Annotated in this window: 45 protein-coding genes, 1 tRNA gene and 1 pseudogene; 39 read left to right on the plus strand and 8 right to left on the minus strand. The window is 67.6% G+C overall.

The genetic code is table 11. From position 1 onward, the window contains the following. Window positions 1–341: 341 nt before the first annotated feature. The 6 genes from cysS to C8N44_RS14380 all read left to right on the plus strand — a co-directional run bounded on the left by cysS (window position 342) and on the right by C8N44_RS14380 (window position 6,855). On the plus strand, window positions 342–1,721 hold the full coding sequence (gene cysS / locus C8N44_RS14360) for a cysteine--tRNA ligase (RefSeq protein WP_107977463.1): 1,380 nt from the start codon (window positions 342–344) through the stop codon (window positions 1,719–1,721). Window positions 1,722–1,887: 166 nt separating this feature from the next. After that, the gene (gene cimA / locus C8N44_RS14365; protein WP_107977464.1) at window positions 1,888–3,525 is read left to right on the plus strand and encodes a citramalate synthase; all 1,638 of its coding nucleotides are present in this window, start codon (window positions 1,888–1,890) and stop codon (window positions 3,523–3,525) included. Beyond that, the gene (locus C8N44_RS14370; protein ID WP_107977465.1) at window positions 3,522–4,250 is read left to right on the plus strand and encodes a class I SAM-dependent methyltransferase; all 729 of its coding nucleotides are present in this window, start codon (window positions 3,522–3,524) and stop codon (window positions 4,248–4,250) included. The genes cimA and C8N44_RS14370 overlap by 4 nt, the downstream gene beginning before the upstream one ends. Before the next feature lie 6 nt (window positions 4,251–4,256). After that, window positions 4,257–5,033 carry a squalene/phytoene synthase family protein gene (locus C8N44_RS14375; RefSeq protein ID WP_107977466.1) on the plus strand — a complete coding sequence of 259 codons (777 nt, stop codon included), beginning with the start codon at window positions 4,257–4,259 and terminating at the stop codon, window positions 5,031–5,033. Window positions 5,034–5,395: 362 nt separating this feature from the next. Next, window positions 5,396–5,608: a hypothetical protein gene (locus C8N44_RS23835; protein ID WP_244641092.1), complete on the plus strand. Its 213-nt coding sequence runs from the start codon at window positions 5,396–5,398 to the stop codon at window positions 5,606–5,608. Continuing rightward, window positions 5,584–6,855 carry a DHA2 family efflux MFS transporter permease subunit gene (locus tag C8N44_RS14380; RefSeq protein ID WP_244641091.1) on the plus strand — a complete coding sequence of 424 codons (1,272 nt, stop codon included), beginning with the start codon at window positions 5,584–5,586 and terminating at the stop codon, window positions 6,853–6,855. Before C8N44_RS23835 ends, C8N44_RS14380 begins: the two co-directional genes overlap by 25 nt. Before the next feature lie 79 nt (window positions 6,856–6,934). Here C8N44_RS14380 and C8N44_RS14385 read toward each other — a convergent pair whose 3' ends face one another. After that, entirely contained in the window at window positions 6,935–8,155 is a 1,221-nt protein-coding gene (locus C8N44_RS14385; RefSeq protein ID WP_188758756.1) for an MFS transporter, read from the minus strand. Window positions 8,156–8,401: 246 nt separating this feature from the next. Between C8N44_RS14385 and C8N44_RS14390 the strand changes: the two genes are divergently transcribed. The 5 genes from C8N44_RS14390 (at window position 8,402) to C8N44_RS14410 (ending at window position 12,552) form a co-directional block, all read left to right on the plus strand. Beyond that, window positions 8,402–9,034 (plus strand): DNA-3-methyladenine glycosylase family protein, encoded by a 633-nt coding sequence (locus C8N44_RS14390; RefSeq protein WP_107977467.1) that lies wholly within the window; start codon window positions 8,402–8,404, stop codon window positions 9,032–9,034. Beyond that, on the plus strand, window positions 9,031–9,696 hold the full coding sequence (locus C8N44_RS14395) for an alpha/beta hydrolase (protein WP_107977468.1): 666 nt from the start codon (window positions 9,031–9,033) through the stop codon (window positions 9,694–9,696). Before C8N44_RS14390 ends, C8N44_RS14395 begins: the two co-directional genes overlap by 4 nt. Window positions 9,697–9,706: 10 nt before the next feature. After that, window positions 9,707–10,519: a ferritin-like domain-containing protein gene (locus C8N44_RS14400; RefSeq protein WP_107977469.1), complete on the plus strand. Its 813-nt coding sequence runs from the start codon at window positions 9,707–9,709 to the stop codon at window positions 10,517–10,519. A 172-nt stretch (window positions 10,520–10,691) separates the two neighbouring features. Further along, window positions 10,692–12,005, plus strand: coding sequence for a M23 family metallopeptidase (locus C8N44_RS14405; protein ID WP_107977470.1), 1,314 nt, complete (start codon window positions 10,692–10,694; stop codon window positions 12,003–12,005). After that, window positions 11,995–12,552 (plus strand): bactofilin family protein, encoded by a 558-nt coding sequence (locus C8N44_RS14410; RefSeq protein ID WP_107977471.1) that lies wholly within the window; start codon window positions 11,995–11,997, stop codon window positions 12,550–12,552. Before C8N44_RS14405 ends, C8N44_RS14410 begins: the two co-directional genes overlap by 11 nt. A 69-nt stretch (window positions 12,553–12,621) precedes the next feature. Here the strand turns inward: C8N44_RS14410 and C8N44_RS14415 are convergent, their stop codons facing one another. Together C8N44_RS14415 and C8N44_RS14420 are read right to left on the minus strand one after the other, a co-directional pair. After that, window positions 12,622–13,119, minus strand: a complete 498-nt coding sequence (locus C8N44_RS14415) for a YbjN domain-containing protein (protein WP_107977472.1) — start codon at window positions 13,117–13,119, stop codon at window positions 12,622–12,624. Between the two features lie 81 nt (window positions 13,120–13,200). Beyond that, entirely contained in the window at window positions 13,201–13,785 is a 585-nt protein-coding gene (locus C8N44_RS14420; RefSeq protein ID WP_107977473.1) for an HNH endonuclease, read from the minus strand. Between the two features lie 234 nt (window positions 13,786–14,019). On the opposite strand from C8N44_RS14420, the gene C8N44_RS14425 reads away from it, so the two are divergent. After that, window positions 14,020–14,454 (plus strand): VOC family protein, encoded by a 435-nt coding sequence (locus C8N44_RS14425; protein WP_107977474.1) that lies wholly within the window; start codon window positions 14,020–14,022, stop codon window positions 14,452–14,454. A gap of 157 nt (window positions 14,455–14,611) precedes the next feature. Here C8N44_RS14425 and C8N44_RS14430 read toward each other — a convergent pair whose 3' ends face one another. Then, the gene (locus C8N44_RS14430; RefSeq protein ID WP_107977475.1) at window positions 14,612–15,064 is read right to left on the minus strand and encodes a peroxiredoxin; all 453 of its coding nucleotides are present in this window, start codon (window positions 15,062–15,064) and stop codon (window positions 14,612–14,614) included. Between the two features lie 159 nt (window positions 15,065–15,223). On the opposite strand from C8N44_RS14430, the gene C8N44_RS14435 reads away from it, so the two are divergent. The 4 genes from C8N44_RS14435 (at window position 15,224) to C8N44_RS14450 (ending at window position 21,731) form a co-directional block, all read left to right on the plus strand. Then, a complete protein-coding gene (locus C8N44_RS14435; RefSeq protein WP_245412994.1) occupies window positions 15,224–18,430 on the plus strand; it encodes a DUF3971 domain-containing protein in 3,207 nt (1,068 codons plus the stop codon). 17 nt (window positions 18,431–18,447) lie between these two features. Continuing rightward, window positions 18,448–19,485, plus strand: a complete 1,038-nt coding sequence (queA, locus tag C8N44_RS14440; RefSeq protein WP_107977477.1) for a tRNA preQ1(34) S-adenosylmethionine ribosyltransferase-isomerase QueA — start codon at window positions 18,448–18,450, stop codon at window positions 19,483–19,485. Window positions 19,486–19,622: 137 nt separating this feature from the next. Beyond that, window positions 19,623–20,957, plus strand: a complete 1,335-nt coding sequence (locus C8N44_RS14445) for an MFS transporter (protein ID WP_107977478.1) — start codon at window positions 19,623–19,625, stop codon at window positions 20,955–20,957. Between the two features lie 189 nt (window positions 20,958–21,146). Beyond that, window positions 21,147–21,731: a DUF924 family protein gene (locus C8N44_RS14450; RefSeq protein ID WP_107977479.1), complete on the plus strand. Its 585-nt coding sequence runs from the start codon at window positions 21,147–21,149 to the stop codon at window positions 21,729–21,731. A gap of 10 nt (window positions 21,732–21,741) precedes the next feature. Here C8N44_RS14450 and C8N44_RS14455 read toward each other — a convergent pair whose 3' ends face one another. Both C8N44_RS14455 and C8N44_RS14460 read right to left on the minus strand, forming a co-directional pair. Then, window positions 21,742–22,344, minus strand: coding sequence for an HD domain-containing protein (locus tag C8N44_RS14455; RefSeq protein WP_107977480.1), 603 nt, complete (start codon window positions 22,342–22,344; stop codon window positions 21,742–21,744). Between the two features lie 204 nt (window positions 22,345–22,548). Further along, the gene (locus C8N44_RS14460; protein WP_107977481.1) at window positions 22,549–23,202 is read right to left on the minus strand and encodes an alpha/beta hydrolase; all 654 of its coding nucleotides are present in this window, start codon (window positions 23,200–23,202) and stop codon (window positions 22,549–22,551) included. A 159-nt stretch (window positions 23,203–23,361) separates the two neighbouring features. Here C8N44_RS14460 and iscR point away from each other — a divergent pair, with 159 nt between their 5' ends. From iscR to C8N44_RS14515, 11 genes are all read left to right on the plus strand, one after another. Continuing rightward, window positions 23,362–23,853 (plus strand): Fe-S cluster assembly transcriptional regulator IscR, encoded by a 492-nt coding sequence (iscR, locus tag C8N44_RS14465; protein WP_107977482.1) that lies wholly within the window; start codon window positions 23,362–23,364, stop codon window positions 23,851–23,853. Window positions 23,854–23,970: 117 nt separating this feature from the next. Then, entirely contained in the window at window positions 23,971–25,014 is a 1,044-nt protein-coding gene (locus C8N44_RS14470) for a cysteine desulfurase family protein (protein WP_107977483.1), read from the plus strand. A 22-nt stretch (window positions 25,015–25,036) separates the two neighbouring features. Further along, on the plus strand, window positions 25,037–26,575 hold the full coding sequence (gene sufB, locus C8N44_RS14475; protein ID WP_107977484.1) for a Fe-S cluster assembly protein SufB: 1,539 nt from the start codon (window positions 25,037–25,039) through the stop codon (window positions 26,573–26,575). 67 nt (window positions 26,576–26,642) lie between these two features. Further along, window positions 26,643–26,954 (plus strand): heavy metal-binding domain-containing protein, encoded by a 312-nt coding sequence (locus C8N44_RS14480; protein ID WP_107977485.1) that lies wholly within the window; start codon window positions 26,643–26,645, stop codon window positions 26,952–26,954. Beyond that, window positions 26,951–27,553 carry a hypothetical protein gene (locus tag C8N44_RS14485; RefSeq protein WP_107977486.1) on the plus strand — a complete coding sequence of 201 codons (603 nt, stop codon included), beginning with the start codon at window positions 26,951–26,953 and terminating at the stop codon, window positions 27,551–27,553. Before C8N44_RS14480 ends, C8N44_RS14485 begins: the two co-directional genes overlap by 4 nt. A gap of 31 nt (window positions 27,554–27,584) precedes the next feature. Continuing rightward, window positions 27,585–28,340: a Fe-S cluster assembly ATPase SufC gene (sufC, locus tag C8N44_RS14490; protein WP_107977487.1), complete on the plus strand. Its 756-nt coding sequence runs from the start codon at window positions 27,585–27,587 to the stop codon at window positions 28,338–28,340. Next, a complete protein-coding gene (locus C8N44_RS14495; protein ID WP_107977488.1) occupies window positions 28,340–29,617 on the plus strand; it encodes a SufB/SufD family protein in 1,278 nt (425 codons plus the stop codon). The genes sufC and C8N44_RS14495 overlap by 1 nt, the downstream gene beginning before the upstream one ends. Next, window positions 29,617–30,105 carry a YIP1 family protein gene (locus C8N44_RS14500; protein ID WP_107977489.1) on the plus strand — a complete coding sequence of 163 codons (489 nt, stop codon included), beginning with the start codon at window positions 29,617–29,619 and terminating at the stop codon, window positions 30,103–30,105. The genes C8N44_RS14495 and C8N44_RS14500 overlap by 1 nt, the downstream gene beginning before the upstream one ends. Further along, window positions 30,102–30,698, plus strand: a complete 597-nt coding sequence (locus tag C8N44_RS14505) for a YIP1 family protein (protein WP_107977490.1) — start codon at window positions 30,102–30,104, stop codon at window positions 30,696–30,698. Before C8N44_RS14500 ends, C8N44_RS14505 begins: the two co-directional genes overlap by 4 nt. Continuing rightward, complete coding sequence (locus C8N44_RS14510; RefSeq protein ID WP_107977491.1) at window positions 30,691–31,911, plus strand: cysteine desulfurase; 1,221 nt, start codon at window positions 30,691–30,693, stop codon at window positions 31,909–31,911. Before C8N44_RS14505 ends, C8N44_RS14510 begins: the two co-directional genes overlap by 8 nt. 108 nt (window positions 31,912–32,019) lie before the next feature. After that, complete coding sequence (locus C8N44_RS14515) at window positions 32,020–33,030, plus strand: methyltransferase (RefSeq protein WP_107977492.1); 1,011 nt, start codon at window positions 32,020–32,022, stop codon at window positions 33,028–33,030. A 10-nt stretch (window positions 33,031–33,040) separates the two neighbouring features. Here C8N44_RS14515 and C8N44_RS14520 read toward each other — a convergent pair whose 3' ends face one another. Continuing rightward, on the minus strand, window positions 33,041–34,549 hold the full coding sequence (locus C8N44_RS14520; protein WP_107977493.1) for a peroxidase family protein: 1,509 nt from the start codon (window positions 34,547–34,549) through the stop codon (window positions 33,041–33,043). A gap of 245 nt (window positions 34,550–34,794) precedes the next feature. Here C8N44_RS14520 and C8N44_RS14525 point away from each other — a divergent pair. The 12 genes from C8N44_RS14525 to C8N44_RS14580 all read left to right on the plus strand — a co-directional run bounded on the left by C8N44_RS14525 (window position 34,795) and on the right by C8N44_RS14580 (window position 48,104). Then, a tRNA-Arg gene (locus tag C8N44_RS14525) sits at window positions 34,795–34,871 on the plus strand. A gap of 274 nt (window positions 34,872–35,145) precedes the next feature. Continuing rightward, window positions 35,146–39,633 carry an ExeM/NucH family extracellular endonuclease gene (locus C8N44_RS14530; RefSeq protein ID WP_107977494.1) on the plus strand — a complete coding sequence of 1,496 codons (4,488 nt, stop codon included), beginning with the start codon at window positions 35,146–35,148 and terminating at the stop codon, window positions 39,631–39,633. 216 nt (window positions 39,634–39,849) lie between these two features. After that, entirely contained in the window at window positions 39,850–41,004 is a 1,155-nt protein-coding gene (locus C8N44_RS14535) for an isochorismate synthase (RefSeq protein WP_107977495.1), read from the plus strand. Between the two features lie 7 nt (window positions 41,005–41,011). Further along, window positions 41,012–41,662, plus strand: coding sequence for an isochorismatase family protein (locus tag C8N44_RS14540; RefSeq protein WP_107977496.1), 651 nt, complete (start codon window positions 41,012–41,014; stop codon window positions 41,660–41,662). Beyond that, the gene (locus C8N44_RS14545) at window positions 41,659–42,432 is read left to right on the plus strand and encodes an SDR family oxidoreductase (RefSeq protein ID WP_107977497.1); all 774 of its coding nucleotides are present in this window, start codon (window positions 41,659–41,661) and stop codon (window positions 42,430–42,432) included. Before C8N44_RS14540 ends, C8N44_RS14545 begins: the two co-directional genes overlap by 4 nt. A 70-nt stretch (window positions 42,433–42,502) precedes the next feature. Next, a complete protein-coding gene (locus C8N44_RS14550; RefSeq protein ID WP_107977498.1) occupies window positions 42,503–43,414 on the plus strand; it encodes a LysR family transcriptional regulator in 912 nt (303 codons plus the stop codon). Window positions 43,415–43,560: 146 nt separating this feature from the next. Beyond that, window positions 43,561–44,577, plus strand: a complete 1,017-nt coding sequence (locus C8N44_RS14555; protein ID WP_107977499.1) for an ABC transporter substrate-binding protein — start codon at window positions 43,561–43,563, stop codon at window positions 44,575–44,577. Further along, the gene (locus C8N44_RS14560; protein WP_107977500.1) at window positions 44,574–45,287 is read left to right on the plus strand and encodes an isochorismatase family protein; all 714 of its coding nucleotides are present in this window, start codon (window positions 44,574–44,576) and stop codon (window positions 45,285–45,287) included. Before C8N44_RS14555 ends, C8N44_RS14560 begins: the two co-directional genes overlap by 4 nt. Window positions 45,288–45,298: 11 nt before the next feature. Next, the gene (locus C8N44_RS14565; protein WP_107977501.1) at window positions 45,299–45,685 is read left to right on the plus strand and encodes a Rid family hydrolase; all 387 of its coding nucleotides are present in this window, start codon (window positions 45,299–45,301) and stop codon (window positions 45,683–45,685) included. Continuing rightward, on the plus strand, window positions 45,685–46,515 hold the full coding sequence (locus tag C8N44_RS14570; protein ID WP_244641090.1) for an ABC transporter permease: 831 nt from the start codon (window positions 45,685–45,687) through the stop codon (window positions 46,513–46,515). The genes C8N44_RS14565 and C8N44_RS14570 overlap by 1 nt, the downstream gene beginning before the upstream one ends. A gap of 3 nt (window positions 46,516–46,518) precedes the next feature. Further along, window positions 46,519–47,319 carry a pyrimidine utilization protein D gene (gene rutD / locus C8N44_RS14575; protein WP_107977502.1) on the plus strand — a complete coding sequence of 267 codons (801 nt, stop codon included), beginning with the start codon at window positions 46,519–46,521 and terminating at the stop codon, window positions 47,317–47,319. Continuing rightward, window positions 47,316–48,104 (plus strand): ABC transporter ATP-binding protein, encoded by a 789-nt coding sequence (locus tag C8N44_RS14580; protein WP_107977503.1) that lies wholly within the window; start codon window positions 47,316–47,318, stop codon window positions 48,102–48,104. The genes rutD and C8N44_RS14580 overlap by 4 nt, the downstream gene beginning before the upstream one ends. Before the next feature lie 351 nt (window positions 48,105–48,455). On the opposite strand, the pseudogene C8N44_RS14585 reads toward C8N44_RS14580, so the two are convergent. After that, a pseudogene (locus tag C8N44_RS14585) lies at window positions 48,456–48,546 on the minus strand (IS5/IS1182 family transposase); the annotation flags it as partial.

Below are 48,546 nucleotides of genomic sequence, written 5' to 3' on the forward strand. Positions count from 1 at the left end.
CGACATGCGGGACGGGTCGATCTCAGGAAGATCAAGGTTGCCTGACGGCTTCAGGGCGATGACTTCGATGAGGGTCGCTTGGTGCCCGGGGCCGGGCACGTTGCTGGCGCATATCATACGCCTGCGCGGGTGAGTCGGGCAAGCGGTGTTGCGGGGTGTCGTGCTTGCCCCGGGGCGGGGCGGGTGCTATGGATCGCGCATGACGACGACCTGCACCATCATCTGCATTATCTGCTGACATCGCCGGGGCATCCCGGCGCGTGGCGGGATGGTCGTCTGTTTCCTGATCTGGACAACCTTTATAAGCCCGCCGCGAGAGTCTCGCGACAAAGAGGGCCTTCATGGACATCCAGCTCACGAACACCCGGACCCGCCGCAAGGAGCGGTTCGACCCCATCGATCCGGAGAACGTGCGGCTCTATGTCTGCGGGCCGACGGTCTATGACCGCGCGCATCTTGGCAATGCGCGGCCGGCGATCGTCTTCGACGTGCTGTATCGGCTGCTGCGCGAGGTCTATGGGCCGGGTCATGTGACCTACGTGCGGAATTTCACCGACGTGGACGACAAGATCAACGCCAAGGCTTCCGAGACGGGGCGCGCCATCGGCGAGATCACTGAGGAGACCATCGGCTGGTATCTCGACGACATGGGCGCGGTGGGCGTGCTGGAGCCCGACGAGATGCCACGGGCGACGCGGTATATCCCGCAGATGGTGGAGATGATTGCCGGGCTGATCGAGAAGGGTTTTGCCTACGAGGCCGAAGGGCACGTGCTGTTCTCGGTGGGCGCCTATCCGGAGTACGGGCGGCTGTCGGGGCGGTCGGTCGACGACATGATCGCGGGGGCGCGGGTCGAGGTGGCGCCCTACAAGCGCGATCCGATGGATTTCGTGCTTTGGAAGCCCTCGGACGCGGGCGTGCCGGGCTGGGACAGCCCCTGGGGCCGCGGGCGGCCGGGCTGGCATATCGAGTGCTCGGCCATGAGCTATGCGCTGCTGGGGGCGACCTTCGACATCCATGGCGGCGGCAACGACCTGATGTTTCCGCACCACGAGAACGAGGTGGCGCAGAGCTGCTGCGCGCATCCCGAGGGCGATTTCGCGCGCTACTGGCTGCACAACGAGATGCTGCAGGTGGAGGGCAAGAAGATGTCCAAGAGCCTGGGCAACTTTTTTACCGTGCGGGATCTGCTGGACGGCTCTGGGCCGGGCGGCGCGAAGGTGCCGGGTGAGGTGGTGCGCTTCGTGATGCTGTCGACGCATTACCGCAAGCCCATGGACTGGACGGCGGAGAAGGCGGCGGAGACCGAGGCAGTGCTGCGCAAGTGGCGCGCGATGGTCGAGGGCGTCGAAGCCGGGCCGGTGCCCGAGGCGGTGCTGGGCGCCGTGGCGGATGATTTGAACACCGCCGGAGCGATTGCCGAGCTGCACCGGCTCGCCTCGAGTGGGGACGCGGCGGGCCTGAAGGCGGGCGCCGGGCTGCTGGGTCTGCTTGGTGACGGGATGGGCGACTGGATCGCGCCGGCCGCGGATCTCTCGGAGTGGGAGGAGCGGCTGGCCCTTGTGCGCACCGAGGCCATGCAGAGCAAGGATTTCTCGGAGGTGGACCGACTGAAGGCGGCGCTGCTTGCGGCGGGGGTCGAGGTGCGCATGTCCAAGGCGGGCGTGGAGCTACTGCCGGGCAAGGGGTTCGATCCCGCCAAGCTCGAGGGGGTGGCGTGATGCCGGGTCTTGCGCATCTGGCGGGTCTTGCCGGGGGCTCTGCCCCCGTCGCCCGTGCCGGGCGACTCCCCCGGGAGTATTTGGGCCAAGAAGAAGCCGGGGGCGGGGTTCTGTCCACGGCAGGCGGGGCGCGCGGCGCCGGGGCGGCGATGACGGGAGCGCGGGCATGACGCGGGAGCGGCTTTACCTCTACGACACCACGCTGCGTGACGGGCAGCAGACCCAAGGGGTGCAGTTTTCCACGCCCGAGAAGCTGCGCATCGCCGAGGCGCTGGACACCTTGGGCGTCGATCACATCGAGGGCGGCTGGCCGGGGGCGAACCCCACCGACAGCGCCTTTTTCGAGGAGGTGGCGCCGGGCCGGGCGGTGATGACGGCCTTTGGCATGACCAAGCGGGCCGGGCGGTCGGCGGCGAACGACGATGTGCTGGCCGCGGTGCTGAACGCGCGGACGCCCTCGGTCTGTCTTGTGGGCAAGACGCATGACTTTCACGTCGAGCGGGCGCTTGGGATCACGCTCGAGGAGAACGTCGAGAACATTCGCGCCTCGGTTGCGCATCTCGTGGCCGAGGGGCGCGAGGCGCTGTTCGACGCGGAGCATTTCTTTGATGGCTGGAAGGCGAACCCGGGATACGCGGCCGAGTGCCTGAAGGCGGCCTATGAGGCTGGCGCGCGGTGGATCGTGCTGTGCGATACCAACGGCGGGACGCTGCCCCCGGAGATCGCGCGGATCGTGTCAGAGGTGATCGCGGCGGGCATTCCGGGGGATCATCTGGGCATTCACACGCACAACGACACCGAGACGGCGGTGGCGGGCAGCCTCGCGGCCGTCGAGGCGGGGGCGCGGCAGATCCAGGGCACGCTCAACGGGCTGGGCGAGAGGTGTGGCAACGCCAGCCTGACGACGCTGATCCCGACGCTGCTGCTCAAGGAGCCCTATGCCAGTCGCTACGAGATCGGCGTGTCGCGCGCGGCGCTGGAGGGGCTGACGCGGGTGAGCCGGATGCTGGACGACATCCTCAACCGCGTGCCCATGAAGCAGCTGCCCTATGTCGGGGCCTCGGCCTTTGCGCACAAGGCGGGGCTGCACGCGAGCGCGATCCTGAAGGACCCTTCGACCTACGAGCACATCGACCCGGGCGTGGTGGGCAACCGGCGCTTCATCCCGATGTCGAACCAGGCCGGGCAGTCGAACCTGCGGCGGCGGCTGGAGGAGGCGGGGCTGGTCGTGGAGAAGGGCGATCCCGCGCTGGCGCGCATCCTCGAGACCGTGAAGGCGCGCGAGGAGCAGGGCTATGCCTATGACACCGCGCAGGCGAGCTTCGAGCTGCTGGCGCGCGAGGAGCTGGGGCAGATGCCGGAGTTCTTCGAGATAAAGCGCTACCGCGTGAGCGTGGAGCGGCGGAAGAACAAGTACAACGAGATGGTGTCGCTGTCCGAGGCGGTGGTGGTGCTGAAGATCGACGGCGAGAAGCGCATGTCGGTGAGCGACAGCATGGATGCGGCGGGGTCGGACCGGGGGCCGGTCAACGCGCTGTCGAAGGCGCTGGCCAAGGATCTCGGGCCCTACCAGCACATGATCGACGACATGCGGCTGGTGGATTTCAAGGTGCGGATCACGCAAGGCGGCACCGAGGCCGTGACGCGGGTCATCATCGACAGCGCCGACGGGCAGGGGCGGCGCTGGTCCACCGTGGGCGTGAGCGCGAACATAGTGGACGCGAGCTTCGAGGCGCTGCTGGAGGCGGTGCGCTGGAAACTGATCCGCGACACCGAGGCGGCACGGGCGGAGGCGGCGGAATGACCCCGGATGAGGCGTTCTTCACGGTTCATGCGGATCTGCCGCGCGAGGGGCCGGGGTTGCCGGCAGATGTGCTCTGGGCGCTGGAACTCGCCGGGGTGAGCGCGCCCGGGCGGGTGCTGGACGCGGGCTGCGGGCCAGGGGCGGATCTGGAAATGCTGGCCGAGGTGTTGCACGAGGCGCGGATCGAGGGCGTGGACGGCGTGGCGGGCTTCGTGGCGCAGGCCAGCGCGCGGGTGGCGCGTTTCGGGGATCGGGTGCGGGTCTTCGAGGGCGACATGACGGCGCTTTCGGGGCCCTACGATTTCATCTGGTGCGCCGGGGCGCTCTATTATCCCGGCGTGACCGAGGGGCTGCGGGCCTGGCGCGGGGCGCTGGCGCGGGGGGCGACGGTGGCCTTTTCCGAGCCGGTGCTGACCGGGCCGCTGGAGGGGGCGGTGATGGAGTTCTGGGCGGGCTACCCGGAGATCACCAACCTCGACGGCGTCGCGGCGCGGGTGCAGGCGGCGGGCTACGAGGTGCTGGGGCACCGCATGGTGCAAGGCGCGGCCTGGGAGGCCTATTACGCGCCGATGGAGGCGCGGATCGCGGGGCTGAAGCCCGCGACGGATCCGGCGCTGGCCGCGGCCATCGAAGACGCCGAGCGCGAGATCGCGCTCTGGCGGCAGGCGCAGGGCGCGATCGCCTATGCGCTGCTGGTGGTCCGGCCGGTGGACGAGGCTAGCTGAGGACACATGGAATTCGACGACGACCTGATTGCCTGCGCGCAGATCGTGGAGCGCGCCGACCCGGACCGCTTTGCCACGGTCATGGCGGCGAAGCCCGCGGCGCGCGCGGTGCTGTTCCCGATCTACGCCTTCAACGTGGAGGTGAGCCGCGCGCCCTGGGTGACCTCGGAGCCGATGATCGCCGAGATGCGGCTGCAGTGGTGGTACGATGCGCTGGACGAGGTGATCGCGGGCGGCGTGGTGCGCCGCCACGAGGTGGTGACGCCGCTGGCGCTGGCCGTGGACGCGGAGGTGGCGCGGCTGCTGCAGCAGGTGGTCGAGGCGCGGCGCAGGGACATCGAGCCGGTGCCCTTCGACGACGGCACGGAGTTCGAGAGCTACATCGAGGCGACGGGCGGTGCGCTCATGGAGGCCGCGTCGCGGGCGCTGGGCGACAGGGACGGGCGCGCGGCGCGGGGCCTGGGCTTTGCCACCGGCCTTGCGGCCTACCTGCTGGCGGTGCCGGAGCTCGAGGCGCGGGGCAAGGCGCCGCTTGCCGACGGGACGGAGGCGGCGGTGGCCGGACATGCGGCGCAGGGGCTGGAACGGTTGAAGGCGGCGCGCGCGGCGCGGCGCAATGTGCCGGGGGCGGCGCGTCCGGCGCTCTGGCCGGGTTGGATGGCGGCGCCGGTGCTGAAGGCGGCGGCGCAGGCGCCCGGGCGCGTCAAGGACGGCACGCTGCGCCCCTCGGAGGCGCGGCAGCGCGGCCGCAGGCTCTGGGTGGCTTCCACCGGGCGCTGGTAGCGGGGGTCGCAGCCCCGGGCAGTGTCGCGGGTGGCCGGCGGTGCAGGGGGCTCTGCCCCCGTCCCTGCGGGACTCCCCCGAGGTATTTCAGGCGAGAAGAGGCGCGCGGGTGGCCCTGCGCGGGCGAGCGCATGAGTGGTGTTCGAGGGGTCGACCCGCGGTAGCCTGCGGCTGGGCGCGTGCTGCGGCGACGGAAGTTTGTGCTTGCATGCACAGGCAATGCCGCGCGCTGCACAGACGCCGCGCCCCCGCGGCTTGCGCGGTACACGGGGTGGACGTAAGGGGGAGAGGGGGCCCCGCGCCCGGGATGTCCTGCCGCGGTCGCGCCCGACCCTTCACCGCAATCGAACAGAGTTACCATCATGACCGAGACGCCCGTTTCCGCCGGCGATAGCGCCGAGATGGCCGCGCCGGACCAGTCGGCACGCAACAGGCTGGTCATCATGCTTCTGCTGGTGTCAGCCTTCACGGTTATCCTGAACGAGACGATCATGGGCGTCGCGCTGCCGCGGCTGATGGTGGATCTCGAGGTGACGGCCAATGCTGCACAGTGGCTGACCACGGCCTCCTGCTGACCATGGCGGTGGTGATCCCGATCACGGGCTTCCTGTTGCAGCGGCTGCACACGCGGCAGGTCTTCATGACGGCCATGGGGCTCTTCAGCCTCGGCACGCTGGTCTGCGCGCTGTCGCCGGGGCTGGGGATGCTGATCGTGGGGCGGATCGTGCAGGCCTGCGGCACGGCGATCATGATGCCGCTGCTGATGACCACTGTGATGACGCTGGTGCCGCCCGAGCGGCGGGGGCGGACCATGGGCAACATCTCGATCGTGATCTCGGTCGCGCCGGCGATCGGGCCGACGATCTCGGGCATCATCCTCAATCTGCTGGACTGGCGCTGGATGTTCTGGCTGGTGCTGCCGATCGGGCTGGGCGCGCTGGCGCTGGGCTACGCGCGGCTGGTGAACGTGACCGAGCCGAAGAAGGCGCCGCTCGACCTGATCTCGGTGCCGCTGTCGGCGCTGGGCTTTGGCGGGCTGGTCTACGGGCTGTCGACCATCGGCGAGGGGCATGGCGACGGCGGGCCGATCCCCACCTGGCTGCCGCTCGTGGTGGGCGGCGTGGTGCTGGTCATCTTCGTGCTGCGCCAGATGAAGCTGGCGCCCAAGGGCCGGGCGCTGCTGGACCTGCGCACCTTCAAGGTGAAGGTCTTTACCGTGGCGGTCATCATGATGGGCTTCTGCATGATGTCGCTGTTCGGGATGATCATCCTGCTGCCGATCTACATGCAGAACGTGCTGGGCATGGAGCCGCTGGGCGCCGGGCTGCTGCTGCTGCCGGGCGGGCTGCTCATGGGGCTGATGGCCCCGCAGGTGGGGCGGATCTTTGACCGGGCGGGCGCGCGCAAGCTGGTGATCCCGGGGTCGGTCTTCGTGGCGGCGGGCCTGTGGTCGATGGCGACGCTGGGGGTGGAGACGGCCGTGTGGCATGTCCTTGTCTGCCACATCCTGCTGAGCATCGGGCTGGCCATGCTGTTCACGCCGCTCTTCACCTCGTCGCTGGGATCGCTGCCGCAGGAGCTTTATTCCTACGGGTCGGCGGTGCTGGGCACCGTGCAGCAGGTGGCAGGCGCCGCGGGCATCGCGCTCTTCGTGTCGGTCATGTCGCTGCGGATCGGGGCCGAGATGGCGGCTGGCGCGGATCTTGTCCACGCCACGGCGGCGGGCACGCGGGCCGGGTTCATGACCGGCGGGCTGATCGCGTTGCTGATGATCGCGGCGAGCTTCTTCGTGCGGCGGCCCCCGGACATGCGCGGGGAGTGACCGGCGCGCGGGCCTGATCCGGGGGATCGGTCGGAATCGAGTCGCCCGCTTTCCGGCAGGAGGCGGGCCTCTTTCCGTTTCAGGCGGTCTTGCCGTCCTCGTCCGAGGGGCGCAGTACCAGCCAGATGAGCGCGCCACCCGCCAGCACGAGGAAGGGCGCCATGGCGAGGTTGACCGCCGCCCAGCCGGCCTCGGGCGAGCCGCCGGAGCAGTTCATGAGACCGCCCGATGCGAGCGAGGCCAGCGTCACGCCACCGAAGACGATGAGGTCGTTGAGACCCTGCATGCGGCCGCGTTCATGCGCCTCGTGTGCGCCGGCGAGCATGGCGGTGGCGCCGATGAAGCCGAAGTTCCAGCCGAGGCCCAGCAGGATCAGTGCGATGAAGAACTGTTCGAGCTGCACGCCCGAGAGCGCCACGGCACCCGCGCCTGCGAGGATGACAAGGCCGAGGGCCACGATCCTTTCCACCCCGAAGCGGGCGATCAGGTGGCCGGTGAAGAAGGAGGGCGCGAACATCGCCAGCACGTGTCCGGTGACGACGTTGGCGGCGTCGTCCGTCTCGAACCCGCAGCCGACGACCGCAAGCGGCGTCGAGGTCATTACGAGGTTCATGAGCGCGTAGGAGACCATGGCGCAGATCACCGCGACGGCGATGCGCGGCGTGGCCAGAAGCTCGCGCCGGGTGCGGCCCTTCGGAGCGTCCTCCTCGGGCACGGGCGGCTTCGGGATGTCGAGCACGAGGAAGAGCAGCGCGCCCACGAGGTTGATGGCGATGACCGCCGCGTAGGTCCCGAGGAAGGGCACGACGTAGGCGGTGGCTGTGAGCTTGACGATCTGCGGGCCGATGATGGCCGAGGCAAGCCCGCCCGCCATCACGTAGGAGATCGCCTTGGGGCGGAAGGCCTCGGACGCGGTGTCGGCGGCGGCGAAGCGGTAGAAGCCCTGCGCCGACATGTAGATGCCGGTGAGGAAGGAGCCCGCGAGGAAGACCGGGAAGGAGGCGATGTAGAGCCCGTAGGCACCGATCGCCCCGCCGAGCGCGCCGCCGGCGGCCCCCGCGAAGAAGCCCGCGCGGCGGCCGAAGCGCTGCATGAACCACGACAGCGGCGTGGCCGAGAGCATGGAGCCCAGCACGATCAGCGAGATCGGCAGGGTGGCGAAGCAGGGATTGCCCGCCAGCGACTGGCCCGCCAGCCCGCCGATGGTGAAGATCATCGGCATCTGCGCCCCGAGCAGGGCCTGCGCGAGGACGAGGACGTAGACGTTGCGCTTCGCGCGGCTGTCGGAGGAGGCGGTCATGTCGGTCATGGGCGGATCGGTAGGCAGGCGCCGGGGGCGGCGCAAGGGCGAAAGCGTCGCGCCCTTCGGGTTGGGGGTGATCCAAAGGTGCGCTTCCGCGCGCATTCATTCGGCGGATTGCGGAGGTGACGTCTCCGGTCGGGTCGTGGACTGGCTGGTCCGTGCTTCCGGCTTCAGGGCTCCGGAGCGAAGCTTGGAGGCAGCGCGGTGTTGCAGGGGCACGCCCGGCGGCTTAGCTCGGGTGGCATGTATAACGGGCGGATCATCGAGACGGACGACTGCGTGCTGGAAGGTGCGGCCTGGCTGGCCGAGGCCGAGCCGCGCTTTGCCCATGCGCTGGAGGTGGCGGGGCCGCTGCCCCTGCGGCGCAGGCCGGAGGGGTTCGGGCAGCTTCTGCAGGCCATCGTCAGCCAGCAGGTTAGCGTGGCGTCGGCCCGCGCGATCTGGGGTCGGCTCGAGCAGGCCGGCGCGGTGACGCCGGAGGCGGTGGGTGCGCGCAGCGAAGAGGACCTGCGCGCACTGGGCCTGTCGTGGCAGAAGGCGAGTTACGCCAAGGCGCTGGCCGAGGCGGGGATCGACTTCGACGCTTTGCGGGAGATGCCTGACGGCGAGGTCGTCAAGCGGCTGGTGGCGGTGAAGGGGGTCGGTGTCTGGACCGCCGAGATCTATGCCATGTTCAGCCTGGGCCGGGCGGATGTCTTTGCCCCCGGCGACCTTGCCCTGCAGGAGGGCGCGCGGCTGCTGTTCGATCTGCCGGAGCGGCCGAAGGAGCGCGCGCTTCGGGGCATGGCGGAGGCCTGGTCGCCGTGGCGATCGGTTGCGGCGCGGGCGCTCTGGGCCTACTACCACGTGGAGAAACAGAGGGAGGGTGTCCTGTGACACGAGTGCTGACCACCGGCCGGCGCGAGCCGGTTTCGGGCGAAAAGCGGTCCTGTGTCGTGTTCCTGCACGGCTACGGTGCGAACGGGGCCGACCTGCTGGGGCTCGCCGAGCCGCTGGGCGAGCATCTGCCCGACACGCTCTTCGTGGCGCCCGACGCGCCCGAGGCCTGCGCGGGCGCGCCCTTCGGCTTCCAGTGGTTCCCGATCCCCTGGATCGACGGGTCCTCGGAAGAGGAGGCCATGGACGGCATGGCGCGCGCGGCGGCCGATCTCGACGCCTTTCTCGACGCGCTGATGGTGGACGAGGACCTGCTGCCCGAGCAGGTGGCGCTGTTCGGTTTCTCGCAAGGGACGATGATGGCGCTGCACGTCGCGCCGCGGCGCGAGGACGAGGTTGCGGGCATCGTCGGCTTTTCGGGGCGGCTGATGGAGCCGGAACTGCTGAGCGACGAGGTGGTGTCGAAACCGCCGGTTCTGCTGGTGCATGGCGACCAGGACGACGTGGTGCCGCCGGCCTCGATGCCGCAGGCCGCCGAGGCGCTGCAGGAGGCGGGCTTCCGCGAGGTCTTTGCCCATATCATGAAGGGCACGGCGCACGGGATCGCGCCCGACGGGCTGCAGGTGGCGCTGGCCTTCCTGCGTGACAAGTGCGGGTTCTAGAGCCTTGGACATGACCTTGTGCGAGATGGCGGTGGACGTTCTGACCACCGCTGACGGGCGCGAGAAGACCGCCAGGTCGCGGCGCTATGCGGCGGCGTGGTTCGCGGCGCGCGAGGCAGGCGAGATGCCCGAGGTGGGGCATGCGGAGGCGCCGCTGCGCCCCTCGCGGCCCGAAAAGCCCGAGTTGCTGGACCCGCGGGACGTACCGCGGCGCCGGCCGGGCAGCCCGCAGGGACGGATCGCCCTGCTGCATGCCGTCGCGCATATCGAGCTGAACGCCGTGGACCTGCACTGGGACATCATCCCGCGCTTTGCCCATGTGAAGATGCCGCCGGGGTTTTACGACGACTGGGTGAAGGCCGCCGACGAGGAGAGCAAGCACTTCAACCTCATGTGCGACTGCCTCGAGGAGGCGGGGAGCTTCTACGGCGCGCTGCCCGCGCACGCGGGCATGTGGCGCGCGGCCGAGGAGACGGTCGAGGATTTCATGGGGCGGCTGGCGGTCGTGCCCATGGTGCTGGAGGCGCGGGGGCTCGACGTGACGCCGGGCATGATCGAGGTCTTCCGCAAGGCGGATGCGACCAGCGCGGTGGCCGCGCTGGAGACCATCTACGCCGAGGAGGTGGGGCACGTGGCCTACGGCTCCAAGTGGTTCCATTTCCTGTGCGGGCGCCATGACGAGGACCCCAAGGATGCGTTCCACACCCTCGTCAAAAGATATTTCAAAGGGTCACTGAAGCCGCCTTTCAACGAGGAAAAGCGTGCGGAGGCCGGATTGCCGCCTGATTTTTACTGGCCGCTGGTGGATCAGAATCGCGGGTAAGGCCTTTCAGTTCGGCGGATTTTTGCCATTTCGGCGGGGGTGCGCCCATCGTGGGGAACCGTTTAGCCAAAAATGTTGCGGATATGTGAAGTGGCGGCTAACCCCTCTCTCAAGGCGCCGGGTTCGGGGGAACCGAGTGTCAGGTATTGAGACGGGATAAAGGGACGACCAAGTGAGAACGCGTCTCGCGATCAGACTTCATGCGCTCCTAGAGGGCTTTTTTCCGGAACGTCGTCTCTTTCTGAGATCCGAGACAGACACAAGGTTCATCCGGCTTCGCCCGGGCACCCAGGCGGTCGCCGCCACCGGTGCCGGGCTCGTCGTGGCCTGGACCATCGTTGCAACGGCGATCCTGCTGATGGACAGCATCGGGTCGGGCAACTACCGGGAACAGGCCGAGCGCGAGCAGACCACATATCAGCAGCGGCTCAACGCCCTATCGGATGAGCGCGATGCGCGGGCCCACGAAGCGGCCCAGGCGCAGGAGCGCTTCAACGCCGCGCTTCAGCAGATTTCGGCGATGCAGACGGAACTGCTCGAATCCGAAACCAAGCGCCGCGAGCTCGAGACCGGGATCGACGTGATCCAGGCGACGCTGCGCAAGACCATGAAAGAGCGCGAGGCTGCCAGCGAACGCGTGGCGAGCCTCCAGGAGCGGATCGAAGGCGGCACTCAGGTGGCCTCGGCCGGCAACGGCGAAGGCGACGCCACGCTCGAGATGCTGACGCAGGCCCTGTCGCGCACTGCCGAGGAGCGTGACCAGGTGGTGGCCGATGCCCAGGATGCGCTGGTGCGCGCCGACCGCATGGCCATGGAACTGCGTAACAAGGAGAGCGAGAACGATCGTATCTTCCGGCAGCTGGAAGAGGCGATGACCGTTTCGGTCAAGCCGCTCGACAAGATGTTCGAAGCCGCCGGCATGGATCCCGACCGCATCATCAGCCAGGTGCGCAGTGGCTATTCCGGCCAGGGCGGCCCGCTGACCCCGCTGAGCCTTTCGACCCGCAGCGAGGAGCCGAGCGACGAGACCCTGCGCGCCAACCGCATCCTCAACCAGATGGACCGGCTGAACCTTTATCGCATCGCGGCGCAGCGCGCGCCCTTCGCGACCCCGCTGAAGGACCCGTTCCGCTTTACCAGCGGCTTTGGTCGCCGATGGGGCCGGCTGCACGCGGGTACCGATTTCGCAGCTCCGCACGGCACGCCGATCTATTCGACCGCCGATGGTGTCGTCATCCACGCCGGGTGGATGTCGGGCTACGGCCGGCTGGTGAAGATCCAGCACGAGTTCGGCATCGAAACGCGCTATGCGCACATGTCCAAAATCCGCGTCGAGAAGGGCCAAAGGGTCTCGCGCGGGGATCGCATCGGTGATATGGGGAACACAGGACGGTCCACCGGCACCCACCTGCACTACGAGGTCAGAGTTGGCGGCGAACCGGTCAATCCCATGATCTATATCAAGGCTGCGAACGATGTTTTCTAAGAGCAAGATCAATGAGCCCGGCCCGAAGGCGGACGAGGCTGCGAAGCCCGCAGCCCCGGAAATGCCGCGTGCCAGCAGCTCTGGTTCCGAGTACAAACCGACCGCACCCAAGGCCAAGCCGCCCGCATCCGTGCTGTCGAACGATCTGCACGTGGTCGGTAACCTGAAGACCACCGGTGACATCCAGGTGGAGGGCACCGTCGAGGGCGACATCCGCGCCCACCTGCTGACCATCGGCGAATCCGCGACCATCAAGGGCGAAGTCGTCGCCGACGACGTGGTCATCAACGGCCGTATCGTCGGTCGCGTGCGTGGCCTGAAGGTGCGCCTGACCGCGACCGCGCGGGTCGAGGGCGACATCATCCACAAGACCATCGCCATCGAGAGCGGTGCCCATTTCGAAGGCTCCGTGCAGCGTCAGGACGATCCGCTGACCGGCGGCAAGGGCGGCGCGAAAAAGCCCGCGGGCGGTCAGTCCTCTGGCCAGTCGGCGCCGCGCGCGCAGGAAAGCTCTTCCTCGACCGAGGCGGAAGCGTCGAACGGCTGATACGGGGCATGTCCCGAAGATTTCACGGGCGCCCGGCGCAAGCCGCGGCGCCCGTTTCGCGTTCCGGCCTCAGAACTCGACGAAATTGACGAAGGTGCCGAAGGCGGCGTCCCAGCGCATGACCATGCGCTCGAAGGCGGCGGGCGTGAGGTCGGTGGCCCCGGGCAGGGCGAGGCTGATCCTCGGATGGCCGTTCTCGTCCACGTAGGCCTGGCCCACGAGCTGATCGAGGTTCCAGTCGTTCATTTCTTCGGCGGTGAAGGCGCGTTCGGTGTCGAAGCCGCCGTAGAACTGCAGGTCCTTGCAGTCGGCGGCCTCTTCGCAGCCGTAGAACCAGATCTCGAACATGGCGCCGCTTGCGCCCGAGACGATCTTGGGGTCGCCGTAATCGTCGGTCGTCAGCAGGGCACGGTAGCCGAGCGCTTGCAGCGCCGCGGCGACGGCCTCGGGGCTGCCGGCGCCCAGACTGGCCTCGGCGGAGGCGGGCGGTTCGGGGGCGGGAGCTTCGGTCTGGGCCATGGCGACAAGCGGAAGCAGGCCGAGGGCAATGGCGGGAATGAAACGCATGAATCTATATCTCCTGGCTGAAATGCCGGAACCATCGGCGGATCACTCGTCCAGGACCGCGCGGTGCAATGTCACGCGCGGCTACGCCTCCAGCTCGGCGTCCCAGTAGAGGAAGTCGAGCCAGCTTTCGTGCAGGTGGTTGGGCGGAAACTTGCGCCCCATGTTGAGAAGCTCGGAAGCCGAAGGCTGGCGCGGCGGCTTGAACAGGCTCATGCCGGCCTGACGCAGGCTTTTGGAGCCCTTGCGCAGGTTGCAGCGCGCGCAGGCGGCCACGACGTTTTCCCAGCTCGTGATGCCGCCCGAAGCACGGGGGATCACATGGTCGAAGGTCAGCTCGGTCTTGGTGCCGCAGTACTGGCAGCGGAATTCGTCCCTCAGAAAAAGATTGAAGCGCGTGAAGGCCACGCGCTTCTGGGGTTTGACGAAATCCTTGAGGACCACGACGCTGGGGATCTGGAGAGTCATGCTGGGACTTCTGACCACCTCGTCGTAGTGGGCGACGATGTCGACCCGGTCGAGGAAGGCCGCCTTCACCGCGTCCTGCCAGGGCCACAAACTGAGCGGATAGTAGGAAAGTGGCCGGTAGTCCGCGTTCAGCACAAGCGCGGGGTGTTGTTTCAGTGCGCCCGGCTCGCGCACGAAAGTCGTCCTGAAATCGCCGTCCATTGGAGAGTCGTCCTTCGCCCGGCCTGCTCGATCGTAAGCGCCAGGGCGGGGTCCGCCCCAACCTAGATTCACTATATCTCGCGTTAAGCTTCTGGCAAGCCCCGCAAGATGCAGTGTTCCGGCGCAGGGGTATCCAAAAAACGTAACTGCTTCGTGACAGGGCAGCCGGGCGGCGGCGACGTGTTGTCCACAGGGCTATTGGGCATTTGCGCGCCGCCTGCTAGGCTTCTGGCCATGACATCGGACGATCTTCCCAACGCAGCGCCGTCGCCCGGAGTGCTTGAAGCGGCCGTCTATGCAAGCGACCTCGACGCCGCTGAGTCCTTCTATGGAGGGGTGCTGGCGTTGGAGAAGATCTCTCGCGTCGGTGACCGTCACGTCTTTTTTCGCGTGGGGCCGGGCGTTCTGCTGGTGTTCAACCCCGACGAGACGGTGAAGCCCCCGGGCAACCCGGACATGCCTGTGCCGCCGCACGGAAGCCGCGGCGAGGGGCACGTGTGCCTAGCCATGCCGGGCGAGGCGCTCGACGACTGGCGTCGGCGGCTCGGGGCGGCCGGTGTGGAGATCGAGGCGGATTTCATCTGGCCCAACGGCGCGCGGTCGATCTACGTCCGCGATCCGGGCAACAATTCGGTTGAGCTGGCAGAGCCGAGGTTGTGGGCGGGGTGATCGCCCCCTCCCTAGCCCTCCCCCTGGCAGGGGGAGGGGACGTGTTGCGCGGGTGACTGCTGGCGCGCACCATTTCGGGCGCTCCGAGCCCCTCACCCTATCCCTCTCCCCGGGGGGAGAGGGGACCTGTTGCGCTTCTTTCCCGTGTCACGCCCGATCAGAGGGCGCGGACGGCTTCGAGGACTTCCTCGGCGTGGCCGGGCACCTTCACCTTGCGCCATTCGCGGGCGATGCGGCCCTCGGCGTCGATCAGGAAGGTCGAGCGTTCGATCCCCATGAACTTTTTGCCGTACATGTTCTTCTCTTTCCAGACATCGTACTTTTCGCAGACATCGGCGTTCTCGTCGGAGAGAAGCGGCACGGTGAGCGATTTCTTGTCCATGAACTTGTGATGGCTTTCGATGCTGTCCTTGGAAATGCCATAGACGTTGCAGTTCGCGTCGATGAACTCCTGCTGGAGCGCGGTGAAGGCCTCGTTCTCCTTGGTGCAGCCGGAGGTGTCGTCGCGGGGGTAGAAGAACAGGACGACCGGGTGCCCCCGCTGTGCGGACAGCGTGACATCGTCACCACCGGTGGAGGGCAGGGTGAAATCGGGGGCCATCTCGGACATGGAACACTCCTTGGGAATAATGGTAAACTGGACGCTATCGCGCCCGGACGGGTGGAGTGTAGCGCGACGGGAGCGTCGATCCAGTGAACGATGAAGGACGCTGAGACGGGGGCAGTGGCGGGCGCGCGTCGGCGCCGGCGGCGGCACCTGTGGTGGGCCGTGCCTCTCTGCCTTTTGCTGGTCCTTCTCGTCGGTGGCGCCTTCGCGCTGAGCGGTCGGCCGCTGCACGCGCCGGAGTGGGTGCGTGAGCGCGTGGCCGAACGTGTGGCGCAGGCTGCGCCGGGGCTGGATCTCGACTTCGGGGAGCTTTCGCTGATTGCGCGGGCGGGCGCACCGCTGCGGGTGCGGCTGGGGAACGTGGAACTGCGCGACGACCAGGGCGTGACCGTGGCCGAGCTTGCCTCGCTCGAGGCGGGGCTGTCGCCGCTGGCGGCGCTGCGCGGACAGCCTGTCCTGCACGGTGCGCGGGCGGCAGGCGCGATGATGCGGGTCGAGCGGACGCCGGACGGGACGCTGCGCATGGCGCTTGGGGGCGGCTTCGGGGATGACCGCCAGATGCCCGCGGTGGGCGAGGTGCTGGCGCAGATCGACACGGCCCTGTCGGACCCGCGGCTGGCCGAGTTGCGCGCGATCACGGTCGAGGGTGTCACCGTGCGTTACGAGGATGCGCGCGCGCGGCGGGGCTGGACGGCCGACGGCGGGCTTATGCGGCTGACGCGCGAGGACGGCCGGCTGCGGCTCGCGGGGAACATCTCGGTGGTGGGCAGCGGGGCGCAGGCGGCTCGGCTGGAGGTGAATGCCGAAAGCGACATCGGCAGCCGGGCTGTCAGTGTCGGCGTCACGTTGCATGACCTGCCGGCGCAGGACATCGCCACCCAGAGTCCGGCACTCGCCTGGCTCAACGCCCTTCGGGCGCCGATCTCGGGGGCGCTGCGCACCCGCATGCGAGAGGATGGCACGCTCGGCACGCTGAACGCGACGCTGCAGATCGGGGAAGGCGCGCTTCAACCCACGCTGAACACCCGTGCGCTGCCCTTCGACTCCGCCCGGACCTACCTGACCTACGATCCGGACGAAGGTGTGTTGCGCTTCGACGAAATCGCGGTGCGTTCACCGCTGGGCGAGGTGAGCGCCAGCGGCGATGCGGTGCTGGCCGGAATCGAGGACGGCTGGCCCGACGCGATCGAGGCGCAGATGCGTGTCTCGCGCGTGGCGCTCGCCGAGGGCGCGGCACTGGAGCGGGCGGTGACGCTGGAGGGCGCGGAAGTGGCCTTCAAGCTGGCGCTCGATCCGTTCCGCGTCAGGCTGGGGGAACTGCACGTCACCGACCCGGCGCTCCCGGTGCGGCTTTCGGGGCGGTTCTCGGCCGAGCCCTCGGGCTGGGCGCTTGGCGTGGATGCGCAGCTTGCGCAGACCACGCCGCAGGAGGTTCTGACCTGGTGGCCGCGGGCGTTCCGCCACCAGTTGCGCAACTGGGTGCGCGACAACCTGCTGCAGGGGCGCCTGACCGACGTGGCCTTTGCCCTGCGCAGTACCGCGGGCGAGGAGCCGGACATTCACCTCGACGCCGGGTTCGAGGGGCTGCGGCTGCGCTACAGCAACGATCTGGCGGATATCACCGGGGGCAAGGGTCGGATCGCCATCCACGACAGCCGCCTCGGCGTCTGGCTGGAGGAGGGCGAGGCCGATCCCGGACGGGGCGGGGTGCTGTCGCTGGCAGGGGCGCGCTTTACCATCGACCGGCTGGGGCAGGACCCGATGACCGGCAAGCTGGACCTCGTGGCCGAGGGCAGCGCCGAGGCCGCGCTCGCCTATATCGACAACCCCTCGTGGCGGGTGCTGTCGCGGACGGGGCGCGATCCGGGGCTTGCCACTGGACAGGTGGACCTGGCCGGAACACTGAGCCTGCCGCTGATGCGCAATATCCCGCGCGACGAGGTCGTGATGGATTTCGAGGGGGTGCTGCGGGATGTGGAAAGCGACAGCCTCGTGCCGGGCAAGACCCTCACGGCGGACCGGCTGGCGCTGCGTCTGGACAGTGACCGGGTCGAGGTGGAGGGCGGCGTGGAGCTGTCCGGCCTGCCGGCGACGGGGCGCTGGACGCAGCCGATCCGCGGCGGCGCGCCCGGCGAGGTGCGCGCGCAGGTCGAGCTGAGCCCCGGCGCGCTGGCCGATTTCGGCATACCCTTGCCGCCGGACATGCTGAGCGGGCGCGGCACGGGCGACCTGGCTTTGGATTTCCGCGAGAGCGGGCCGCCGGACTTCCGGCTGACCAGCGCGCTTGACGGGCTGGGGGTCGAGATCGCGCCGCTGGGATGGCGCCTGACGCAGGGCCAGAGCGGGCGCTTCGAGATCGCGGGGCGGCTTGGGTCGCCCGTGCGGATCGACGGGCTTTCGCTTTCGGGCGCGGGACTCTCGGCCGAAGGCGGGTTGAGCCTGAACGGAAGCGGCGGTTTCGACGCGCTGCGACTGGACCGGCTGACTCTCGGCAACTGGCTGGATGTCGAGGGTGTGCTGGCCGCACGCGGGCCGGGGCAGATCCCTGCGATCGAGCTTTCGGGTGGCCGCGTGGATATTCGCGGTCTGCCGGACGGCAGCGGTGGCGCAGGGGGGGGCGGATCGCCAGTGCCGCTGACACTGGCGCTGGACCGGCTGGAGGTCACCGACCGGATCTGGGTCGAGGACATGCGCGGGCGCTTTTCGCTCGGCTCGGCGCTGGTCGGCAGCTTCGAGGGCGTGCTTGGCGGCGAGGAGGAGATCGTGGGCGAAACCTCGGCGGCGCCGGGGGGCACGGCGCTTCGGGTCTATGCCGAGGATGCGGGCGACGCAGTCGATGGCGCGGGATTGCCCTTCCGGCTCGAGAACGGCCCGCTGGAGCTGCGGCTGGTGCCGGTACCGGGGTTGCAGGGCACCTATGACGGGCAGCTTGCCATCCGGCAGACGCGGCTGCGGGGCATGTCCGCGATCGCGGCCCTGCTGGACGCGATCAGCCTTGTGGGCATTCTCGACCAGCTGAACGGACCGGGGATCTTCTTTTCCGATGTGGATGCGCGGTTCCGCCTGAGCCCCCAGCAGATCGTGCTGCAGGAAGGCACGGCTGTCGGGCCCTCGATGGGTGTCTCTCTGGACGGGTACATCAATCTCGCGCAGCAAAGGGTGGACCTTCAGGGCGTCCTTTCGCCGATCTACATCCTGAACGGCATTGGGCAGCTCGTTTCGCGCCGGGGCGAGGGGCTGATCGGTTTCAACTTCAACCTGCGGGGGCCCTTCTCGGGGCCGCAGGTCTCGGTGAACCCGCTTTCGGCCCTGACACCGGGGATCTTCCGTGACATTTTCCGCCGGCCGCGACCCGAGGTGTCGCAGTAACGGCGGAAGGACGACCCATGAAGCTCAGCGATTTCGATTTTGACCTGCCCGAGGGGCGCATCGCCACGCGTCCGGCAAGCCCACGGTCCTCGGCCCGGCTGCTGGTGGCGCAGGGAGATGCGATCACCGACGGGGTGGTGACGGATCTGGTCGACTGGCTGCGTCCCGGCGACCGGCTGGTGCTGAACGACACGCGGGTGATCCCGGCGCGGCTGAGCGGGACGCGGCGGCGGGGCGAGAGTGAGGCGCGGATCGAGGCCACGCTGCTGGAGCCGCAGGCGGACGGGACCTGGGCGGCACTTCTGAAACCGCTGAAACGGGTGAAGGACGGCGAGGAGATCCGTTTTTCCGATGCGCTCAGTGCAGTGGTCGAGGCCCGCGAGGACGGACAGGCCCGGCTGCGGTTCAACCTTTCGGGCGAGGATTTCGACGCGGCGCTGGAGGCGGCGGGCGCGATGCCGCTGCCGCCCTATATCGCCGCGCTGCGCGCCGCGGACGAGAAGGACCGCGAGGATTACCAGACGGTCTGGGCGAAGAATTCGGGCGCCGTGGCGGCCCCGACGGCCTCGCTGCATTTCGACGAGGCTTTGCTGGCGGCGCTCGAGGCAAAGGGCGTGGCGTTCACGCATGTCACCCTGCACGTGGGCGCGGGCACTTTCCTTCCGGTGAAGGTCGACGACGTCACACAACACAGGATGCACGGGGAGTGGGGCGAGGTAAGCGAGCACGCCGCGCAGGAGATCTCCGCTACGAAGGCCGCGGGTGGGCGGGTGATCCCGGTCGGCACCACGGCGCTTCGACTGATCGAGACCGCGGCCGAGGGCGGCGAGATCGCGCCCTTCTCGGGCGTTACCGAGATCTTCATATATCCAGGATACCGCTTCCGGGTGACCGATGCGCTGATGACGAATTTCCACCTGCCGAAGTCCACTCTGCTGATGCTGGTCTCGGCACTCATGGGGCAGGATCGGACCCGGCGGATTTACGACCATGCCGTAGCGGAAGGGTACCGCTTTTTCTCTTACGGTGACGCGTCTTTGTTAATACCGGAGTGATCCCGGAACTTCGCCCGACAGGCGGCGCGTTAGCCCGGGCGCGACATCCCGAGGGCCGGAAAAGCCGCTTTCCGTCGCGCAGTTGTAATCGATAACGGTTAGCCCGGCGTGGAGCGCGGGCAGAGACCGGGGGACTGATGCTGGACGTACTTAGACATTCCTGGGCGCTGCTTCTGGGTATGGCGCTTCTCATGGTGGGCAACGGCCTTCAGGGCACGCTTCTGGGTGTGCGCGGGACGGCTGCGGGCTTTTCGGCTTTCGAGATGTCGATGGTCATGTCGGGCTATTTCGCCGGTTTTCTGTTCGCGTCACGCATGACCCCGGACATGATCCGCAGGGTCGGGCACGTGAGGGTTTTTGCCGCGCTGGGCTCGCTCATCTCGGCCATGCTGATCCTCTTCCCGGCGGTGCAGGACCCGATCGCCTGGACAGTGATGCGCGTGATCCTCGGCTTCTGTTTCTGTGGCGTCTACGTGACCGCGGAAAGCTGGCTGAACAATTCGGCCAACAACGCGACGCGGGGCAAGGCGCTCTCGGCCTACATGATCGTGCAGATGGCGGGCATCATCGCCGCGCAGGCGCTGCTGGTGATTCCGGATGCGAGTGGCTTCCTGCTCTTCGTGATTCCGTCGGTGCTGGTGTCTGTGGCCTTTGCGCCGATCCTTTTGTCGATCTCGCCCACGCCGGCCTTCGACTCCACCAAGCCCATGAACCTGCGCGAGCTCTACAAGACCTCGCCGCTGGGAATCGTGGGCATGTTCCTGCTGGGCGGCGTGATCTCGGCGCAGTTCGGCATGGCGGCGGTCTATGCGACCGCGGCGGGGCTGAAGCTCGCGCAGATCTCGATCTTCGTTGCGGCCTTCTACGTGGGCGCGCTGGTGCTGCAGTATCCGCTGGGCTGGCTGTCGGACCGGATGGACCGGCGCCTGCTGATCACCGCCGTGGCCGCCATGGGTGCGGGCGCGGCCGTGGTGGCGGCGCTGCTGGGCAGTGTCTTCACGATCCTCGTGGCGTCAGCCTTCGTGGTCGGCGGAGCGACCAACCCGCTCTATTCGCTGCTGATCGCCTATACCAACGACTTTCTCGATCACGAGGACATGGCCAGCGCGTCGGCAGGGCTGCTGTTCGTGAACGGCGTGGGCGCCGTGTCGGGGCCGCTTGCCATCGGCTGGGTGCTGCAGGTGGTGGGTCCTCCGGGCTATTTCCTGCTGATCGCGGCGCTGCTGGGGCTGATGACGCTCTATGGTCTCTATCGCATGACGCGCCGCGCGGCGCCGGCCGCGGGCGATACCGGTGTCTATACGCCGCTGGCCATGCAGGGCACGCCCGTGGTGGTCGAGGCGGCGCAGGGCTATGCCGCTGAAGCCGCCGCCGAGGCAGAGGCCGAAGCCGAGACGGAAACGCAGGCAGAAGCGGCGCCGACCCGACAGCACGAACAGGCCGAGCAACAGACCGCCGACCGCGCTGCATGAGCGTATTCGGTGCCGTGCCCGCGCCCTGCGACGTAGGATTGCCGCGAATTTCGGCATGCGCCAATATCGCGGCATCTTCCTGCTGCCTGTTGGAAACTGACGGAAATAGTGACTGGTCTGCACCGCCGGGAGGGCGTTAGCCTTCTTTCCCAGAGGCAGGTCTTGCGTGAGCAAAGAGAGGAGGCGGACATGTCGATGCCTGAGAACGTTCTGGCCTATTGGCTGGACGAGGTGGGGCCAAAGGGCTGGTACCGACAGGACGACGAGGTCGACGAGGAGATCCGGGCACGGTTTCTCGGCACCTGGGAGGGGCTCATGCAGGGGCGCTACGCCCTCTGGCTGACCTATCCGAGCGGGGCGCTGGCCTACATCATCCTCGCGGACCAGTTTCCGCGGAACATGTTCCGGGGAGAGGCGAAGGCGTTTTCGTCGGACGCGGTCGCCATGGCGGCGTCAAAGCAGTCGATCCACCGCGGCTGGGACATGAAGATCGATCCGCCCGCGCGCCAGTTCTTCTACCTTCCGCTGATGCATTCCGAGAACGCCTGCGATCAGGATCGCTGCGTGCGGCTGATGAAGGAGCGGCTGGGCGCCGAGGGGGAGGACAACCTCCTGCATGCCCGTGTCCACCGCGAGATCATCCGCCGCTTCGGGCGCTTTCCCTTCCGCAACGCCGCGCTCGGGCGCGAGACTTCGGGGCCGGAGCGGCGCTTCGTGGAGGACGGGGGCTACGGCCGCGTTCTCAACGAGATGAAAGAGGGTGTGCCGGCCTGACTGGCGGCGCTCAGGCGCGCCCCGCGAGCCGGTCGAAGACGGCCCGTGCGCGGGGGCGCAGCCACTGCCAGAGACCGGGCGCGCCGGAGGCGATCTTAGGCGCGACGCGGGTCTCGAAGGTGTCCCATTCCACGGAATAGTCCGACCAGGATCCACCGCCCGCCGCCATGTTGAGCACCGGGGGTGCGAAGCGGTCGAGGGATTTCGCGAAGCGGGCCTCTGGCGTCTCGTTGGCCTCGAACTCGTCCCAGATGGCGCGGAAACTGGCGGCCTGGTCGGCCGGCAGCAGGCCGAATAGACGGTCGGCGGCGGCGGCCTCGGCGGCTTCCATCGCAGCGGCATCGTGGTCGCCGAAGATGGGATTGTCGCCTGCGTCGATCTCGACGAGATCGTGCAGGAGGAGCATCTGGATCACCCGGGTGGTGTCGCAGCCCTCGGGGGCGTGCTCGGCCAGGGTGAGGGCGTAGAGGGCGACGTGCCAGCTGTGCTCGGCGGAATTCTCGAAACGGTTGCCAGTCACGCGGGTGGCGCGGATGACGGCCTTGAGGCGGTCGGCCTCGCCGAGGAAGGCCATCTGGGCGTCGAGGCGGGGGGTGTCGGGGGCGCTGTCCATGGGGCGGTTCTGGCGCCCTTCGGGACCGGAGGCAAGCGGTGGATGCGCGCGTGTCGGCCGGATGTCCCGCAGCTGTCCCGGGCCGGGAAACTCTTTTTTCCAAGCAATATCAAGGACTTAAAAAGACGAATTAACCATTTGTCAGGAATGTCCCCGGCGAGGGGGTGCCCGCCGGCGCCCACGAGAGGGCCGGCGGGAGGGTGTTCAGCGCGTGGATTCGGTCAGGCGGCGCTTCACGTAGCCCGAGACGGTGCCGAGCATCGGATCCATGTAGGGCTCCTGGAAGAAGTGGTCCGCGCCCTCGACTTCCTCGTGGGTGACGGTGATGCCCTTCTGCTCGCCGAGCTTGCCGACCAGCGTGCGGGTGTCCTGCGGCGCCGCGACCCGGTCGCCGGTGCCGTTGATGATCAGGCCCGAGCTGGGGCAGGGGGCGAGGAAGGAGAAGTCGTACATGTTGGCCGGCGGCGAGACCGAGACGAAGCCCGTGATCTCGGGGCGGCGCATGAGCAGCTGCATGCCGATCCAGGCCCCGAAGCTGAAGCCGGCGACCCAGCAGTGCTTGGAGTTCTGGTTCATGGACTGCAGGTAATCGAGCGCGGAGGCGGCGTCGGAGAGTTCGCCGACACCCTGGTCGTACTCGCCCTGGCTGCGGCCGACGCCGCGGAAATTGAACCGCAGGACGGTGAAGCCCATGTTGTAGAAGGCGTAATGCAGATTGTAGACGACCTTGTTGTTCATCGTCCCGCCAAACTGCGGGTGTGGATGAAGCACGATGGCGATCGGGGCGTCACGATCCTTCTGAGGGTGGTAACGGCCTTCGAGCCGGCCTTCGGGTCCGGGGAAGATGACCTCGGGCATGGGGCGTTCCGGGCTCCTTCTTATGTGCGGCGATATTCTTGACGAATTCGCTCGGCCACCTTAGAACAGTTCTAAACCCGGTGGATGCGCCGCCGGGATCGGCTTGACGCAGATAGGGGATGCGTCGGTCGAGGTCAATTGCCCGAAGGAGGCCGGGACGTGAAGCTGAGCACGAAGGGACGGTACGCGATGGTGGCGCTGGTGGATATCGCGCTGCAGCCGGAAGGCGGGCTTGTGAGCCTGTCCGACATCGCGAAGCGGCAGGATATCTCGCTGCCCTACCTCGAGCAGCTTTTCGTGAAGCTGCGCCGCGGCGGGCTAGTGGATTCGGTGCGCGGTCCGGGCGGCGGCTACCGGCTGTCCAAGCCCGCGACGGAGATCCGGGTGGTCGACATCCTGGGCGCCGTCGACGAGACGGTGGACGCGATGCACAAGGGCGCGGGCGCCTCGGGCGGGGCGTCGGGCAGCAAGGCGCAGTCGCTGTCGAACCGGCTGTGGCAGAGCCTGTCGGCGCAGGTCTACGTGTTCCTGCACACCGCAAGGCTGTCGGACGTGGTGGAGCGCACGCTGGCGCCCTGTCCGGCGGTGCCGGCGCTGTTTGCCGTGGTCGACGAGGAAGACGAAGCGCGGGAGGCCAATGCCCTGTCCTGACCGTCACAGGGACGCGCGCCTGGTGGCGCGGGTCGGGGGCTCTGCCCCCGTCGCGGCGGAGCCGCGACTCCCCCGGAATATTTCTGCCAAGAAGAAGCCTGCGGGCAGGAGGCTGCCGTGAGGCGGGTCTATCTCGACTGGAACGCCACCGCGCCGCTACGGGCCGAGGCGCGCGAGGCCATGGTGGCGGCCATGGACCTGGTGGGGAACCCGTCCTCGGTGCATGCCGAGGGTCGCGCGGCCAAGGCGCTGGTCGAAAAGGCGCGCGCGCAGGTGGCCGAGGCCTTTGGCGCCGACGGGGCGGACGTGGTCTTTACCTCTGGCGCGACCGAGGCGGCGGCGCTGGCCTGCGCCGGGCGCGGGCTGAAATCCGCCGATATCGAACACGACGCCGTCGCGGCCTGGTGCGAGCCGGTGCTGCCGGTGGACGGTGCGGGCCGGGTCATGGTGGAGGATCCGGGCACAAGCGTGCTGCAGCTGGCCAATTCCGAGACCGGGGTGGTGCAGGAGCTGCCGCAGGGGCTGGCGGTGACGGATGCGACGCAGGCCTTCGGCAAGCTGCCGGTGGCCTTCAACTGGCTGGGCGCCGAGATGGCGCTGGTCTCGGCCCACAAGCTGGGCGGGCCGAAGGGCGTCGGTGCGCTGGTGATGAGGCGCGGCACGGACCTGGCGGCGCAGATCCGCGGCGGCGGGCAGGAGATGGGCCGGCGCAGCGGTACGGAGAACATTCTTGGCATCGCGGGCTTCGGCGCCGCGGCCGAGGCGGCGGCGCGCGATCTGGCTGACGGGGTCTGGGATCGGGTGGCCGAGATTAGAAATCTTCTAGAAAAGGCCATTGAGGCGGGCGCGCCGGATATTATCTTCATGGGGAAGGAAACGCGCCGCCTGCCCAACACCAGTTCTTTCGCCGTGCCCGGCTGGAAGGGCGAGACGCAGGTCATGCAGATGGATCTGGCCGGCTTCGCGGTGAGCGCGGGCAGCGCCTGTTCCAGCGGGAAGGTGCGCGAGAGCCGCGTGCTGCGCGCCATGGGATACGACACGGCCACGGCTTCCGGCGCGCTCAGGGTGAGCCTGGGGCCGGGCGTGACCGAAGAGGACATCCGCCGCTTCGCCGAGGCGTGGCTGGCGAAATACCGCAAATTCCGCGCCCGAGCGGCGTGAGCTTTCAAGGGGAGCAGACCGGATGACGGCATTGGACAATGTCAAGGAAGGCGTCGAGAAGGAAACCGTGGACGCCGTGAAGGCGGTCAGCACGTACAAGTACGGCTGGGAGACCGATATCGACATGGAATACGCCCCCAAGGGGCTGACCGCCGATATCGTGCGCCTGATTTCCGACAAGAACGGCGAGCCCGAGTGGATGACCGAGTGGCGGCTCAAGGCCTACGAGCGCTGGCTCGAGAAGAAGGAGCCGAACTGGGCGATGGTCGACTATCCCCAGATCGACTTCCAGGAGCAGTATTACTACGCGCGCCCCAAGAGCATGGAGACCAAGCCCAAGTCGCTGGACGAGGTCGACCCGAAGCTGCTCGAGACCTACGAGAAGCTGGGGATTCCGCTGAAGGAACAGATGATCCTGGCGGGTGTCGAGGGCGCCGAGCAGTCCGCGCCGGCTGACGGCCAGGGCGAGGCGACCAGCGACCGCCGCGTGGCGGTGGACGCGGTGTTCGATTCCGTCTCCGTCGGCACGACCTTCCAGAAGGAGCTGAAGGAAGCGGGCGTGATCTTTTGCTCGATCTCGGAAGCGATCCGCGAGCATCCGGAGCTGGTGCGCAAGTACCTCGGCTCGGTCGTGCCGCAGTCGGACAACTTCTACGCGACGCTGAACTCGGCCGTGTTCTCGGACGGGTCCTTCGTCTACGTGCCGCCGGGCGTGCGCTGTCCGATGGAGCTGTCGACCTATTTCCGCATCAATGCCGAGAACACAGGCCAGTTCGAGCGGACGCTGATCATCGCCGACAAGGGCAGCTACGTGAGCTACCTTGAGGGGTGCACGGCGCCGCAGCGCGACCAGGCGCAGCTGCACGCGGCGGTCGTCGAGATCATCGCGGAGGAAGACGCCGAGGTGAAGTATTCTACCGTCCAGAACTGGTTCCCCGGTGACGAGGACGGCAAGGGCGGTATCTACAACTTCGTGACCAAGCGCGCGGACTGCCGCGGCGACCGGTCGAAGGTGATGTGGACGCAGGTCGAGACCGGGTCGTCGGTGACGTGGAAGTATCCGTCCTGCATCCTGCGCGGGGACGACAGCCAGGGCGAGTTCTACTCGATCGCGATCACCAACAACTGGCAGCAGGCCGACACCGGCACGAAGATGATCCACCTTGGCAAGAACACCAAGAGCCGGATCGTGTCCAAGGGCATCTCGGCGGGGCAGGCGCAGAACACTTACCGCGGGCTCGTGTCGATGCACCCGAAGGCGAAGAATTCGCGCAACTACACGCAGTGCGACAGCCTTCTGATCGGCGACAAGTGCGGGGCCCACACGGTTCCCTATATCGAGGTCAAGAACAACTCGTCGCGCTGCGAGCACGAGGCGACGACCTCGAAGGTGGACGACGACCAGCTGTTCTACTGCCGCCAGCGCGGCATGGACGAGGAAGAGGCCGTGGCGCTTGTCGTGAACGGGTTCTGCCGGGAGGTGCTTCAGGCACTGCCGATGGAATTCGCCATGGAAGCGCAGCAGCTTGTCGCGATCTCGCTGGAAGGGTCGGTCGGGTAATCCCGGCCACCCGGTCCGACGGCAGGATGCAGCCATGGCGCCCTGGGACAGGAAAGCGAGCGGCGGAATGATCGTCACCACCACACCCACGATCGAGGGCCATGCCATCACCGCCTACAAGGGCATCGTGGTGGGCGAGGCGATCCTCGGCGCGAACGTGTTCCGGGATCTCTTCGCGGGGATCACGGACATCATCGGCGGACGGTCCTCGGCCTACGAGGCCAGCCTTCAGGAGGCGCGGGACACCGCGCTGCGCGAGCTCGAGGAGCGGGCCGCGGCGCTGGGGGCCAATGCCGTGGTGGGTGTCGATCTCGATTACGAGGTGGTCAACAACATGCTCATGGTCTCGGCCTCGGGCACGGCGGTGGTCACCGAATGACAGAGGCCGTCGCCATCGACCGGCCCGAGCTGACCCTGCCCGAGACGGAGGCGGCGCTTCTGCGCGCGGCCTATGCGCGGGCGGAGACGATCCTGGAATACGGATCGGGCGGCTCGACCGTGATGGCGGCGGAGATGCCCGGCAAGCGCATCTGGTCGGTCGAGAGCAGCGGCGACTGGGCCAGGATGATGCGCGGCTGGTTTCGCGAGAATCCCCCCGCCGAGGGCACCACGGTCGAAATCGTGCATGCCCGGGTCGGGGCGACGAAGGACTGGGGCCACCCGGCCGACGAAAGCGAATGGCGGCGCTATGCCCGCTACCCGCTGGGCGTCTGGAAGCGCGAGGATTTCGCGGCGCCGGACGTGGTTCTGGTTGACGGGCGGTTCCGGCAGGGCTGCGCGCTGGCCACGGCCTTTTCGACGGCGAAGCCGGTGGATCTGTTCTTCGACGATTACACCCGGCGCAAGCACTACCACGTGGTCGAGGATTACCTCGGCCACCCTGAAATCACCGGGCGCATGGCGCATTTCCGCGTCACGCCCACCGCCATTCCGCCGGAGCGGCTGCTCCAGGTGGTCAACCTGACGCAGCGCCCCTGAGGGGGCGTGACTGAACGAGGAAGGAAACGCGATGCTTGAGATCAAGAACCTGCAAGTGAAGCTCGAGGAAGAGGACAAGCAGATCCTCAAGGGTGTGGACCTGACGGTCGAGGCCGGCAAGGTGCATGCGATCATGGGGCCGAACGGGTCGGGCAAGTCGACGCTGTCCTACGTGCTGTCGGGCCGCGACGGCTACGAGGTGACCGACGGCACCGCGACGCTCGCGGGCGAGGACATCCTCGACATGGAGCCGGAAGAGCGCGCCGCGGCGGGCCTGTTCCTGGCGTTCCAGTACCCGGTGGAGATCCCCGGCGTCGGCAACATGACCTTCATGCGCACGGCGGTAAATTCGCAGCGCAAGGCGCGCGGCCAGGAGGAGATGAGCTCGACCGACTTCCTCAAGCTGGTGCGCGAGAAGGCGAAAGAGCTGAAGATCGACGCCGACATGCTCAAGCGCCCCGTGAACGTGGGCTTCTCGGGCGGTGAGAAGAAGCGCAACGAGATCCTGCAGATGGCGATGCTCGAGCCCAAGATGTGCATCCTCGACGAGACCGACTCGGGCCTCGACGTGGACGCGATGCGGCTTGTCGCCGACGGCGTGAACGCGCTGCGCGACGAGGGCCGCGGGTTCCTTGTCATCACGCACTACCAGCGGCTTCTCGACCACATCCAGCCGGACGTCGTGCACATCATGTCCAACGGCCGCATCATCAAGACCGGTGGCCCCGAGCTGGCGCTCGAAGTCGAGAAGAACGGTTACGAACACCTGAAAGAGGAGGTGGCCTGATGGCGCTGCCCCAGCCCAAGATCGACGCGCTGGAAGCCCGGATCGCCGGCCTGACGCTGCCCGAGGGCGGCTGGAGCGAGGCGGCGCGCAAGGACGCGCTGTCGCGCCTGACCGCCATGGGCCTGCCCCACGCGCGTGACGAATACTGGAAGTTCACCCGTCCGGCCAAGCTGGTCGAGGCGGAGGTCACGCCCGCCACGGTGCTGGACGAGGACGAGATGCCGATCTTCGACGCCTTCGACCGGCTGAAGATCGTCTTCGTGGACGGCGTGTTCGATGCCGAGGCCTCGGACGACCTGTCGCTCGAGGGTGTGAGCATCGACCGCCTGGCCGAGAGCCAGGACATCCACTGGGCCAAGGACATCTACGGCGTGCTCGAGACGCGCGGTCAGGACCCGGTCGAGCGGTCGCTCGCGGCGCTGAACACGGCCTTTGCCACGGACGGGCTGCTGATCCACGTGCACGGCAAGCCCAGCAAGCCGATCAGCGTGATTTACCGCCACGAGTCCGAGACCTCGGACGCGGTGCTGCACCACGTGGTGAAGGTCGACGCGGGTGCGGAGGCCACGATCCTCGAGAACGGTCCGGCGGCGGCGCGCTTCAACAACGTGATGGAAGTCGAGATCGCGGACACCGGCAAGCTGCACCACGTGCGGGCGCAGGGCCGGGACCACGAGCGCCGGGCGGCCACGCATGTCTTCGCGCGGCTGGGCAAGGAATCGGTCTTCAAGACCTTCACCCTGACCGTGAACGGCGTGCTGACCCGCAACGAATGCGTGCTCGAGTTCACCGGCGACGATGCCGTGGGCCACGTGGCGGGCGCCTGCCTTGGCGACGGTGATTTCCACCACGACGACACGGTGTTCATCACCCATGATGCGGTGAACTGCGAAAGCCGGCAGGTCTTCAAGAAGGTGCTGCGCAACGGTGCCGTGGGCGTGTTCCAGGGCAAGATCCTCGTGAAGCCTGACGCGCAGCAGACCGACGGCTACCAGATCTCGCAGTCGCTGCTTCTGGACGACGACAGCCAGTTCCTCGCCAAGCCGGAGCTCGAGATCTATGCCGACGACGTGGCCTGTTCGCACGGGTCCACCAGCGGCGCGATCGACGAGGACAGCCTGTTCTACCTTCGCGCGCGTGGCGTACCGCGCGGCATGGCCGAGGACCTGATGACGATCGCCTTCATCGCGGAAGCGGTGCTGGAGGTCGAGGACGAGGCGCTGCAGGAGGAGATCAACGCGCGTGTCGAGGCCTGGCTGGCCCGCCGCCGCGACTGATGTCCGTCAGCAGCGACATCGTGGCCACCTACCGGGGGCCGGGCGCCGTCATGCGGCGGCGCCTTGGGGACGGCGCGCGGGAGGACCGCGCGCTGGCCTACCTCATGGGGGGCTGCGTGCTGATGTTCGTCGCGCGCTGGCCGGTGCTGGCGCGCGAGTCGCATCTGCAGGGCACCGACCTGCAGATGGAACTGGGCGGCACCCTGCTGGGGGTCGTCTTCATCCTGCCGCTGATCCTCTACGGGCTGGCCTTCGTGGGGCAGCTTGTCATGCGCGCGCTTGGGCGTCCGGTCGGAGCTTATCCGGCGCGGCTGGCGCTGTTCTGGGCGTTGCTTGCTTCGACGCCACTGGCGTTGCTGCACGGGCTGACCGGCGGCTTCGTCGGCCCGGGTGCGGCGCGCGACATCGTCGGGGTCTTGTGGTTCGCGGCATTCCTGTGGTTCTGGGTATCGGCACTGCGCGCCGCGGCTGAGGAGAGACCGGCATGATCACCCTGCAGGGATTCACGAGCCTCGCGGCGCAGAGCGTCACCGCGCCACGCGAGGTGGCGCGGCTGCTGCTGGCGCTGCCGCTGTCGCGCGAGGCGGTGGGGCTGTGCCTTGCGCTGGTTCTGGTGCTGAACACGCTGGTGTTCTCGCTCGGGCAGCTCATGAGCGGGCCGCCGCCCGATGGCATGGCGCTGCTGCTGTCCTCGCCGGTGGCCTTTGCCGGGCTGCTGGGCGGGTCGATGATCGCGCTGATTCTGTCGCTTTACTGGACGGGCCGTGGCCTTGGCGGCCGCGCGAGCCTGATGCAGGTGACGCTGCTGGTAACATGGCTGCAGGCGCTGCGCGTGATCGTGCAGGTCGCGCTGCTGGCCATCGTGCCGCTGATGCCGGCGCTGGGCGGGCTCTTGATGATCGCGGCCTCTGCGCTGGGGATCTGGATCCTGGTGAACTTCCTGCACGTTGCCGAGGAGACCCCGACGCTGGGCCGCGCCGCACTGATGCTGGTGTTGTCGGTGGTGGGCATGGCGCTCGGGCTGACGCTGATCTTTTCACTCGTGGGGCTTTCCCCCCAAGGGATGACCGCAAATGTATGATGTCCAAGAAATCCGCCGCGATTTCCCGATCCTTTCGCGCGAGGTGAACGGCAAGCCGCTGGTCTACCTCGACAACGGGGCGAGCGCTCAGAAGCCGCAGGTGGTGATCGACGCGGTCACGCGCGGCTATGCCGAGGATTACGCCAACGTGCACCGCGGGCTGCATTACCTGTCGAACCTCTCGACCGAGAAATACGAGGCGACGCGCGGGATCGCGCAGCGGTTCCTTGGCGCCAAGCACGAGGACGAGATCGTCTATACCACCGGCACCACCGAGGGCATCAACCTCGTGGCCTACGGCTGGGCGATGCCGCACATGGAGGCGGGCGACGAGATCGTCCTGAGCGTGATGGAGCATCACGCCAACATCGTGCCCTGGCATTTCCTGCGCGAGCGCATGGGCGTGGTCATCAAGTGGGTGGACGTGGACGCCGACGGCGCGCTCGACCCGCAGGCGGTGATCGACGCGATCGGGCCGAAGACCAAGCTGGTGGCGGTCACGCATATGTCCAACGTGCTGGGCACCGTTGTGGACGTGAAGGCGATCTGCGCGGGCGCCAAGGCGCGCGGCGTGCCGGTGCTGGTCGACGGCAGCCAGGCGGCCGTGCACATGCCGGTGGATGTGGCCGACATCGGCTGCGATTTCTACGCCATCACCGGCCACAAGCTTTACGGGCCCTCGGCCTCGGGCGCGATCTACATCGCCGGGGAACGGCAGGCCGAGATGAGGCCCTTCATGGGCGGCGGCGACATGATCCGCGAGGTCCACAAGGACGAGATCACCTGGGCCGAGCCGCCGATGAAGTTCGAGGCGGGCACGCCTGGTATCGTGCAGCAGATCGGGTTGGGCGTGGCGCTCGAGTACATGATGGGCGTGGGGATGGAGAACATCGCCGCGCACGAGGCGGGGCTGCGGGACTACGCGCGCTCGCGGCTCGACGGTCTGAACTGGCTGAACGTGCAGGGCACGACCCCGGACAAGGGCGCGATCTTCTCGTTCACGCTGGAGGGCGCGGCGCATGCGCACGACATCTCGACCATCCTCGACAAGAAGGGGGTCGCGGTGCGCGCGGGGCATCACTGCGCGGGGCCGCTGATGGATCATCTGGGCGTCAGCGCGACCTGCCGGGCGTCCTTCGGGATGTACAACACCGAGGGCGAAGTCGACGCGCTGGTCGAGGCACTGGAGCTCGCACACGAGCTTTTCGCCTGATCCCTAGGCGCTTTCCCGGTCCGAATGCGACATTCGGGCGTCGTAACTGGTCAAGCCTGCCGGGGGCCGTTATCCCTCGGGGCGACCAACAACGGGAAAGGGTTTTGCATGGCTCCGCTTACAACGGCCGACCAGATTTCGGACATCGCGTTCGCCTTCATGGGCTCCAAGGCGCTGTTTGCCGCTCTGGAGCAGGGGGTCTTCACCCACCTGTCTGAAGGCGCGCTGACCGCGGCCGAACTGGCCGCGAAGACCGATCTGGACACCGACCGGGCCGAGACATTGCTGACGGCGCTGGCGGGCATGGGCCTTGTCACGGTCGAAGCCGGCCGTTTCGGCAATGCGCCCGCCTCCGAGGCCTTCCTCGTGAAGGGGGCCAAGTACGATTTCGGCGATTACCTGCGCCTGCAGGTGGGCAAGCAGATGTACCCGCTGCTGGACCAGATCGAGGACGCGCTGACCGGCAACCTGCCCGATGATGCCATCGGGTCCTACGCGGAATGGTTCGCCGATGCCGACAAGGCGCGGCTCTACTCCGAAAGCCAGCACGCGGGTTCGCTTGGCCCCGCGCGGCAGCTGGCCAAGTCGCTGGACCTGTCCGGCGTGAGCACCATGCTCGATGTGGGCGGCGGCACGGGGGCCTTTGCCATCACGCTGGCCAAGGCGGCGCCCGAGATGAAGGCCACCATCGTGGAGTTCCCCAACGTGGCGGCGCTGGGTCGGGAATACGTGGACGAGGCGGGCCTGTCGGATCGCATCAGCTACCACGAGGGCAACGCGCTGGAGGCCGACTGGCCCAAGGACCAGGACCTGATCCTGATGTCCTACCTGCTGTCCGGCATCCCCGGGGAAACGCACGCGAACCTCATGAAGCGCGCTTACGATCATCTCGCGCCCGGCGGCACGCTGCTGGTGCACGACTTCGTGGTGAACGCCGACCGGACCGGGCCCAAGCTTGCCGCGCTCTGGCAGCTTCAGCACACGGCCTTCACCCCCGAGGCACGGTCGCTCGATTCGGCCACGCTCGAGGAGGATCTGAAAGCGGCGGGCTTCGAGGGTGTCGAAACCCGCACGATGATTCCCGAGATGACCATGCTGACCCTGGGCAAGAAGTCCTGAGCCGACGGGTTTACTCGGCGGGTTCGGCCTCCCGCGTGGTGGCCGGCCCGCAATAGAGCTCCTTCGCGTCGTGTATGGCGTGGGCGTTGTCGTCCACGTATTCCATCATCGCCGCGCAGGAGAACCTTGGCCCGAAACCGCCCCATGGCCGGAAGCCGTGCAGGTGCAGGACGCTTTCGCGGTCGAGCTTGAGCAGCCGGGCAAAGACGGAGGCGACGATGGTGCCGCCGACGCCGGTGAGCCGACCTTCGCCGCGCTCGGCCGCTTCCTGCAGGCAGTAGAACCACAGCGGCGTCTTGGTGATGTGCCGGTCGGCCAGCACCGTGGGCGCGGGCAGTTCCGGCAGCCCGAGGTGGCGAGAGACCTGCTGGCCCGAAGGCAGCTGGATCGTCGTGCGGTCGCGCAGGATGTTGCGCAGCCCCAGCTTCTTGGCGTGCACCTCGTCGATCGTGACGCCGTTCCAGTCGGCATCGCCGTGGGCCACGTTGTCGGGCAGGGCAAAGAGCGTCTTGGCCATCTTGGGGCCGACCGGCAGCGCCTTTTGCGCGTGGGTTCCGAAGAAGAGGCTCATGTCCATGTCCCATTCCGGCCCGCGCGGCCCGAAGCCGTGCAGGGCGAAGAGCTGCGCCGCCTTCTTGTGGCCATTGATGTCGTAGGTCGGTTGCACCGTGGCATGGCCGAAACGGTAGGCCGCGACCGAGAATTCCGCCGGCATGATCGGTGCATCGGCGCCGAAGGGATCGGTCCTGAGCGCGAGGTCGATGCAGGCCTGGTCGACGAAGGCGGGCAGGAAGTCGTGCAGCACCAGCCACTGGTAGTGCAGGCGGATGAAGCGGCGCACCTTCTCGAACCGCTCCAGCCCCTCGGGGAGCATCCGGTGCCAGACCTCGGAACGCACGCCGTCCTCGGCGCAGTGGAAGACCGCGTCCCGCAGGGCGGCGTCGTCCACGACCTTGGACATGAGGATGTTGTGCAGCTTGATGAAGGCGCCCTGGATCTGGCTGACGAGGATGTTCTCGTCGTTGCGCGGATCGCCGATGAGCGCGCGGCCCTTGTCGTTGCGCGGCAGGTCGTTGGGGCTGCCCTCGCGCCCGAAGAGCAGGAAGCCCTCCTGGTCGGGGGACTGGGCGTAGAGGTGTGGGCTAGCCTCGGGGCCGTCGCCGTAGACGCAATCGAGATCTAGGTTCGGCGTGCGCACGTTGCGGATGGTGGCCGGGTCGGTGTGGGTGCCGAGCTGGCTGGTCGCGTCGAGGGTGATGTCGTGGTCGATGAACTGGCCGAAGAAGGTCTGCCCGGCCTCGGCGGGGCCGGGGGTGAGGGCAGAGGTCTGCATCCCGTCGACGAGGGCGATGAAGGCCTCGACGATCTCGGCATGATCGAGGTTGCCGGTGATCGGGTTGCGCCCGAGCAGATAGCCGAAGACCTGCGGCAGCGCCGGGGCGGCGGCCATGTCGCAGTTGTGCAGGGCTTCCTTCAGGAGGGTGTCGTAGCGGGACATGCCGTGGGGCATCTTGGTCATGGTGAAAGTCCTTCGTCAAAAATGGCTGTGTGCAATGGCGGACCTGCGCGGGAAAAGCCGTGGTCCGGGCAGGAGGATACCATGCATATCTTGGATACGATTTGTATTATGAGAGTTTCCGAATTGGGTATTCCTGACTTGACCGCCGGTGCCGGGGCGGTGCCCGGCGGGGAACGAAATCGCGGCGGGTGGGCGCGATCTGCGATTGCACCCGGCTGGCGCTTTCGCTAAAAGCCCCGTCACACGCACCCGTAGCTCAGCTGGATAGAGCGCTGCCCTCCGAAGGCAGAGGCCAAAGGTTCGAATCCTTTCGGGTGCGCCACTTTTCCTTCTCCCTCCGGATGACCAAGGCTTGGGCACGGCGTGTGCTCGGGGCCCTTACCACCCGCTGTCGTTGCGTCAGGGGTGGGGTCAGGAAAGGTGACAGAAGGTTCCTTTTCGTTAAGCTCTCGTTAGGAATCGGGTTTATCCAGATCCTGACCCGGAGACCGGGTCGGCTGAGACGGAATTTCTGATCAGCTTATTTGGCCGGCCGGCCAGTGGTTTTTTGCCCCTGCACGCGGAAGGTCCGGTGGGGGTCAGGAGGAGATCTTGCGATGACGACTGCCTATTTTTCGCTGGCGTCCGGTGACTTCAATCAGGACTGGAGCGATCCCTCGCTGATCACCTCCGACGACGACTGGTCGGGCGTGCCCTCGATCGTGGGCTACCGAGGCGACGACTTGACCTCGGGCACGGGCGACGACCCGCGAACCGTCGTGGCGGACGGGAGCGGCACGCCGGTTGAGGTGATTGCAGATCAGAGCAACCCCGACACGTTGAATGCCGGGGGCATCGCCGAGTTCGACGGGCTGGCCAACCCCACGGTGGCGCTGCAGGGGTCGGGGACGGCGGATGCGCCGCATCTCGTGCTGCATCTCGACGCCACCGGGCGGCAGAACCTGACGCTGTCCTTCACGACGGCAGATATCGACGGCAGCGCGGATGACGCGGCGCAGCCCGTCGTGGCGCAGTACCGGGTGGGCGAGACGGGCGATTTCACGACGCTGGAGGACAGCTACATTGCCGACGTGACGAGTGGCGGCGCGACGAGTGCGGGCACCACCTTGACCGTCGACCTGCCCGAGGCGGTGAACGGCGCGGCGCAGGTGCAGGTGCGGATCATGACGACGAATGCGGCCGGATCGGACGAGTGGGTCAGCGTCGATGACATCTCGGTCACCTCCGAGCCCGAGGCGATCCCGGGCAAGGTGCTGCTGACCGAGGTCGTGGTCACGCCCACGGGCGGCGAGTTCATCGAGATCCACAACCCGACCGGCGCGGCCATCGACCTCGAGGATCTGTACCTTAGCGACGCGACCTTCAGCAATGGTGGCACCTATTACTACAACCTGCCCACGGGTTCGAACGCGGGCGGCGGCGCGTTCGGCGATTTCCTGGCGCAGTTCCCCGTCGGGGCGACGATCGATGCCGGTGAATATCAGACCATCGCGTTGGCCGGGTCGGAGGCGTTCTTCACCGAATACGGTATCGACCCGACCTACGAGCTGTTCGAGGACGGGGCCACGGCGGACGGCGTGGCCGACATGCGCGAAGGCGCGCCGGGGTCGATCAGCGATCAGGGCGGGCTGACCAACAGCGGCGAAATGGTCGCGCTCTTCGAGTGGGACGGCGCGTCGGACCTCGTCACCGATCATGACTACGTGGTCTGGGGCGACAAGGACGAGGCCGTCGACAAGACCGGCGCGAGCATCGACGGGCCGGATGCGGACGCCACGGCCTCGACCTACCAGGACGAGACGGCAATCGAGGATCAGGAGGTGATCGCCACGGGCGCCCATGCGGACGGCAATTCCTGGCAGAGGGTCGACCTGTCCGAGGGCAGCCAGACCGCGACGGGCGGCAATGGCGTGGGTGGCACGGACGAGACTTCCGAGAACCTGTCGACCACATGGACCGAGGCGGAAGCGACCCCCGGTGCGGCCTACGTGGCGCCGGTCGTGCCGGAGCTTTCGATTGCAGATGCGAGCGCCGACGAGGACGCGGGCACGCTGACCTTCACTGTCACGCGGTCGGGCCAGACCAGCGGCGAGGTCACTGTCGACTACGCCACCGCCGACGGGACGGCCACGATGGCTGACGGCGACTACGTCGCTGCCTCGGGCACGCTGACCTTCGCCGATGGCGAGACCGAGAAGACCGTCACCGTGACGCTGACTGGCGATGCGAGCGTGGAAGACGACGAGACCTTCACCGTGACGCTGTCCAATGCCTCGGGCGGGGCGGTTGTGACGGACGGTGAGGCGACCGGAACGATCGCGAACGACGATCTCGAAACCACACTCATCAGCGCGATCCAGGGGGCTGGCGACGAGTCGCCGCTGGTGGGCGAGACCGTCAGGGTCCAGGGCGTCGTGACCTCGGTCGTGCCGGGGCGCGACGGGTTCTACATGCAGGAAGAGGACGCCGACGGCGACGGCGACGCGGCGACCTCGGAAGGGATCTTCGTCTACCTCGGGGAAGGCGCCTCGGTGTCGGAGGGAGATCTTGTCACGGTGACCGGCTCGGTCAGCGAGTACTTCGATTTCACGCAGATCTCGGCGGATGCCGATGACGTGACTGTGGAAAGCTCCGGCAATCTCGACCTCGTCAGCGAGACGGAGCTGGTCCGCTCCAACTACGGCTCGAACGACGATCCGCTGACCTTCGAGGCCTACGAGGGCATGATCGTGAGCTTCGCCGAGGAGCTGACCGTCTCGGAATACTACGAGCTGTTCCGCTACGGGCAGATCACGCTTTACGCCGATGGACGGCCCGAGCAGTTCAGCCAGTTCAACGAGCCGGATGCCACGGGCTATGAAGCCTACATGGAGGAGCTTGCCGCGCGTCGGATCATCCTCGACGACGGCAATTCCTCGCAGAATGCCTCGCTTCCCGACGGCGTGATCCCCTATCCGATGCCCGACGGGCTGTCGATCGGCACGCAGGGCGAGGACTTCTTCCGCGGCGGCGACGTGGTGGTCGACCTCACGGGGGTCTTCAACTACACCTTCGGCGAATGGGTGCTGGATCCGACCGAGGCGGAGCCGGTCGAGTTCACGCCGGTCAACACTCGGCCGGAGGACTTTGCCGACGCCGAGCCGAACCAGCTGCGCGTCGCGTCGTTCAACGTGCTGAACTACTTCACCACTATCGACGACGGCGCCAACACCACCGACACCGGCGCCGAGCCTCGCGGGGCCGACAGCACCCTCGAGCTTGAGCGCCAGACCGACAAGATCGTCGCCGCGCTGGCCGAGATCGACGCCGATGTCTACGGGCTGATCGAGATCGAGAACGATGGCGACAACGCGGCCACGCAGGCGCTTGTCGATGCGCTGAACCTCGAGACGGGCAAGAACTACGACCTGATCGAGACGGGGCTTGTGGGCGGCGACGCGATCCGCCAGGCGATCATCTACGACGCGGACGCGGTGACGCCCACGGGCGATTTCGCGGTGCTCGACGATGCCGCGTTCACCGACCCGCTGAACACAGGGGGCGAGCGCAACCGCCCGGCGGTCACGCAGGCCTTCACCGACAATCGCACCGGGGAAACCTTTGTCGTTTCGGTCAACCACCTGAAATCCAAGGGCTCGCTCACCGGTGCGACCGAGGACGAGGATCAGGGCGACGGCGCGGGCAACAACAACGAGACCCGCAAGCTGGCCGCCGAGGCGCTGGCGGCCTGGCTCGCGACCGACCCGACCGGCGCCGGGTCCGAGCGTGTGGTGATCCTGGGCGACATGAACTCCTACGAGAAGGAGGACCCGATCGACGAGATCCTTGCCGGGGCGGATGGCGTGCTGGGCACGGAAGACGACTACGTCAACCTCGTGGATGCGCTCGATCCCGACGCCTACAGCTATCTCTTCGACGGCCAGATCGGCACGCTCGACTACATCTTCGGCTCGCAGAAACTGATGAACGAGCTGGTCAGTGCCGGGATCTGGAACACGAATGCCGACGAGATCCCGCAGTTCGATTACAACGATGACGTGCAGGATCCCAGCGAGCAGAGTTACGAGGAGGAGCCGGACGGCAATCCGCTCTACGAGCCGAACGCCTTCCGGTCGTCGGACCATGACGCGGTGGTGGTCGACTTCCTGCTGAACGGTGCGCCGGAGGAGGACGATGTGTTCGTCGCATCGGCCGGGGCGCAGAGCTTTACGCTTGGCGCCGGGAGCGACACGCTGCGCGGCACGCTCGACGCGCTGCTGGGCGACACGGTCACGGATTTCACCACAGAGGACCGCATCATCGTGAGCGGCAGCGCGCTGAGCCGCGAGGCCTTCAGCTTTGACGCCGAGACCGGGCAGTTGGAGATCGACAGCGACGATGACGGCACGGCGGATGGGGCGATCACGCTCGAGGGTGATTTCTCGGGCGGTGATTTCATGGCCGTGGCGCTGGGCGGCGAGACCCTCGTAAGCTTCGAGACCTTCCTGCCCGATCTCGGCGAGGGGGCCCAGGTCGATGCCGGCGAGATCAACGGGGTCAACAACCAGGCCTTCCTGACCGGCGACGGGATGACGGGCTTCCGCGTGTCGCTGAACCAGGGCCTGGCCGGGGCGAAGTTCGACAACGCGCTGGGGGTCTACGAGATCGACGAGGACGGCAATATCGTCGATGTGCGTATCCTGCTCGACTCGGTGAAGGAGGCGGGGAGCGCGACCGCCGACATCACGGGTGTCGAGGAGGGGCACGAGCTTGGCTTCTTCCTGGTGCAGGACGGTGCGGACTGGGCCGAGGCGCTTGCCGAGGGCGACAGCTTTGCCTTCGTCGACGGTCTTGGCGGCCCCGATGCGACGGTGGAGAGCGGCAGCGACATCCTGCTGACCGTGAACGGCGAGGACGCCGGGCAGACGGTGTTCCACAGCTACGACGCGAGCCTGAACGTCGACGAGGCGCAGCACGCGCTGTCGGGGGTGAACCCGGGCGGGACCTCGATCACCGTGGGTTTCGAGGATCTCGTGGGTACCGGCGACAGCGACTTCCAGGACCTTGTCTTCGAGGTGGAGACTTTCGCGCTCGGGCTCGCCTGATCCTGCGCCCCCGGCCGCGCTTGCGGTCGGATTTCGCCAAGACGTTTCGCCGGCCCCGTGACACGGGCCGGCGTTTCTGTGCTTAATTCCGACCTTTTTGCTTGTGTATTCCGCGGGGCGGCGCCTATACCGCCCGCGGTAGCAAGACCCGCCGCTCAAGGCGCGGACAGCCCCCGAACATGACCGAACCTCGAACCGGCTGAACGGAGGCGTCCGATGACGCAAACCCCCTTTCCATCCCTCTCTCAGTCCGCCGGCACCCTGCCGGCTTTCGCTTTTCGCAACGGCACCGGCACCCGCGTGGCGGCGGGGCCGGTCGATCCGCTGGCGCGCGGTGGAGTAGATACGCTCGACGCGCGGTTGTCGTCCGCCCTTTCTGGGCTTGCCGCGGACGGGCTGATCGGTGGTGCGCTGCCTTTTGATCGCGGCGCAGAGGACTGCCTGTGGCGGGCCGGGCGGATGGATTCGTCTTGGCCGGTGGCCTTCGGTGCGCCGGCCACCTCGGCACGGTTGGAGCCGCAGCCGTCTGCCGCGACCTATGCTGGAGCGGTGGCCCGGGCGTTGGAACGGCTGGAAGCGGACGGGCGGCTTTCCAAGGTGGTGCTGGCTCGAAGCCTGCAGGTGCATTCGGCGACACCGATTTCAGCCAACGCGCTGCTCGCGCGGCTGGCGGGCGACCCGGCGGTGATGGCCTTCCTGGTTGCACTGCCGGAGGGCGGCGAAACGGGTCGGCAGCTTGTCGGAGCGAGCCCCGAGCTGCTGGTCGCGAAGGAGGGCGTGGAGGTGTCCTCGCACCCGTTGGCGGGATCGGCTGCGCGCAGCGAGGATCCGGCGCGCGACCGGGCGGCGGCCGAGGCGCTGGCGGGATCGGCCAAGGACCGGCGCGAGCATGCGCTGGTGGTCGAGGCGATCCTCGACACGCTGTCGCCGCTTTGCGACAGGCTCGGCACGCCCGAAGGCACGCAGGTGACCTCGACCGGCAGCATGTGGCACCTCGGGACCCGGGTGGCAGGCCGGCTGCGCGATCCCGAGACGCCTGTGCCGCTGCTGGCCGCGGCGCTGCATCCGACGCCCGCCGTCTGCGGCGCGCCGCGTGATGCCGCCGCGGCGCTGATCCGCGAGCTGGAGGGTTTTGAGCGCGGCTTCTACGCCGGTGCGACGGGATGGTGCGACGCGCGCGGCGACGGGGCGTGGTACGTGTCGATCCGCTGCGCCGAGCTGCGCGGCCACGCGGCGCGGCTTTTCGCCGGGGCGGGGATCGTGCCAGGCTCGGTCCCGGAACAGGAAGCCGCCGAGACCGGCGCCAAGTTCGGCGCCATGCTGCGGGCGCTGGACCTGCCCGCTGATGCCCTTTTCGAACTGGAGGACTGACCCGACCATGGCCCTGCCACGCATTGCTCCCTACGACCTGCCGGAGGCGCAGGACCTGCCTGCGCCGCGCGCCTCCTTCACGCCCGAGCGCGAGCGGCTGGCGCTGCTGATCCACGACATGCAGGAATACTTCTGCGCGGCCTATTCTGGCGAGGAGGCGCCGCTGGCACCCGCCGTCGCCAACATGGCGCGGCTCGCGGACGCGGCGCGGGCGGCAGGTGTGCCGGTCTTCTACACCGCGCAGAAGGGCGACCAGTTCCGCCCTGACCGCGGGCTTCAGGCCGATCTCTGGGGGCCGGGGATGGATGCGCGGCCCGAACACGAGGCGATCCTCGCGCCGCTGGCGCCGCAGCCTGGCGACATCGTGCTGCACAAGCACCGCTACAGTGCCTTCCAGCGGTCGAACCTCGACCACCTGCTGCGGGCGCGGGGGCGCGATCAGCTGCTGGTGACGGGGATCTACGCGCATATCGGTTGTCTTTGCACTGCGACGGAGGCCTTTCAGCGCGACGTGGAGCCCTTTGCCGTCGCCGACGCGCAGGCCGATTTCAGCCGCGCGCGGCACGACATGGCGATGGACTGGATCGCGGCGACCTGCGGCGTCCCGCTGATGACGGCGCAGGTGCTCGAGGTGCTGGGCGCCGAGGGTGCGGCATGAGGCTGACCGGGTTCGAGGGGCGCTGCGCGCTTGTCACCGGCGCGGCGGGCGGTATCGGGCAGGTCATGGTCAAGTTGCTGCGCGAGGCCGGGGCGCGGGTCATGGCCACGGACACCCGCGCGGCGGTCGAGGGGCTTGCACCGGAAGAGGACGACGGGTTGCTGTGGCGGGTGCTGGACGTGCGTGATCCGGCGGCAGTGACCGCGCGCGTGGCCGAGGCGGAGGCGGCCTTCGGCCCGCTGGCGCTGGGCGTGCATGCGGCGGCGGTGCTGTCGACCGCGCCACTTCTGGAGTGTCCGGCCGAGGACTGGCAGCGGGTGATGGAGATCAACGCGGGCGGGTCGTTCTTTGTGGCGCAGGCCATGGGGCGCGCTATGCGGGGGCACGGGGCCGGGGCGATCGTGGTGATCAGCTCCAACGCGGGGGGCATCCCGCGCGCGGGCATGGGCGGCTACCCGGCGTCCAAGGCGGCAGCGACGATGATGACGCGCTGCCTGGGGCTGGAACTCGCGCCCCACGGTGTGCGGTGCAACGTGCTGGCACCGGGATCGACGCTGACACCGATGCAGACGGGCATGTGGGCGGACGACCAGGGCGCGTCGCGGGTGATCGCGGGGGACGCGGGCGCCTACAAGACGGGCATCCCGCTGGGCAAGCTGGCGACACCGGAAGACATCGCCCGGTCGGCGATGTTCCTGCTCTCGGATGAGGCCGGGCATGTGACCATGGCGGATCTCTACGTCGACGGCGGCGCGACGCTGAGGGGGTAGCGGATCGGGCGCCCGGACTTGCGTTCCCGGCCCCAAGGCGGATGGTGGTCGGGAAGGGATCGGAACCGGCATGGAATTCACCGCGCTCAAGTACTTCCACGAGACCGCGCGCACCGGGTCGATCCGGCGGGCAAGTGAAGTGCTGCATGTCACGCCGTCCTCGGTCAGCCGGGCGGTATCGGCGCTGGAGCACGAGTTCGGCGCGCCACTGTTCGAGCGCAGCCGCAAGGGCGTGCGGCTGACCTCGGCGGGCACGCTGCTGGCGCGGCAGACGCAGCGGATGTTCCGTGACCTCGACCGGGTGCGCGACAGCATCGACGATCTACGCGGGCTGCATCGGGGGCGGGTGACCCTTTACGGGGCCGAGGGGCTGGTGGCGGAGTTCATGCCGCGGGTCATCAACGCCTTTCACGAGAAGCACCCGCAGATCGGCTTCGACCTGCATTTCGATTCCACCGACGCCATCGTTGCGGCGCTGGTGGATGACGTGGCCGACATCGGCATCACCTTCAACGGGCCGCAGCGGTCGGACATCGTGACCGTGGCCGAGCATTCGGAGCCGCTGCACTGCCTCGTGCGGCCGGGGCACGCGCTGGAAGAGGTCGCGCGGGACGGGCTGATCACGGTGGGGGACCTGCTGGGCTATCCGCTGGCGCTGCCCGAGACCTCCTTCGGGATGCGGCGGATGGTGGACACGGCGCTGGCGCGGGAATCGCTGCGACCTGCGATTAACGTGAACACCAATTCGCTGGAGCTGGCTAAGCGGGTGGCGATGAACGGCGACGCGGTCGCCTTCATGCCAGGTTTCATGGTGACCGACGACGTGGCGGCGGGGCGGTTACGCGCCTTGCAGGTGGAGGGCGAGGCCTTTCGCGACGCGCGGGTGACGGTCTGCCTTCACCGGGATCGCGAACTTTCCTTTGCGGCCAAGGCGCTGGTGGCCGTCCTGAAGGAACATTTCGAGGCACTGGCCCAGAGCTGAGGCGGAGGGTGTTGCGTTTGGCGCAACGAAGGCTTGCCGAGGCAGCACTTTTCCCGGCACGGCCTTCTGGTAGCGTTGTCTCAATCCGGCACGATCCCCTCACCCTCGCGACCGGACCACAACATAATGACCAACAGGAGATCTCCATGACGCAGTCGTCGATGGACCGGCGGAGCTTTCTCGCCGCAATGGGTGGCACCGCCGGTGCGCTGAGCTTCGGCCTGCCGCGGGTCGCCTTCGCGCAATCGCAGACCGCCCGCATTTCCGAGGCCATTCACCTCGGGCTTTACATGCCGCTCTACACCGCCATCAACAAAGGCTTCTTCGAGGAGCAGGGGCTGGGCAGCAAGCTCAGCACCGCGGGCGGCATCGCCAAGCCGGTGCCCGCGCTGCTGTCGGGGTCGGCGGATTTCGCCGTGACCGGCACGGGCATGTCGATCAATGCGACCGCCGAGGGCGCGCAGATGGTCAACGTGGCCAAGATCGCGGGCCAGATCTCGGTCTTCGTGGTGACGCGTCCGGGCATGACCTTCAGCGGTCCCGAGGATTTCGAGGGCAAGACCATCGCCACGCTGCAGTTCCCCTCGAACACCTACACCACGCCCGCCTATGCCATGCAGCAGGCGGGCCTTGATCCCGAGACCGACGCGACCTTCCTGCAGCTGCCCTTCGGTGCGCAGCTTCAGGCGGTGGCCGACGGGCGCGCGGATCTTGCCACGGTCTTCGAGTGGGATGCCTCGATCGGGGCGACGCAGTTCGACCTCGAGGTGAAGTTCGCGCTGGGTGAGGCGCTTGGCCCCGCCGTCTTCTCGTCGACCTTCGTGACCAAGGAGCTGACCGAGGAACAGCCCGAGCTGGTGCAGGGCTACTGCAACGCCATCGCCGCGGCGGAAAAGCTGCTGCATGAGGACGAGCAGGTCTTCGTCGAGGTGGCGACCAAGGAGTTCCCCACGGTCGATCCGGCGGTGATCGAGGCGGCGCGGCCGCGCTTCTTCGGCGATGTGCCGATCGTGCCGCGCAACCCGACGATCTCCGAGCAGGAGTGGAACACGCTTGTCGCCCACGAGGCCGGCGTCGGCACGCTGCGGGCGGACCTGCCCTACAGCCAGATGGTCGACAACAGCTTTGCCGAGAAGGCGGCGCAGGAGTTCGGCCTGTCATGAAGGATGCGAGTCAGGACCGCCGGCATAGCTTGCCGGCGCTTCCCGAAGCGGTCGGGTTCGACCCGGAGTCCACGGCGCTGATCGTCGTGGACATGCAGAACGCCTACGCGAGCGAGGGCGGCTACCTCGACCTTGCGGGCTTCGACCTGAGCGGGATCGGCGAGGTGATCGAGAACGTGACCTCGCTCATGGACCTGTGCCGGGGCGCGGGCGTGCAGGTGATCTGCCTGCAGAACGGCTGGGACCCGGGATACATCGAGGCGGGCGGGCCGGAGTCGGTCAACGTGGCCAAGTCGAACGCCCTGCGCGTCATGCGCGAGCGGCCCGAGCTGCAGGGCCAGCTTCTGGCCAAGGGCGGCTGGGACTACGCGCTGGTGGACGCCGTGCAGCCCCGCGACGGCGACATCATCCTGCCCAAGCCGCGCTATTCGGGCTTCGTGAACACGGCGCTCGATTCCATCCTGCGGTCGCGCGGCATCCGCACGCTGCTGGTCTGCGGTGTGGCAACCAACGTCTGCGTCGAGACGACGATTCGCGATGCCTTCGGGCTCGAATACCACCCCGTGCTGATGAGCGATTGCTGCCTGCAGGCGGGGCCCGCCTTCCTGCAGGAGGCCACCATCTTCAACGTGCAGAAATTCTTTGGCTGGACCGCGACGCTGGACGCGCTGGCCGACACGCTGGCTCCCGCGCCCGCGGCAGAGACATAAGGAGACACCCGATGTTCACCCCCGTTTTCCCCGAGGGCGCGCCCAAGCCCATCGCCCCCTTCGTGCCGGGCAGCAAGGTCGGCAACACGCTTTACGTGGCCGGTATCCTCGCGCTGGGCCAGAACGGCGAGAGCCTTCACGAGGGCGACGTGAAGGCGCAGACGCGTTACGTGATCGAGGAGATCAAGCGCGTGGTCGAGGGCGCGGGCGGCACGCTGGCCGACGTCTGCTATAACCAGATCTTCATCAAGAACCGCGCCGATTACGCCGCCTTCAACGAGGTCTACGCCGAGTATTTCGGTGAGAACCCGCCCGCGCGCTACTGCATCATCTCGGAGCTGGTGCGCGAGGAGCTGCTGGTCGAGATCGCGGCGACGGCCTACCTCGGGGACGCCTGATGGCCATGGCGACGGATATCGGCGAGGCCAAGACCCAGACGGCGGCACCGCCCGCCCCGAAGCGAAAGCCGCGCAAGGCGGCGGGGCGCTGGCGCATCACCGCCTACCAGTTCGGCGTGCTGCTGGCGCTGATCGCGCTGTGGCAGGTCGGGCTCTGGACCGGCGTACTGCGCCCCTACATCTACGGCACGCCGCTGGGCGTGTTGCAGTCCTTCGCCACGCAGATCGCGAACGGCACGTTGATCTGGCATTTCTGGGTGACGGCACAGGAGGTCGTGCTGGGCTTTGTCATCGGCTGTTCGCTGGGCAGCCTTGCGGGGCTGCTGCTGTGGCTGTCGCCGCTCTGGGCGAAGATCCTGCATCCCTACATGATCGCGCTGAACGGCGTGCCGAAGATCGCGCTCGCGCCGCTCATCATCGTTTGGTTCGGGCTGGGCATGGAGAGCAAGATCGCCATCGCCGCGATCATCACCTTCATCGTCGCCTTCCTGCAGGCCTACAAGGGCACGCAGGAGGTGGACCAGGACCTGATCCGGCTGATGAAGTCGCTGGGGGCGAGCCAGTGGCAGACCTTCCGCAAGATCGTCATGCCGGGGAGCGTGCCCTGGATCGTCTCGGCGCTGCGGCTGAACGTGGGCTTTGCCCTGATCGGCGCGGTCGTGGGCGAATACATCTCGGCCGAGGCGGGCCTTGGCTACATGGTCTACTACTCGGGCCAGCTTTACGACCTGAACAGCGTCTGGGTGGGCATCTTCAGCCTGATGATCATGGCGCTGATCCTCGAGGCCGTGGTCGCACGGATCGAGAAACTGCTCGACATGGAGGTGTGAGCGATGCCGGAGATCACGCTGCCCGACGGCGAGAGCCTTTATTACGAAGAGCGCGGCAGTGGCCGGCCTCTGGTCATGGTGGCCGGGCTTGGCGGGGTCGGGTCCTACTGGAAACCCCAGGTCGGACCGTTTTCCGAGAAGTTCCGGGTGATCCTGCACGACCACCGCGGCACGGGGAACAGCAGCCGGTCGCAGATCACCTACTCGGTCGAGCAGATGGCCGAGGACACGCTGGCGCTGATGGATGCGCTGGGGATCGAGCAGGCCGATTTCATGGGCCATTCCACCGGCGCCTCGGTCGCGCAGGTGATCGCGGTCAGGCACCCCGAGCGGCTGGGCAAGATCGTCCTCGCCTCGGGGTGGACCAGGGCCGACGGCTTCTTCCGCCGATGTTTCGAGGTGCGCAAGACGCTGCTCGAGACCGCCGGGGTGGAGGCCTACCTGAAGGCCACGCCGCTGTTCCTGCATCCCAGCTGGTGGGTGCGCGACAACATCGACGCGCTGGAGCGCGGCGAGGACGGGTTCTACAGCGGCGATCACGATGCCGGGATCATGGCGAGCCGGATCGACGCGCTGCTGGCCTTCGACATGACGGCGCACCTGGGCGAGATCACCCATGACGTGCTGGTCATGGGGGTGGCCAACGATCACCTGACGCCGGCCTATTTCTCGGAAGAGCTGGCCGCGGCGATCCCCAACGCGAAGCTGTCGATCATGGCCGACGGCGCCCACGCGGCGAGCGTGGTGCTGCCGGACGAGTTCAACGCCATCGCCATGGAATTCCTGACGGGAGAAAGCGCATGAGCCTGACACAGGAAACGGTTCTCGAGGCGGATGAGGCGCGCGTCGTCTACAACGAGGACAGCGACACCCCGGTCGAGGCGGTGCGCAGCATTTCCCTCGACCTGCGGCGGGGCGAGGTGCTGGCGCTGGTCGGGCCTTCGGGCTGCGGCAAGACCACGCTTTTCAACGCCATCGCGGGCCTGATCCCGTTGCAGGGCGGGCGCGTGTCCGTCGGCGGCATCGAGGTCGAGAAGGCCAGCGGCCACGTGGGCTACATGCTCCAGAAGGACCTGCTGCTGCCCTGGCGGAGCGTCATCGACAACGTGACGCTGGGTCTCGAGGTGCGGGGCAAGCCCAAGGGAGAGGCGCGGAAGATCGCGCAGGAGCTGATCGAGCGTTACGGGCTTGCCGGGTTCGAGAACTCGAAGCCCTCGGGCCTGTCGGGGGGGATGCGCCAGCGCGTGGCGCTGATGCGGACGCTGGCGTTCGAGCCGGAGGTGATCCTGCTGGACGAGCCGTTCTCGGCGCTGGATTTCCAGACGCGGATCCTGCTGCAGAGCGACGTGAAGCGGATCATTCGCGAGGAAGGCAAGAGCGTGATCCTCATCACCCACGACATCGGCGAGGCCATTTCCATGGCCAACCGGATCGTGGTGCTGACCAACCGCCCGGCCACGGTGAAGACCGTGCACGAGGTGCCGTGGGGGGACGAGGTGACCGATCCCGTGGCCGTGCGCGACCGCCCGGAGTACCAGGAGATGTTCTCGAAGATCTGGCAGGAGCTGGAGCTCGCGCCCAGGCACTGAGGCGCATAGTGCGTTAACGAGTGTCGCGCCCGTCCCGGTGTCCGGGGCGGGCGTTTTTTTGTGGGGTGTTCTTGAACCGTGTCGGGCCGCTTGGAGTCCATTTTGACCGATGCTGCGCGTTGCACGAATGGCGGGGATATTCAGTTTCCAGCTACTAGATCGCTGGTGTCAGATTATCGAGATATTCAGATGCAAGCTCAGCGCTTTTGAAATTTGCTCCAAGTTACGCTTTTTCTGATCTGTGCTACTGTGGGTTTTAATGAAGTAAGGTGGCACCTCTATGTCACTGTACTTCTTTGACTTTTCCTTGGATGCAATGTTTTCGCCATTAACAAGAACTCCGACACTAGGTCATGTTGACAAATGGCGTAGCCAGAGGCGGATCGACGTGATGTCGACGAAGCCCAGGAAGCTCTCTGCGGTCTTGTCGTATCGGGTTGCG

Source organism: Allosediminivita pacifica (assembly GCF_003054175.1).
In the GTDB taxonomy this organism is placed as follows: Bacteria; Pseudomonadota; Alphaproteobacteria; order Rhodobacterales; family Rhodobacteraceae; genus Allosediminivita; species Allosediminivita pacifica.

Excerpts from the sequence above, each read along its gene's own strand:
- C8N44_RS14580 (WP_107977503.1), top strand. The coding sequence starts at position 47,316 with ATGAGCCTGACACAGGAAACGGTTCTCGAGGCGGATGAGGCGCGCGTC.
- queA (WP_107977477.1), top strand. The coding sequence starts at position 18,448 with ATGAAGCTCAGCGATTTCGATTTTGACCTGCCCGAGGGGCGCATCGCC.
- C8N44_RS14510 (WP_107977491.1), top strand. The coding sequence starts at position 30,691 with ATGTATGATGTCCAAGAAATCCGCCGCGATTTCCCGATCCTTTCGCGC.
- C8N44_RS14560 (WP_107977500.1), top strand. The coding sequence starts at position 44,574 with ATGAAGGATGCGAGTCAGGACCGCCGGCATAGCTTGCCGGCGCTTCCC.
- C8N44_RS14460 (WP_107977481.1), bottom strand. The coding sequence starts at position 23,202 with ATGCCCGAGGTCATCTTCCCCGGACCCGAAGGCCGGCTCGAAGGCCGT.
- sufB (WP_107977484.1), top strand. The coding sequence starts at position 25,037 with ATGACGGCATTGGACAATGTCAAGGAAGGCGTCGAGAAGGAAACCGTG.
- rutD (WP_107977502.1), top strand. The coding sequence starts at position 46,519 with ATGCCGGAGATCACGCTGCCCGACGGCGAGAGCCTTTATTACGAAGAG.
- C8N44_RS14495 (WP_107977488.1), top strand. The coding sequence starts at position 28,340 with ATGGCGCTGCCCCAGCCCAAGATCGACGCGCTGGAAGCCCGGATCGCC.
- C8N44_RS14445 (WP_107977478.1), top strand. The coding sequence starts at position 19,623 with ATGCTGGACGTACTTAGACATTCCTGGGCGCTGCTTCTGGGTATGGCG.
- C8N44_RS14415 (WP_107977472.1), bottom strand. The coding sequence starts at position 13,119 with ATGCGTTTCATTCCCGCCATTGCCCTCGGCCTGCTTCCGCTTGTCGCC.
- cimA (WP_107977464.1), top strand. The coding sequence starts at position 1,888 with ATGACGCGGGAGCGGCTTTACCTCTACGACACCACGCTGCGTGACGGG.
- C8N44_RS14450 (WP_107977479.1), top strand. The coding sequence starts at position 21,147 with ATGTCGATGCCTGAGAACGTTCTGGCCTATTGGCTGGACGAGGTGGGG.
- C8N44_RS14505 (WP_107977490.1), top strand. The coding sequence starts at position 30,102 with ATGATCACCCTGCAGGGATTCACGAGCCTCGCGGCGCAGAGCGTCACC.
- C8N44_RS14520 (WP_107977493.1), bottom strand. The coding sequence starts at position 34,549 with ATGACCAAGATGCCCCACGGCATGTCCCGCTACGACACCCTCCTGAAG.
- C8N44_RS14545 (WP_107977497.1), top strand. The coding sequence starts at position 41,659 with ATGAGGCTGACCGGGTTCGAGGGGCGCTGCGCGCTTGTCACCGGCGCG.
- C8N44_RS14455 (WP_107977480.1), bottom strand. The coding sequence starts at position 22,344 with ATGGACAGCGCCCCCGACACCCCCCGCCTCGACGCCCAGATGGCCTTC.
- C8N44_RS14515 (WP_107977492.1), top strand. The coding sequence starts at position 32,020 with ATGGCTCCGCTTACAACGGCCGACCAGATTTCGGACATCGCGTTCGCC.
- C8N44_RS14570 (WP_244641090.1), top strand. The coding sequence starts at position 45,685 with ATGGCCATGGCGACGGATATCGGCGAGGCCAAGACCCAGACGGCGGCA.
- C8N44_RS14530 (WP_107977494.1), top strand. The coding sequence starts at position 35,146 with ATGACGACTGCCTATTTTTCGCTGGCGTCCGGTGACTTCAATCAGGAC.
- C8N44_RS14385 (WP_188758756.1), bottom strand. The coding sequence starts at position 8,155 with ATGACCGCCTCCTCCGACAGCCGCGCGAAGCGCAACGTCTACGTCCTC.
- sufC (WP_107977487.1), top strand. The coding sequence starts at position 27,585 with ATGCTTGAGATCAAGAACCTGCAAGTGAAGCTCGAGGAAGAGGACAAG.
- C8N44_RS14555 (WP_107977499.1), top strand. The coding sequence starts at position 43,561 with ATGACGCAGTCGTCGATGGACCGGCGGAGCTTTCTCGCCGCAATGGGT.
- C8N44_RS14480 (WP_107977485.1), top strand. The coding sequence starts at position 26,643 with ATGATCGTCACCACCACACCCACGATCGAGGGCCATGCCATCACCGCC.
- C8N44_RS23835 (WP_244641092.1), top strand. The coding sequence starts at position 5,396 with ATGACCGAGACGCCCGTTTCCGCCGGCGATAGCGCCGAGATGGCCGCG.
- C8N44_RS14535 (WP_107977495.1), top strand. The coding sequence starts at position 39,850 with ATGACGCAAACCCCCTTTCCATCCCTCTCTCAGTCCGCCGGCACCCTG.
- C8N44_RS14420 (WP_107977473.1), bottom strand. The coding sequence starts at position 13,785 with ATGGACGGCGATTTCAGGACGACTTTCGTGCGCGAGCCGGGCGCACTG.
- cysS (WP_107977463.1), top strand. The coding sequence starts at position 342 with ATGGACATCCAGCTCACGAACACCCGGACCCGCCGCAAGGAGCGGTTC.
- C8N44_RS14500 (WP_107977489.1), top strand. The coding sequence starts at position 29,617 with ATGTCCGTCAGCAGCGACATCGTGGCCACCTACCGGGGGCCGGGCGCC.
- C8N44_RS14565 (WP_107977501.1), top strand. The coding sequence starts at position 45,299 with ATGTTCACCCCCGTTTTCCCCGAGGGCGCGCCCAAGCCCATCGCCCCC.
- C8N44_RS14410 (WP_107977471.1), top strand. The coding sequence starts at position 11,995 with ATGTTTTCTAAGAGCAAGATCAATGAGCCCGGCCCGAAGGCGGACGAG.
- C8N44_RS14425 (WP_107977474.1), top strand. The coding sequence starts at position 14,020 with ATGACATCGGACGATCTTCCCAACGCAGCGCCGTCGCCCGGAGTGCTT.
- C8N44_RS14540 (WP_107977496.1), top strand. The coding sequence starts at position 41,012 with ATGGCCCTGCCACGCATTGCTCCCTACGACCTGCCGGAGGCGCAGGAC.
- C8N44_RS14390 (WP_107977467.1), top strand. The coding sequence starts at position 8,402 with ATGTATAACGGGCGGATCATCGAGACGGACGACTGCGTGCTGGAAGGT.
- C8N44_RS14370 (WP_107977465.1), top strand. The coding sequence starts at position 3,522 with ATGACCCCGGATGAGGCGTTCTTCACGGTTCATGCGGATCTGCCGCGC.
- C8N44_RS14550 (WP_107977498.1), top strand. The coding sequence starts at position 42,503 with ATGGAATTCACCGCGCTCAAGTACTTCCACGAGACCGCGCGCACCGGG.
- C8N44_RS14430 (WP_107977475.1), bottom strand. The coding sequence starts at position 15,064 with ATGTCCGAGATGGCCCCCGATTTCACCCTGCCCTCCACCGGTGGTGAC.
- C8N44_RS14485 (WP_107977486.1), top strand. The coding sequence starts at position 26,951 with ATGACAGAGGCCGTCGCCATCGACCGGCCCGAGCTGACCCTGCCCGAG.
- C8N44_RS14400 (WP_107977469.1), top strand. The coding sequence starts at position 9,707 with ATGACCTTGTGCGAGATGGCGGTGGACGTTCTGACCACCGCTGACGGG.
- C8N44_RS14375 (WP_107977466.1), top strand. The coding sequence starts at position 4,257 with ATGGAATTCGACGACGACCTGATTGCCTGCGCGCAGATCGTGGAGCGC.